Origin of the sequence: Ulvibacterium marinum (genome assembly GCF_003626755.1) — a bacterium.
GTDB classification, from domain to species: Bacteria; Bacteroidota; Bacteroidia; order Flavobacteriales; family Flavobacteriaceae; genus Ulvibacterium; species Ulvibacterium marinum.
On the sequence record NZ_RBCJ01000008.1, the window covers coordinates 1 to 50,838 of the forward strand.

Genomic DNA, 50,838 nt, shown 5'->3' on the forward strand with positions numbered 1-50,838 from the left:
ACTATTTACAATAAATTCTGAACGAGGGTAAAAAATAAGAAAAATTACTCTTGTTTGAATATTGAGGGTAAAAATCACCCATGTCGATTTTCCAAAATGCATCGTTTGTTTGAACTTTAGTGGTTCGGCTCTATGATTCCGTTGCGGACGGTTCCGTGGGAATTGTCCGCGAGTAGAATCAGCCGTTTAAAAGTAACGGATTATAACATCGTTATGCCATGTTAATATTTTACTTATTATGCGCTATGATTTAGAATAGGTGGTACTGTAGAATTATAGTTGGTAAAATCCAGATTACTCAGGCAATCTGTTCTTTATTGTCCCTATTTGGCCCATATGATTGGCCGAATGTTCCATAACATGATACCAGACCCAATGGAAATTAATACCCTCTTCGATCTGCGATGCAAACCACTCATCATCTTTTGTTTTGAGTCCGGCAAGGGTTTTTTGGCGGACTTTTTCCCATAAATCCAAATAGTGCTGAATCGGTTTTCCCTTAATTATTTTTTTCGATTCATCGTTAAGTCCGCCAGCCACGCCCAAGCGCTTTTGTTCATCTTCGGTCAATTGTCTTCCCTCTAAAGTTTCTATCTGGTAATAGGCTTCCGTCGACACCAAATGCATAACCAATGCCCCAATGCTATTCGCATCTTCATCATATAAAAAATCAGTTTGTGATTGGTCCAGATCTTTTACTTGTTCGGTAATTCTATCCTTTAAATCCTCCAACATATAGACCATCAGGCCTATTTGCAGAGAATACCCCTCAACTGGTTTCATCTCGTGTTGAGCATTCATTAATGAAAGCGAGAAACATACGATTAATAACGTTGCATTTTTCTTTAGAGACTTCATAGTATCATGTTTAAATTAGTGATGTTCAATTTGATGATGGTCTTCCAAACGAAATAGAATACATTGAATTTAGCATGACCCGTTATACAATGAAAAATATAGGTTCATCCTGAATATTTCATTATCTAGAGGAATGTCCATTATTCACCTTCACCGGCAAAATGAAATTCTTCTTGGATTGTTGATTTAACTCTTATGCCGTTTTCTTTAGCTGGTTTCCAGCTAGGCATATTTTGGATGGTTTCAATTAACAGACCGCTTAAAAAGTCGTTTGTTCTTGAATCTCCACCCTGTCTAGATTTGCGGCTATCTTCATTGACTTTGATTACTTTTCCTTCTTCATCAATAGTGATATCCAAGAAGAGATGAAGATCATAACTTTTATCTATATTATCGAATTTATCTCCTATTCTTGCCTGCAACACGGAGTCTATATAATATCCCAGATCGTTCTGTGTAAATTCAGGTTTCGACATTTGATTTACAACATTACTTCGGGTCTTCGGTAGCAAACTGGCTTTTGACATAATTGTACTTCCAAAAAGTAGAGTGAAAGCAAATAGTAAAGTAAGGTCAGACCAGCGTTTTTTTCTTTCTCGATCTTTATTCAGCCTTTTAATTCTAAGGTAAGAGTTGGATTTATTAAACATTGGATAAAAATCCATTTTACGCGAATTAAAGGTCAAACTCAATAAGTGCTCACAATATTGATCTTTAGGAATTGATTTGACGATGTATTTATCGGTGTCATACTCTAAATTTTGAGACTGTCTCGATCGAAGTAAATGAACGAACGGATTGAACCAAAATAGAATACTTAAAAAACGCCACAGAATCATATCAATGGTGTGCATTTGACGCGCATGGTAACTTTCATGTCGATATACCGAATTATAAAGAGTCTTTGGGAGATCGGCAGGAATTAAAATGTATTTGAAGAAGGTGCAAGGTTGAAAATTAGATGCCTTTACCAATCTTTCAAATTTATGTTTTCCAGTAGAGGACTTACGTATTAGTTTGACCACCTTGACAATTCCGAACATCATTTTTATCAATCCGAAGACAACGCCAAGAAAATAAATGAGTACCACTATAGTTTCAAACCGATTTTCGATATTTCCATCGACGCTTGTCGAGCCAATAAATTTTTCCAAATTCAAGGTGGTCAAATCTCCAACGAAGTTCAATTCGTTAGGGAAATAAAACCCCTGAAAAGCCAATACATGAAGAACAAGAAAAAAATAGAAAAATAATCTATTACCCTTTGTAGATACATGATTTTTTATCAAAAGTTCATGAAGCAGAACACCGAGACCAGTGATGCCTACCACAACAATAATTGAATAGATATCAGGTATCATTTTTCTTTTGGTTTTTTAATTCCGACAAAATTTCATCAAGTTCTGAGATGGATATGTTATTTGAGCTTGACATGAAACTCACGATTTGTCTAAAATCACCTCCGAAATAGGTATTCATAATATGGGAAAGTACTCCCTTGGTATAGTCCTCCCGTTTTATCAATGGGAAATACCGGTGACTTTTCCCAAAACTATCATAAGAGACATATCCTTTTCGTTCCAGGATTCTCATAATGGTTGATACGGTCGAGTATGCTGGTTTTTTGCCCGGAATTTCTTCTATGACTTCTTTTATAAAAGCTTTTTCTTTTTCCCAGAGAATTTTGAGAACGGACTCTTCAGCATTGGTTAGTTTAATATCATTCACATGATAAATATAACTAAATATTTAGTTATGACAACTAAAATATTAAATTTAACTTAATTAACCCCGAACAATACAATATTGTGAGAAGTATAATCGAAAAAACAGATAATCCCTTAAACTGTTCATTTCAATCTCATATTCTCTCACTTCCCTTTCCTTAAGAGGTATTTGAGACCAGATACTTTTTATCGAATCTTCCAATAATTTAATGAGTTCGAATGACTCATAAAAATTAAATTCATATGCATAATTAATTTCAGTTCTATCCATTTAAAGAATCTTTTTTTGAAATTTATGCTTCGGGATTAAACCACCATTTTTAGCAATCCTTTAAATGAACTTTTGTTACCCTTCCTGGTCCCTAATATATTTTCTTTCATCCATGTTAAAGCAGAGCAATGTCAGCCCCAAAGCAAATACTAGATGAGCAATAATAATATATATCCTATCTCTCCATAGAAATGAGGACATTCCAATCATTATGGAGCCTACTATGACCAACAATGAACTGATTGGGCGCTTTTTGATAAATGTGAACGCATGAATTGCAAGACCAATGAATAAAAGGGAGGGTCCAATGACCATAAATGGGAGCCAAATAGATGGTTCATTTTCTAGCTGGCGAATCAATTTTACCAATCCATCGTAATCATTTCTAAAGCTCCAAAAAACAAAATCAATTGAGGACATTGCGACATGAGCAATTATTCCCATTACGGTCAAAACCGATGCAATTGAGTTTAAGATGCTTTTAGGGAAAATATAGTTGAAGGAAACCAGCGAAATTGAGCCAATGAGTAAAAGCCAATGGGCAAAATCAATAGGTCTTTGTGTCTGTATAAACTCATCACCCCCCAAATACATTATTTGATTGATAATCAGAAAAACTAGACCAGTTACAGATAGGATTTTTAACTTGGTCATCTAGCGTTTATTTATTGAGCACATCCTTTTTTTGAACTTTTGTAACGACGGTTATGTATATCTAAAGTAGCAGATTTCCGAACTCGAACTTTTCAGGACACAGGCGACTTTTATCTTATTCTTGATCTTTTGTGAGATTAGAAACCTCTATTCAATATATTCGTCGTTACGCCCTATCACTTTTGGTCTGATTCGAGACATATAACCACCATAAAATTCTTTGAGAGCCACAACGTTGTAGGCACTATCCCTTTCAAAACGTAACCGGTCATAAGGCCATTTCTCTATCCAAAAGACACCGTTCCCAAGATTGTACATTCTTTCTCCTTTTTTGGGATTTTTATCAAAAGTATAATAAAGGCCTTTGCTCTCTTTATCCTGAACGATGTATGCCGTTCTATCTGCACTATCTCCAGGAGTAAGATATCCGCCAACAAAATCAGTGAGATTACCTTCAATAACTTCATTTTTCGCATAATCTGGTTTCTTTTTTTCAAGTGCGATTAAAGCCACCTCGGAAAACATTTGTCTGGCATTCGCAGGAGTCCTATTAGTATTTACCATGGTGACAATCGTAGTAGATATTCTCGGAAAATGAAACATCATACTATACGTGGTGGCATCACCACCTGAATGTCCAAACATTGGTTCTCCTTCAAAATCTCCATTTTTAACCCCAAATCCATATTCTGAGTAGTACCCGGAACTCAGGTAGGTCATGGAGCTCATCAACTTGAAGGAGTTTTGAGAAATGATGGACCCGTTCATCCATTGATTTGGAAACCGGGCCAATTGTAATGCTGTATTTGTCATTCCTCCATCACCTTTAATCCAAGGCCAGTGTTTCCTTCTTGAGATTTTTCCATCATTTAGTTGGAAGTGTCTGCTCATTAAGGGGCTTTTCATTCGCTTTGAAATCAATTGAATGTCAAAACCTGTAGGTTTATTGATAATCCTATCAATATTGCTCTGAAATGACTTTTTTGTCGCTCTTTCTACAATCATGGCCATTAGAACAAATCCAGAATTAACGTACTTGTAATGAGAGCCTGGTTCAAATTCTAACTCGTTGCCGCTGAAAAACTCATAATAGTCATCTTTTGTTGGACTTTTGCCGGTAGCTACGTAAACACTATCTATTGTGGAGGCATATTCTTTTAAACCGGAAGTCATAGAAATCAAATGACGAAGCTTAATCTTTTCTCCTTGCGCTTGATTTGGATAATCCGGTAATAAAAAGGATAAGGAGTCATCAAGATCTAGAGTCCCTTCTTCAACCAACTTCATAACAATTGTTGATCCGACCAACTTGGAAATAGATGCCATTAAGAAGTAATGATTGTTGGTTGCCGGAATTTGTTGCAATGAATCAACATAACCAAAACTGTTATTATACAAGACGCTATCCTTTTTGACTATTGCAATAGAAAAGCCCATAACCTTGCCATCATCGACGAACTTTGCACCAATGGAATCGATTCTATATTCCAGGTCAGGATTTTGTGCAGAAATAGTTTGTTTTCTTTCCTTACACGCTGTCAGTAAAAGAATGGAAAGTAATATATAGGTGCTATCTATCTTGATTGGATTCATCTTACCATTAAAAAGGACATATCACCGGAAATATAGATGTTATGGATTGTTTATCCTCTGTACGTGAACTAAGGTAAGATAAATTTGAAGTGCAATCCATGGGTGAATGAAAATCCTTTATTTGAACTTTAAAGAGTAGACATCAATCTCGACTTCGTGTAATATCAAAACTGGCGACAAAAGGAAGATGATCGGAAACCTCTTTTCGATATTTTGCCTGCCCCATTCCCATGGTCCAGTGCATGGGAAACAAACGCAAACTACCCTTGATGTATTCCGTGCTATATCTCTTGCTTATGGCAAAACCGTCTAGCAAGTTTTCGCGACCGGATGGCAGTATATGGGAAAAACGCTCTTGAAGATCCCATGAGGAAACGAAATCCATCTGGTCATCCCCACCCAAAAGATTGAAATTGCTGATGTCCTGCCCGGGTATCATATTAAAATCCCCCATCAAGAGGACATCGGGGTTACGGTCATTAGGTCCTCGGAGATTTTTGATATAATCACCAATGACCTTGCACTGTTGGTCCCTAACCCTTTGGTTGACCAAGTCCCGGCCGGACTTTAGATGGACCCCTACCAATTTAAAGGAGAACTTGCCTATTTCAACGTCACAGAGAAAGGCCTTGCGATAGCCAGGATTTCCCAGATCGGAACCAATCATCAATTCGGTGTTGTCGACCTCAACACCTTGTTTGAACAAGATCCCAATGTGCATTGCACCATGGTTGGAATTGTTGCCCGTTGGGCTTTGCTCCTCAAACTTATATTCATATTCGACTTCGTTGTTGGAGAGAAGGTCCGCTAGGTTCCTGACGTGGTCCTCATTTTTGATTTCGACCAGCGTAACCAGCTCTGCATCGAGCAATCGAAGCCCTCTGGCCTGTTCTTTAATACGTTCGGCAGTTAGGCGCTCAAAGGTCGCCAAGTTCCATGCGGCTATGGATGCTGTGGTTTTTGCAAAGGTGGATGTCGCCATTGTTATTTGGTATTATTGTTGTTATTAAAGAGCCTTAATTATCGAAACCTGTCGAATCCTATCTAGTAATATCTATTGTGGCCATTGAAAATTCATACCAATAGAAGAATTAAGAATAATATGACGAGAAGGGGAGCAACCGAAAATTAAGGAATTGATTTAAAATATTGTTGTATGAAAACCTCAATAATTTTAAGGTTCTTGTGTAATCGTTTTATTGAACTTTCAACTTAATGGCGACCGAATCATAATATTCCTGTGTGAGTACTTCTGTCCAAGTGGTCGGTTGCTCACCACCATATAAGGCCAAATAGGTCACATCCGTTTCTTTGGTCGAGGAATGCCAATGCTCTATACCCCTTTCACATTTAATAATATCGCCTTTTTTTAAGATGACCGGCCCTTTTCCCCTTTCTTGGTAATAACCCCGGCCCTCTACAATTATTAACACCTGTGGCGAACTGTGTTTGTGCCAATCCAATGTAGAATTTGCTTTAAAGGTTGCTTTGGTTATGTTGTATCCCAAATCGGCATCATCATGAACAATTGCATTCAACCATGCTTCACCCATATAGTGGGTGTTTGGTGCTTTTCTCCCTTCACTGAGATACGAAGAAATACTATATGCAGTATCTTGAGCCAAAATGAATAACGGTGCAAAAACCATGACTATCAAAAATAACTCTCTAATTTTCATCTCTTTCGATTTTTTAATTGTTTTGACTATTCGGTTATGTATTAGCGAATCGTTTATTTGAACTTTTTAAGCATTCGGCTATATTAAGTTTGCTAAAGGTCATGCACTGCAGGCGTCATTGGCAACTATTCTTATCAAGAATAGTTGAAGAACAGTTCAATAAAAACACCAAGGACAAGACTTAATATGGCAACAAAACGAGATAAGCGTTTTAATTCAAATGGGTTTGCAAATGCTAGCCAGATACAGAACAGGCCACAAATCGATAAAATTATTGTTCCGTACAAAGGTACGATGCTGTCGAAAAGACCTAATTGGTCAAAGAGAGGGTCTAGCAAGGCTGTAAATCCAAAAAGAGCTAAAGCGAAATTTGTTTTATTATGCCCTATTAAAAAGTAGTAACCTGCTATTAAAAGCTCAACACTTATGGCCAAAGGACCGAATTGATTGTAATATTCCCTTTTAAAATAGACCTCAAGTCCTTGAGGAAATTCAATCCTTAATATAAAGGCAACACTTAAAACAACGCCAATAAGTAAAAGCAATAACGAAACAAGTTTTCTTTTTTTCATAAGGTCTTTCCAAATGTCTGCCAACAGTTGTGTGTCAATAATACAATCTATATGCCTTTTACGAGTGGAACTAAATTAAGATAATTTTTTGGGGTATGTTGGTGGTGCCTGGCAATCCTTTATTTGAACTCTGAATTTAAAAGCAACCATTACTAAATTAGTCATCTTATTTAAACCATGATGAAATATTGTTCGCTTCTACTCACCGTTTTGGTACTTTTTTCCTGTTCTGATGATGAACCGACTGCCGGTTGTTTTCAAGATGAAGGAAGGAGAATAGTGACCATTGTAAATAATATCAACGGCACTGTTATTTTCAATGGAGATTGCGGATATCTTATTGATCCGGACGAACTACTTGATAGAAACCCAACAAGTGTACTGTTTCCATGCAACCTTGAGATTGAATTTGAAATTGACGGCTTGAAAGTAAACTTCAGCGGCTTTGTCTATGAGTCATTCGAGTTTGAGGATATATGCGCAGATTTTTTTGAGATTACAGATATAGAAATCGTACCAGATAATCAATAGGCCGTATAACTTATTTTGGCAATCCTTTTTTTGAACTTTGGTGAATTTGGTCCGTCCTTTTTATAGGACTGAAAGTGATATAACGGCTTTATTTCCAACTTTGTAATTCAATCAAATTCCCTTCCGGGTCTCTGGCATATACAAAGGCAATTTCTCCGACCCCATCAACTTTTCTCCTCGTAATCTCCCCGGAAGTCCTTCCACCATTTCTTTCCAAAACCTCAATAACCAATTCCACACTCTCAACCTCAAAAGCAATATGACCAAAACCCCTTTTGTTTGGCGATACCGGATTCTGATTTTCGATATTTTCATACTGGTAAATTTCAAGAGTGGGACCTTTTTCACCATAGCCCGGAAGCAATAGGTGGGCTCCTTCCAATTTTGCATTTTTTAAGCCAGTTCCCTTTTCGAGCCAGGCTCCTGATTGGTTTCTAATTGGAGGCACAATTTTGCAGTTGAATGTTTTTACATAAAAATCCACTAGCAATTTCCAATCAATACTTACGATATTTGTATGGGCGAACCTCATTTATATGAAATAGTCTTGTCGGTTATTTGAACTTTCCAAGTCCAGGTTTTTGAATTTCTGGTACTGTTAAAAGGCTAGGTTCCAAAATAGCTGCAATCTCATTCTAGAAATAATTGAAGAAATCTCAAGTCCAGCCACTTATCGAACTTGTGTCCTATCTCCTTAAAGGTACCTACTTCTTCAAAACCGAACTTTTTATGAAATTTGAGGCTTTCATCACTGGAACCGTCCACGCCCGCTATCATGGTATGATAACCATTTTGTTTTGCAATGTCGATTAATCTGGACATCAACAACTTTCCCATACCCCTATGTCTGTAATCCTTATGGACGTAAATAGAGTGTTCCACGCTAAATCGATAGGCATCCCATGGTCTGAAAATACCAAATGTACCGTAACCGACCACCTTGGAGCTTAATTCGGCAACGAGAACCGGCATTCCATCCTCCGTTTTTCTTTTGAACCATTTTTTTTGCTGTTCAAGGGACAGTTTCTCATAATGGTATAGCACAGTTGTATGGAGAATTTCGTGATTGACGATTTCCAGAATTCCCTCCATGTCTTCCATAGTAGCTTGCCTGATATGTACTCTCATTTGATATGGCTTATAAAAACAAATGACCCTGAATCAATTATTGAAATTGTTATTTGAGCTTTCGCTTAAAAAAATCTCTATTCACATTCGCCCATAGTGTAATCGTCTATACTTTGGCATTTGGCAGTCGAAGGGTTCGGATAAGTGACCCCATTACATCCGCAAACGGGATTGAGCTCAAAGGTGACAGCACAATTTTCTTTCCTTTCTTCTTCACAATCTTCCTTACCACAAGAAACAATCAAAATAAAGACCAAAAAAATAAAGATAAAAGTAGCTTTCCCAAATCTCACGGAGTCAATTTTTAATTTCTCAAACATCGATTATTTAAACTTTTATGAAGCCCAAGTCTTGTAATTCAGTTTCGTCGGACTTAGGCACAGTTACAATAATTCTCTGACCTGTTCCACATCCACATGACTCACACAATGCATCCAATGCGGACTTGTTATCGAACATTATTCGTAAAGCTTCAATGTCGTTATCCTCCAAATATTGCTCCAAAGCTTGGATTGTGATTGGATTGGCATCACGCTCTCCTGTACCCCAGGGATCTGAACATTTAGTTTGCTCCCAATAAAACTTTTCCGCTTCATCATCTTTATTACAGCAAACAAGGGCTGTTGGCAAAATTAACGGAAGGAGAAAAAACATAATAATATTCTTTCTAAAAAGGGTGTTCAACATCATTCTACTGAACTTTTATCGATGATATACGCTTTCGTGACCAACTTAAAACATTAAATGTAAAAATTCTCCGGTACTTACAGGGCAAAACCAAACCATTACGACGGATTAATTAGCAACTCGGATTTAATCCGGGGTAGGCTGTGTACTATGGCCTTGGTGGAACCAAAATTTTAATGCCTAAATATTCACGTCCAGGCTTAAATTCGTTACAATCCGTCGGTTGGCAAACCAGGTTTCTTTTTGTATATGAAGGTGATCCTCCAGACAAATCGGTGTATGAATCATCATCATAATCAACAATGAACAAATCGAAATAATCGATTTCTTTGTTGTCCTCAAAAAATACACTGAACTTCCCCCCATCATCCTCGGTAAGATATAGAGTACGTTCCTGCAAAGTATTATTTTCAGTACCTCTGGTCCGTTGCATTGCTGAAATAACTAAACGCGGAAAAAGGACAGGTTCCAACGTGTCCTCATATAAAATGGTCCCCTCGATTACCGTGGGAAGGATCTCCCCGTCATCATCACTGTAAAGAAAACAGCCCGACAAACCTAAAGCAAGAATTAGCACAAAATATTTTTTCATCACAATACCTTCTTCAATTCATAGCAATTTTTTAGAATTTAATTTACCATTTATTTCAATGGCCGGCATATAAATTCCCTATTCGGATATGTCCAAGATTGATCAAGGGGATGAAGACTTAATCTTTTTTGGTAGCCTTCCACAAAAATATTAATCCACCAATTACTATTGAAGTCGGCTTCAACTAAAAATAAGGAAATCAATGCCATATGCTAAACCCAAACCCAGCAATGTCAATAATTCAAATGTAAGCACGGTGGCTAAAATGTCATATAATTTTTTAAAAAGGTCGCACATCCTTAATTTGGACTGTGGTACCTTGGTTCAGTTCTTTTTATTTCGTTTTTAAAGCCTGCTGCTTCCGAAGTAAATTTTGAAACATTTTGACGGTTCTTTCTTGATATGCCTCGGGAATCAGTCCGCCTAAAATCCATAGGTCTAATATTAATTTCCTATTTTGGAGTTTAAATTCTTTCTTTAGACAGGTCAAGGCTTCCTCCTTGGTACTATGGTCCATCTGCCTGAACAGTCTTCTTATATTTTCAGTCATGGTCGGTTTTGGTAAGTGCTAAATATATTTCAAATTCCGTACAGCAAAAAGTTAAATCTATGTAAGGTTCTTTATGAACCTATTAGAATAGATAGATTATTTCAAAGTGGTTCGAGTTAGTTGGTAAGCAAAAAGGATTGAAGATGCACAAAGTGGTAATGATGTTTCTTGTGATGTAGTGGTTGATGAAGAAAGTTTCGTTTTTTTTGACAAATGGGGCAATAGTTTAATCGTTTGAGACAAGAAATCAACAGTCATAAATGGATATTTGAATCCATAAGTAGGTTAAGTAAATACCTCTACTTCTTGAGGTCAATTTACCATAAGGAAAAGGGAACGTGGGGACGTTCCCTTTTTGGTTCATTTTCAAATATTAAGTTCAGAGGTTTCATCAAAGGTTGGTCACAATTTTATGAAATAGGTCAAAGCCTTTTTCATATGAGTAAAGCTTTTTGGCGATCCGTCTTTACCTTTGAGGAAATCAGGTTTGGGATTCATTGCATTTGGTATTAATTCAATAGTGTATACAGCAATCAAAATGTTGTTTAGCAGTCCGGATAGGATTGGAATATAGTCCAGCCAAACGTAAAAAAGCAAATAAACACAAGAACTAAAAAATCAGGAAAATGCCTATTCTAGGAAGTCTTATCAAAGGAGTTATTGATGTAACAGATAAATTAAGCCAAGAGCTAAATCCAGTGGAGGAGCAGAACGAGGTACTCAAAAATTTACTCGAAACTGCTTCCGAAACTGATTTTGGAAGGCATTATAAATTTCAAGATATTTTAGATCAAGAAAACGTGGCCAAGACCTTTGCATCCAAAGTGCCTTATTTTGATTATGAAAAAATCAATATGGAATGGTGGGCGAAGCTTCATGAAAACCAAACTGATGTGACATGGCCCGGGAATCCCGATTATTTTGCCCTTAGCTCGGGTACTACAGGAAAGACCAGCAAGCGGATCCCGGTGACGGAAGACATGATCGACTCCATAAAAAAAGCAGGGATCAAGCAGGTTTTGGCCCTAAGTAATTTTGACCTCCCACCGAATTTTTTTGAAAAGGGAATACTCATGTTGGGAAGCTCAACGGACCTAATCGAAAAAAAGAATCATGCCGAGGGGGAAATCAGTGGTATCAGTGCCAGTAATATTCCTTCCTGGTTTCAGGGTTATTACAAACCGGGAAAGGAAATTGCAAAAATAGACGATTGGGATCGTCGCGTAAAGAGAATTGTGGAAGAAGCGCCGAATTGGGATATTGGGGCCTTAAGCGGAATTCCTTCTTGGCTGGAATTGATGCTCAAGGAAGTAATCAATGCCCATGGACTGGAAAACATTCATGAAATTTGGCCCAATTTACAGGTGTACACCTCGGGAGGTGTCGCTTTTGGACCCTATGAAAAGAGCTTCAATGCGCTCATGGGCAAACCTATTACGATTATAGACACTTATTTGGCTTCAGAAGGGTTTATTGCCTTTCAAAGTCGACCGGAGACCGATGCAATGCAGTTGATAACGGACAATGGTATTTATTTTGAATTTGTACCCTTTGAACCGAATTACATTAATCCCGATGGTTCCCTGTCTGATGACGCACCTTCCAAAACTTTGGCAGAAGTAGAACTGGGACAGGACTATGTGCTTATCATGAGCACGGTTTCCGGGGCATGGAGATATATGATCGGAGATACGATTGAATTTACCGATATCGAACGGGCTGAAATCAAAATTACGGGTAGAACCAAATTCTTTCTAAATACGGTAGGCTCACAACTCTCCGTAAACAAGCTGAACGATGCCGTTAACTTTTTGGAAAAAGAATTCGATATACAAATTCCCGAATACACCCTTTGTGCCAAAAAATATAAAGATGGCTTTTATCATACTTGGTATTTGGGAACAAATAATGATGTATCGGAAAAGAGGCTCTCCAAATCCTTGGACAGCTTTTTGAAGCAGGCGAACAAGAACTACAAAGTGGCCCGCACCAAGGCCCTGAGAGGAGTAAAAGTTAAGAAAACGGATCCTGAAGTATTTTATGAGTGGAGCGGCGAGAACAAGAAAAAAGGGGGACAGGTGAAAATGGAGCGCGTAATGGGCGAGGAAAAATTCATGGAGTGGGAGGAGTTCGTAACTTCAAAAAGCTGATTGCCTAAGGTATTTCCGTCTCCATATTCGAATCCCTATCCTGTACCAGAACCATGATTTCCTCCGGGGATAGGTACAGTTCCCTGATTCTACTTTTGTATTTTTCCGAAATATCCGATCTGTTGAGAATGAAATCCTTCGTTTCCAAAATATATTCTTCCATGCCATGAGCCACAGCAAAGGTATCCGCTGTACGTTCGGCCTTTTTTATAAAACTCTTGGAGAATAAATAACCTATCCCAAAACCTAGAAGATCAATACTACTACGATTCTTGTAATCCATGATATGTCCCAATTCATGCCCTAACCACCCTATTAAAATATTGCTGGGCATATCTTTTGTATAATAAGTAGTATCCGCTATTTTCACCTTTTCACTGATAAGTATCAAATATTTTCTTTTATCCCTGGGTTTAAAAAGGCTGCCAAATACAGGTTGTGCTTGCATGGTGGACTTATGAATGTTTTTTTTGAATTTGAAGTTTATCGGGATATCTCTTAATTCCGGATAATGCGACAGGGCGATTTTTGTTTCTTCTTCTATACTTTTAGGAATGGTATTTTGGGGATAGGAAAGCGAAAGCGACATAATTAATAGTAAGGTTATTTTTTGCATTCAACAAAACATTTTAAAGCAGAGGACTAAAAAACCTGGCGAGACCCTCTTTGAATTTTTGAATTGAGGAGCGATTTTTGAATTCTTCATAAACCAATTGAGTCGCTTCTTTACATTCCTTATCAAATTCATAAGAAATGTTGGTGGTCACCCTTTCGTCATATATGACAGCATTGGACTCAAAATTATGCTCAAAACTCCGGTAATCAAAGTTCCCTGAACCAACGGATGCTATTTTCCCATCTACAATGATCAATTTACTATGGGAAAAGTCACTTCTCAGATATATTTTTATACCTACGGAAAGCAAGTCTTCAAAATTGGCATACATACTGTATTTCGCCAAAAATGAATCGGAAATTTTGGGAAAGAGTAATTGTATGGCAGTACCGCCAAGTGCAGCGATCTTTAGAGCGTTCAACACCACCGGACCAGGAATAAAATAGGGGTTGGCAATGGATATGCTTTCCTTGGCCAAATTAATCATGGCGACATATTGGTGTAAAATGGCCGGTTGATTGGAATCTGGACCACTTGCAATTATCTGGACCATTGAAGTGCCCATTTCGCACAGCGCTGGGAGATACTTGGGCGTTAATAAGGCCTTTTTTCTGCTGGCAAAATGGTAGTCCTTGATAAATATTTTATGGAGGCTACTGACCACTGGCCCTTCCAATCTTAAATGTATATCTTCCCATACGCCGAGCTCCGATACCGATTTAATGTACTTATCGGACACGTTCATACCGCCAATAAAGCCCACTTTTCCATCTACCACTATTATTTTTCGATGATTCCGGTAATTAAGGGTATACATGAAATTGCCTATGCGTAGAGGCATCATGGGATAAGCCTCTACCCCAATTTTGCGAAAGCGTTTTTTCAATTTACCCTTAAAGGACATACTTCCCAAGGAATCGTACATCATTCTTATCTCCACCCTATCTCGGATTTTTTTTTTGAAGATTTCGTAAAACCGATTCTGAAGTTCCCCCTCCTCAAAAATATAATATTGGACGTGTATAAACTTCGTGGCTTGTTCCAAAGCTTCAAAAATCCGTTCAAATGCTTCACGGCCCGCATGCAGTACCTCTACCTTGTTTCCGACATAGGGAAAGGAGCCTGAACTGTTCTTGAGCATTTTGGCCAATCTTCCATGAGTTTCCAGTGTATCCTGGTTTTCATGAATTCGGGATGCCTTATACATTTCATCATATAATTTTCGCTTTAGGTTACTCTTTAATTTGTAAAATTTGAACTTCCTTCGATTTACACCGAATAAATAATACAATAGAGGCCCTAGAAAGGGAAATAATAGCACCGTCAATGCCCAACTAACGGAGCGGCTAGGTCTTGAACCATGGAAGATGATACTCACCAAGGCCCATACCGTTATGGCCAAATAGAAGAATAGGAACATGGTACGCATTTATATAGCGACTTTGTTTCTAAGATACTGTTTTACGTTTTAGGAGCAAACCCTTCTTGCGATTGTGTTAGTATCTGTGCTATAAGAGCAAAGAAAGACATTTTCGTTACGTTATTTTTATCTGGACTTACAAAAACAAAAGATGGGAACTATTGCTAAGGACAAAAGGGAAATTAAATTATACTATCATTCAGGGACGAGCCTGGGAAAACAAACGTATGCCTATGTGGAATCTTCCGAAAAGGAAATACTGGCTATCGACCTTGCCAACACCCAAATAACTGGCACACAATGGGCCGAGCTTGCTTCTGGGCTCAATAAAAAGATTTCAGATTTGGTAAATACGGAACACCCTCATTTTGTGGAGGTGTACGGTCCGCAAAATCCAAATCTGGATGAACACGATTGGTTACGGGTCTTGGAGAAACATCCCGAGACCCTTGCCCATCCAATTGTGATTGTTAGCTCGGACTTTTATGCCCTAAATACACCTTCCGAATTTTTGGAACACATGGAGGCGGACAGTATAGGCAAATCAAAACCGTATAATGTATAAAAATAGTAGAGACGACAAGGTTTGGTAAAAATCAGCAGATATAGTAAAAGAGCCATAACGGGAGGGGTAATATCCCTCTTTGTTATGTTGTTGGGTACGTTTCTTCTAGGGGAACTAAGCGGATATGAGGCCAAAGTGCTTATCAAAAACTCCATTGCCGGTATCAATACGTTGTGCAACACCATTGCCCTGGCCTCCGCTACAATATTGGCTCTTTTATTGACAGCGCTGGGTATAAGCTCTGGAGCCCAATCAAAGTTGAAAAAAGACCACTACAAACATATTTTACAGATAGCAAAAGTTGATACCGCAATTTTTATAGCTGCTATTATTTCTTTCCTTCTCTTTAACTTACCAGTGACGGAATCCGAGAACGTGCCCAATGATTGGTTCAGTATCGTCTATTATGTTTCTCTTGGTATCTCCAGTGTGCTCAGTGCAGCCCTTATAATTGTGGTAATCATGTTATATAACACTGTGGTCAATATTATCAAAATTGTAGGGCTGGGCGTAACCGATCATCCACTGACGGAAAATGACAACGAATAAATGACCTTAGACCACTAATGACTATCCGGAAGAAAACAATTATTGGAATCTTGGGGTCATTCCTGATTTTGATCATTGTATCAACATGTATTCTACAATGGAGGGCACAGCATATGGTAGCAGACTTTCTTTTCCGAAAGATACCAAATCACATTACCCTTTCCTATTCCGACATAGAAACCAATGTTTTATTGGGTAATGTTGTTCTTCAGGATATCACTTTGAAAATATCCAATCGAGACACGGTTTTGGATCATACGTTCTTTGAGGCCAAAAGCCTTAAAATAAACAGAATTGACTATGGGAAGCTGTTTTTCAACAAAACTATAGATCTCGAATCCCTTACGCTCGGAGAACCTGTTTTAAAATATTGTCCCTATAACTATCATCCAAAAGCAGAATATGCGGAAAAAGGAATGGTAGATCTTTTAAAAACCATTTCTATAAAAAAAAATCCGTGTAGACCAAGGAAGTTTTTATCTGCTCAAAAAGGGAAGGGATAGTATAAAAATGGCTGTAGAATCGTATAATTTTCTGCTTTCGGAAGGGAAAACCGGTCCCAAGCTTATCACCAAAAAAATGCCCTTTTCCTACGAAGATTATAGTCTGGAAGTACAAGGGGTATTTGTAAATCTTGGAACTTACGAGACATTACAAGCTTCCGATATCTTAATTTCTCCAAAACACTCCCTGATGAACAATGTTGTGTTTGCCTCAAAATATGATCGGGAAGAGCTCAGCACACATTTAAAGGTTGAGCGGGACTTTGTTGATTTTAGAATTCCAAAATTGGAGATAAAAAATCTGGATTTTGGGTTTAAATCCAATACATTCATGGTCGCGGTTTTCGAAATCGGAATAAATAAACCTTCGTTGGAAATGTATAGGGATAAACGGCTTCCGGATGATTCGCGAATAAAGCCACTTTATAGTGAATTATTAAGGAAACTGCCCATAGATATTGATATTACCAGCCTATCCATTAGTGATGGATATATTGCTTACGAGGAAAAAATCGAGGATACAAAACAAGCTGGGAAATTGTATTTTGAACACCTCAATGCCCAAATTAGCAATATCAATAACACGCTTGCTAATGAAGAAAAAACAAGGATAGAAACGACTGCCGAAATTCTGGGTGAGGGACAATTGGATTTGGAATGGGAATTTCAGGTAACCGACACCAGTGATGCCTTTGGGGTATCCGGTTCGTTGAAGAATTTAGAGAGTGAAAAGCTTAACACTTTTCTTAAACCAAATCTTCGGACCAGGGCAAAAGGGACTATTGATGTTATGTATTTTAATTTATGGGGCAATCACAGGGCTTCCCGAGGGGATATGAAGATGAAATACCACGATTTTGAATTCGAGGTCTTGGATAAGGACAGGCTTAAAATCAACAAAGTATTCACTTTTATCGGAAACTTATTGGTCAACGATGGTTCAAAAACGGATAAAGATGGTTTTCGTTTTGGTGCAATAGAAACGGAAAGGGATGTTACAAAGTCATTTTTCAATTATCTATGGCAAAATATCAAAAGTGGCATCTTGGATACAATGACGGGAACTGGGAAAAAAGACGCTTAACACCTATTTAAAAAGAGGCAGAGATTCATGGAAAATAAGAAACGTAAGATCTACAAAAAGAAAAGATACACTTTGCCCATTATCATTATACTACTTTTGGTTGCAACCAGATTGTCGTTGCCTTACATTCTAGAACGATATGTAAACAAAGTCTTGGCGGATATTCCCGGGTACTATGGCCAGGTTTCCGATATAACTATTTCTTTGTTCAGGGGCGCCTATGTAATTGACAATCTGTATTTGAATATGGTGGATGCCGGTTCCGAAGTGCCATTTCTGGATTTTGCAAAAACCGATATCTCTTTGGAATGGAAATCACTTCTTAAAGGAAAAATTGTGAGTGAGATTATCCTGACCAGACCACAAATCATCTACATCTTCGAAGATCAGCAAAAAAGCGAAAGCCCCGAACCGGAGCTTGAAGACTGGACCCAGGCCCTAACTGATTTGGTACCGATAGACATTAACCACTTAAAGGTCATCGATGGCAAAGCGGCATTTGTGCAGTTGACGGCGGAGCCAAACATTGATCTAAACCTGAACCAAATTGAACTGAACGCTACAAATCTGAGAAATGTGGTAAGACGACAGCAGAACCTACCTTCCGAGATTCATGCCACTGCATTATCCATAGGCAATGGGAGTTTTACGCTGGACGGGAAAATGGATTTGGTCAAACAAATTCCCGATATGGACGTGTCCCTTTCCTTGGAAAATGCTTCGGCCACTGCTCTGAACGACTTTACCAAGCACTACGCCGGTATAGATTTTGTAAAAGGAAACTTTAATCTTTTTAGTGAAGTTGCCATTGCCGATGGATATTTGACAGGTTATGTAAAACCTTTATTAAAGGACTCCCAATTGGTTGGCGGTGAACAAGATGGTTTCCTGAATACGCTTTGGGAAGGATTTGTAGGCTTTTTTAAGTTTTTGCTCAAAAACAAAGGAAACAATACCTTGGCCACCAAGGTACCGATTGAAGGAAATCTGAACAACGTAAAGACCAAGGTGTGGCCCACTATCTGGAATGTCTTTAAGAATGGTTGGATCAAGGCTTACAAGGGTGTTCTTGATGATGAGGTTAACTATGAGGATGCCAAAAAGGGTTTGGAGAATGAAGAGTAGGTAACCAAAAGCAGGTCTATAGGTATTGGTTGGTATTTAAGTTGGATTCTGAAATTTTAGGACAGGTAAAAAACCTAGACTACAAAAGACGGATAAATGCAAAAGCATTTATCCGTTTTCATAGTATCAAATAGGTATTTTTCTTAGTTATCGTCCACGGCGTCCTCTACTTCATCACCCACTTCCTCTACGCCGTCTTCTATACCTTCACCAACTTCTTCGATACCATCTTCAATTTTCTCTCCTGCCGTTTTGTCTTCCCTACAAGCGGCAACTAAACAAATAGTAGCCAAGGTCAACAAAAACATAACCATAGATTTTCTCATAATTTTTGTGATTTTAAAGGTTACAGTATTTTTTTTCCCCTAAACAGCGATACTACAAAAAGTATCAAGAATATAAAGAACAAGATTTTAGCGATACTTGCCGCACCAGCAGCAATTCCACCAAAGCCGAACACTGCGGCGATTATGGCAAGGATTATAAATGTAATTGTCCAACGTAACATATAATATGGTTTTAGTTAATAATTCAGTTAAGGAGTGGATGGTTATATCCATCACCAATACAAAGATGCGATAATACAGGTTGATCGGTTAATGGTATCGATTGAATTCTTGACCCATTTCCAAAAACAATCTTATTTTATTTATAATCACTTTGAATAAGATAATTTGACTGCTTTTCCCAAAGAATGCTTTTTTGAATGAATAGAAACAAAACCACTAAAGAATAATAACAAATGACCTATCTTTAAAGAATTCCTATGATGGGTAGATGAAAAACAAAATTGAGATAAGGGATTTAGATGTTCGGGATGTAGTAAAGGACATTGCGGATACGTTGGGGACAGCTTATGAGGAGGATAATAACGAAATGTGTTTTGATATTCCTGAAGAAATTGGAAAGGGTTATGTCAAAGCGGTTTCATTTTCACATGGTGTAGGCATTATTGATTTGGATATCCATCTAAAGAAGGAAGTTCATCTTTTGACAAACCAATCCTCAGTTCAGCCCTTAAAGATTATTTTCAACAGGGAATCTTCCATCGAGCACAGGTTTGAAGGAAAGTCAAAAATACGGGAGATACGGCATTTGGAGAGCGCCATCCTTTCCTGCAATAGCAAGCATGGCCATACCATCACCCTTCCCGCCAACCAACCCATTTGTTTTTTTAGCCTAGAAATCAATAGGAAGCTTTTTGAAGAGAAAATAGAGGATTTCCTACCCGATATGAATCCCGAATTGGAAGGGCTCTTCCGCGATGTGAACGGCATTAATCTATTTTTTCATAAAGGGCATTATACTTTGGACATAGCCAAATGTATAGAACAATGTATAGATAGCGAATTGGTCGGTTTTACGCGATCCGTTTTCCTAGAAGGCAAGGCCTATGAGATCTTGGCGCATCACCTTAGACAATATCTGGATGATCTTACCGATCCTGACAAGCGTAAAATTTTAAGACAGGCAACGGTAGAAAAAATTGAAAAAGCGGCCAACATCATTGAGGAAGAACTGGAAAGTATGGATAATATTATTGCTTTGGCCCGAAGGGTAGGACTAAACCAAAATACACTACAAAACGGGTTTAAACATTTGTATGGCATGTCCGTAAACCAATATATTCGCAACGCTCGGATAGAAATGGCTAAAAACCTCATGGAGAACACGGATTTGAATATCACTGAAATTACCTATAAAATAGGAATCAATTCCCGCAGCTATTTTTCTAAACTGTTTAAGAACCGCTATGCCATGACCCCAACCCAATACCTTCAAAAATTAAGGGGAAATAGAAACAAAACTGCCAAGATTGCATAAGGCCAAAGTGCCACCTCTTGTACTCAAGAACGGTATTTTGCTTAACTTCTTAACAAAATTATAATCATTAAAGGACCCATTTGTGTTATTTTAAGTTTCAAATTTGTTAATGCTCCAGGACGCTCCATAGTTCCTTTGCACTACAAAATCAAAATTGTAGTTAGAAGGGGTTTAACATGCGAGAGATTGTCATTACAAGTACTAAGGAAGAAGCCATACTAGAGCAGCTTAACCTGTGCCTGGAGGGAAATCTTAACGAAGAATGGGGAGAACGGGTGCTGGAATTTGCCAACGGAATAGGAAAGGGAGTAATACGGAACATATCTTTTGATTGGGGAGTTTCCTTACTGGATTGTACCCTTAATTTCAATGAGGATATAAAGATAGTTTTTAAGACGAACAGCATTTCACCAGTGGAGTTTGTTTTCATTTCCAAGGGATCATTTAAATATAAGGAGGAGGATACGGAAGAGTATGTTGATTTGGAACAGTATCAAAATATTATCATTGCACCCAAGCGATATTCCAAGAAAACTTTTGTCTTTCCCCCTTACCAGGAGATAAAGGTCAATTTTATTCGAATTGTTAGAAAAGAATACCTCAAGAAGAAAAATAACAATGTAACCTATCTCAATGAATTATTATTATCCCTGTTCAAGGAAGAAGAGGCTTCTTTTCCCTATAGGCATAAAGGAAATTATAGTCTTAAAATTGCCGATGAGATAAAGGCTTTGCAGAATTCTTATGACAGTGGTATTATCCGTACCTTATCATTGGAAGGAAGGTTGTATCTAGTTCTGGCCATGCAACTTATGGAACATCATGACTTTGAGACAGGGAGTACCTTGCCAGAATCCTTATGCAAGGAAGATATTAAAAAGATTCATCGATTATCGGATTTTATAGTAGATCAGATTGCCAGCCCTATCTCGGTACAAATTTTATCGGAGGAATCAGGACTAAGCCCTAAAAAGCTTCAGCTAGGCTTTCAAGTTCTCTATTCCAAGTCAGTAAACGAATATGTGCGTCAACTTAAATTGGAAATCTCAAGGGATTACCTGGGAAACACCGACTTATCCGTATCCGAAATCGTATATGCCGTGGGTATCAAAAGTAGAAGTTATTTTTCCAAGATTTTTTCGGAGGCTTATGGTGTTTTACCTACCGAATATAGGAAGCAATTAAAGGGAAGTAAGCGTTAGTTTTCATACACCCGGAGGAAGATTAGGATAATCATAGGGTTCAAGCATACTATCATATGAAATATTCCTATTAAAAAACTCCTTGGCAATAGGATTTGCGTGTAAATTAAGCCTTTTAGGTTCTCTGACCAATTGTTTCGCCTTATCCGGTGACGTTCCTTTATCCAGCCATAGCCTGGCCTGTTTACGAGGAATGATTATAGGCATACAATCTACCACATTTTGAAATCTTTTTACAAAAGAACTAGCCTCGCCCACCAATAAAGAACATGTTATGAATCCATCTTCCAACACATTATAAATCCCTGCCAGAAAAAAGGGTTCCTCCGATTTGAGTCCAATATAATAAGGATATACCTCACCATTTCTTAAGTAGGATGTGAAAAAGCCAGTGACTAAGATTAGGCATCTGCGCTGTTCGAACGCCGATACAAACCATAATTCAGAATCCAATTGACTTTCCTCAATATTCAATGTGTTACAGGTATTTTGAAAAATAGACCAGTCATCATGATAATCCTTTGGCAATAAGCCCCAGATAGCAAAGGAAATTTGATGTGGATCCATAGTTGTAATTATCGGCAAATTGGTTTCGGTCAATCCATTAATGACTACTTCCGGTTTGTATAAATGGGGATGTTTAAAAGAAACTTCAAATAATCCTTCCATCTGCTCGCGCTTCGCAATATTTGATAGTTTAAAATACATAGCACTTTTTTCTGATGCAAGTAACAAAAATAGTATTTGAGCTATTGTTTCAAATGATGTAAAATGTAACCCATTAACATTTAATTGTTTAGCTAAAAAGTATAAATGCCTGAAAAACACCCGATAACGTTAAACATTTCTCTTAATTCGGTAAGCGAACCCTGATGCTTCACCTAATTTTGGTACACTAAATACACTTATAGTTTTAGGTGTATCAACTGAAATTTTTAGCTATGGAAACAAGAAAACAGAGGGCATTGCACGAGTTGAAACTGTTAAGCACTTATCTGAAAGGTGATGTAAGGTATGAAAGAGGAATTCCAGTTTTAAGAATCGATGATTCCATAGGAGAGGGGCGAGTATGCTGTGTTTGTTTGGATGAGGGTCTTGTTGCGCTTGAATTTGATATAAAATTAAATAAGGATCTAACCATTTGCCTGGATCGCGAGGATCAGGACCTGATGTATTTCCTGTATTGTTTGCAAGGGAGTAGTTTCCATAAATTCAGGAAGGAGACAATCATAACCCCATTACAAGAACTGCAAAGTGCTGTAGTCTCCAGTGATATAAATATGTTAAGTGAACTTCTAATACGAAAAGATGAAAGATTGGTTCTCAACGCCATGCGAATTTTTAAGCATAGGTATCGGGAAAACCTGGATTTAGATAAAAATGAACGGGATACCCATATGAAATCACTTATGGATTCATTTGATGGCGCTAAAGGATATTTTCATTTAGGGAAACTCAACTTGGAGATAGCGGAATTGATCAAAACATTGGAAGATGCCAAGTTTGCCAATACGGTTTCCTCCTCGATGTATTTTGCCGGAATATGCCAAATTATCCTTGCAAAACAAATAGAACAGTTTAAAAGGGAGAGGATACAAGGAGAGCTGCCACCAACATCATTGTTAAAAAGAGAATTGCAGGAAATAAGCGAGCTATGTGATTTTGTAAGGAACTATCCCGAATTGCAGCATTCCATTAGTTCTCTGTGCTCCAAATCCGGATTATCCGCTTCTAAACTCCAACAAGGATTTAGATTTATTCATAACATGACTATAGGTGAATATGTTAGGGATGTCCGGTTGAGAAAAGCGGAACTTCTTATAAGGACTACGGACATGAATATTTCTGAAGTGGTCTATTCAATAGGCCTCACAAGCAGGAGTTATTTTTGTAAGATTTTTAAGAACAAATACCGTTGCAGTCCTAAAAAATACAAGACTGGTGTTTTTCAGCCCTTATTGGATTAGAAGTGCAAAGGGAGGCCTGTAGACCTCCCTTTAAAGCCTTAAATTAAACTTTAATTAAGGTCCTCAAGCCTTTTTATGTTAGAAAGCCCGCCTTCTATAGCACTTTTTTGTTTCATTAATAGTGTTGCGGTACTTGGGGGGAGTGTAGACTCCTGAAGGACGTCCTCATATTCTTCCACTGAAGCTTTTTCACCCCTAATTGCCTCTTCCAACATGGCCTCTTCATTGTCTGAGGAGAAAAGGGCCTTTATATCCATCCAAGTGCGATGGGCCTTACTTGTCATACTGTCCCCTGTATCCACTTCCTGTCCAAAGGATTGAATTTCACTTTTTAACTCATGACCAAAATCATAACGTTCCTGTGCTTTGCGTTCGAAATAAGCTTTGAGACTGGAATTCTCTGTGTTTTCGGCCGCTTTTTTAAATCCTTTTTCGGCATCATAGGTTTTTTCCAGAAGGTCGTTCAATTTACTTCCGATAGTTTCTGAATACGTACTCATCTTTTCTAATTTTTATATGAATGGCAAATTATTTTGGGATGCCCGCCACTTTACATCCTTACTCATTTTGTCGTTGGTAAAATTGATTGCGTATTTGAAACTTTTTTAGTTTATCTTCCAAATTATGGATGCTGGAATGATTGGCTTTAGGTTTTTTGAATATTATTTTTTCCAAAGGGATATCAATAAAAGGTTCAATTGCATCATGGGGCTTGTCCACTTCGTAGAATGGTATCTCCCTTGAACGATTTTTACGTCTTTTAACCAATGAGACAAAAATTATTAAGGTAATTCCCATAGCAAAACCTATTGCTATTCCAGATATAAAATCAATCCCCAGCATTGTCGTTTAGTTTTATTTCCTTAAAATTAAAATACATCGAGTGGCCGGTATTGTTGAATAAGGCGAATTTTTAACCCATTTTGAGATACCATTATTTTGTTTTTCAAAAGGATCAAAATTTAATCCATTTGCAATCCTAATTGATAGTGAAAAGCGAGATATTTAGATTCTTTTGTTCATGTATTACTGATGAGTTTGCGGTTAAGCCCATTTAAATTCTTCCCACCGTCCGTTCGCTTTGTTTTAGGATGGTGGGATCCGTAAATTCAAAATTATTCTTATGATAGGGAAGGGTACGGTTGTAGAATGGAATTGGGGTAATGGTACCGCGAGGGGAAAGGTTGTGGAATCATATGCTTCCAAGGTAACAAAAACCATTAAAAACACTTCGGTTACCCGAAACGGGGAAAAGGGAAATAGGGCCCTGTACATTAAACAAGAAGACGGGGATTATGTTCTAAAAAGTGAAAGCGAGGTACAACGTGTAGATTGATAGGGATAGTTTACACGGCCAAATCTTCTTCGTAAACCTCGGCATCCTTTTTTTGTTGACCTCTGGACCATACAGCAATGCCAAAGGTAAGGACTCCTAATCTACCTCTAAACATTAACAGAATTATAAAGATTTTACCCAAATCGCTCAGTTCTCCTGTAATTCCGGTACTGAGCCCAACAGTACCTAAGGCCGAAGCAACTTCGAAAAGAATTTTTTCAAACGGGAAGTCTTCACTAAAGGAAAGCGTAAATGTGCCCAGAAATATGATGGATGTATAAAATATGAAGGAAGAGGTAGCCACATAAAGGCGCTCAAACGGGATACTTCTGCCCAGAAAGGTAATTTTTTCCGTCCTCTCAGCCTACTCTTCATAATGGCCAAAACAGGCACTGAGGTCTTCTGTACAATGGGCAGACAGAGTAAGACAAAACCAACAAGAACATAGGTGAAAAAACCATAGAACAAATTCTGCTGGGGAGACATCCCAAGTTTAAATCTCTTGTATTTCCTGTAAGTCCTTTTTAATAAATTCATGGAAAATGGAGGCCGTGTCGGTATTTAGTGCTCATTCAAATGAAAATATAAGGTAGCAAATCAAAATAGTACTGCTCCATATCTTAGTCGTCATTTTTTTTCTGTTTGGATTTTGAGCGATTCTGGAAAATCTAAAGTGCGAATAGGGAAGGGAATGGTAATATCATTTTTGTCAAATGCTGTTTTAATTAGAATGAGAGCTTCCGTTTTTGCCTTGGCCACTTCCAATGCGGAGGTGGAGTCTATCCAAAAACGAACCTCAAAATTTATGGCGCTATCGCCAAACTCTTTATAAAGAAAGATGATGTCCTCTTTGTTTTCCACCTCATCAAAAGCCTCTGAAATTCGTTTTATCACCAATTCCCTTACAAAATTAAGATCGGAGGAGTAACCGACTCCACATCCTAAAATTACTCGGGATTGGGCAGTTGTTGAGAAATTTTTGATAGGATTTTCAACAACTAATTTATTGGGTATATATACAAGGTTGTTATCGGGCTGTTTGAGTGTTACGGAGCGCAGGTCCAAGTCCACTACCTCTCCTTCAAACCCGTTACTCTCTATCCAATCCCCAAATTTTAGATGTTTAACATACGACAGGACGATTCCTGAATACGTATTTGCCAGAGCACCTTGTAAGGCTAGACCAACGGCGAGCCCAACTACCCCGGCACCGGCCAAAATTGCATTGAGGGTCTTGCTTAAATTTAAAATGCCTAAAACCAAAAAAAGTCCGAAAAGGATAATTACCACAGACATCAATTTGGATATCAAATTCTGCATGGAAGCTTGTAGCTTGGTTCGCTCCAGAATTTTGGATGATAACTTGTTGATATACCTGGAAAGAACGAGGGCAATGACAAAAACCAAGACCGCAATAATCAAGTTGGGCAGATTAACGACCAAGGCATCAAACCATGATTCGAGCTTTTCTACCATTTTCAGCCAGGCTTCGTTAAATTTTTTGTCCATTATTTTCCTCTAAGAACTGTTTCCTATTTAGTATTCATATGGTCTTGGTAGGCTTTGGATAGACTTTCTTTTTGGCTTGTTGAGAGGACTTTGCCTGCTATCTGGAATACTTGATGTTCTTCCTCGTCCAAATGGTGTTCCACCCTTTCCTTTAGATTTTTGGCGATTCTCAACCATGCAGGGGAGCTAAAATCAGTTTGGTCCAACTCTGTGATCAACTCATCGATTTCATGATGCTCAGCAATACCATGCCGGGCTTTTTCTTGAGTTTTGTCACTGTCTATCAAAGGTTTATAGAAATACCTTTCTTCGGCGTCGGCATGGGTCTCCAGTGCTGTCCTTAGGTTTTTAAATAGCTGTTGCCTCTTTTTTGTGTCTCCCGAGGTGCTCACCAATTGTTTCAATAAGTCACGTTGCTTATCATGATCTTCACGTAATGCTTTGAATATATCCATTATATTATGTTATAGTTTCTAAAAATGGAAATGGCCCCGGGTGTAGTATGCCAGGACCATTTACAAACAACCAAACCAACTATTTTGCGTAGATGACCTTATAATCCCCTACTTTATTTTTTAAGGTCTCCAAATCATTCACATAAGTATGTTGCGTGTTAAAGACCCTGTCCGGCTTATCCCCGACTATATAATGTTTTACTTCCAAATCGGGAGCGTTTAGTGTAACTTGGTCGGAGATACGCATTTTTTTATCTCCAATGGTATGCTGTGTTTGTGTTAGTTCGGAAATAACAAACAGTTTGTTTCCGTTGGCCCAGATTTCCTTTATGTTAATCTCATGTTCTTTGCCCGTTACCTCCGCCTCAATCATTAAGGTCCGTTCTTCCTTCTCATTATCGTTTGGCATGTCTACATCAATGAAGGGAACTTCTACCTGCTCTTCTTCCATGACAATGACAATTTTTGGAATCTCAACGGTTTTGGTTGTTGTTCCCACGTTTACATCGGCCCAATCCACTTCATATTCCGGTAATTCACCGGCGTCCGCGGTTACATCTACATCAATTTCGGGTAGTTCGCCCTTTTCCTCTTTTTTTATGTTACAACTTAATATGGCTATGGATACAGTAATTAGAAATAGTGCTTTTTTCATTTTAAGAAAGGATTTTAATTAGATTTTCTTGAATTTGTTACAAAAATAAATAACGGGTACGGCAACTCTGTGCTCTATTGATTTGTTCCTTGACGTGTTCGCAAAAAGTTTTTATTCCTTTAAAGAATGGCAAACGGAAAAGTTGGCAATCGCATTAAAATTATCACTGAACGGGATACCTTTTGATAATAGATTTTTTCATCTTTATCGTTACGTTTTGTTTATATAAAACAGCTTTATGGATCAAACCATTGATTTCTCCATGTTGAAGGCAATTTTCATCAATTGCACCCTAAAAAACTCTTCTCTGGAGAGTCATACGGAGGGGCTAATGCAGGTCTCGATGGACATCATGAAATCTGAGCAAGTGACCGTGGATTATCTGCGATTGGTAGACTATAATGTACTCAACGGTCTTTTGCCGGATATGACCAAGGAGGGGGGGTCTCAAGATGATTGGCCCATGATTTATGAAAGGATCATGGCCTCCGACATTCTGGTAATTGGCACGCCAATTTGGTTAGGGGAAAAGTCTTCCATTGCTACCAAACTCATTGAACGTTTATATGGAATGAGTGGTGAAACCAATGAAAAGGGGCAATATGCCTACTATGGTAAGGTGGGCGGTTGTGTTGTTACCGGTAATGAGGATGGAATAAAGCACTGTGCAATGGGCATTTTATATGCTTTGCAACATTTAGGATATAGTATTCCTCCCCAAGCAGATTGTGGGTGGATCGGGGAAGTAGGACCTGGACCTAGTTATTTGGATGAGGAATCCGGCGGCAAGGAAAACGAGTTTACAAATCGTAATACCACGTTTATGACCTACAACATCCTTCATCTTGCCAAGGCCTTGAAAGAATTGGGCGGTTATCCGGCCTATGGTAACTCCAAGAAAGATTGGGATGACAGGACCCGATGGAATTTTGAAAACCCGGAATACAGATAGCCATTTTTTGGGATTGTATTTGTTTTTGCATTCCATAAATAAGGTAACTTGTCCTTGATAATTTATAGACAAAAAAGATATTAGATATGAATCCTACTTCCACACTAATTTGTATCCCGGACATTAGCGGTTTCACAGAATTTATGGGAGAGACAGATTTTGAACTGAGTTCCAAGGTTATTCCCTCCCTTTTAAACAATATTATTTATTCCAATACCATAGGTTTAAAAGTCTCTGAGATCGAAGGGGATGCCATTTTATTTTATAAAAAGGACGAATTGCCTACTTTGACGGCCTTAGTGGAGCAGTGTTGTTATTTTTATACAGAGTTTTATAAGCAATTGGCCGTTTTGCGCAAACGCCATTCGGCAATGGACGATGCCGTACATATCCCCAAGATTCTAGGCTTAAAAATTATTTTGCATTACGGAAAGGAGGTAGGCTTGACCAAAGTTGGTAATAGCATAAAACTATTTGGAGAGGATTTAATAGTGGCACACCGACTTCTTAAGAACGATATCCCTTTAGAGGAATATTTATTGTTGTCCGGTAATCTAACGGATTACTATAAAGAAAATGATTTAGCTCAAAAATTTGAATGGGGAAATCTAATGGAACACTCTACTGATTATCCCCAACTCGGAAAATTGACCTATCATTATATTGGCTTTAAACCACTGGTCCAAAAATAACTGTAAAAGTCTTTGTTATAGGTATGTTATCGTTTCCAATCCATATCTTTAATCAAAGAACTAAATATGGGTAATTTGCCCAAACTCAAATAAGGATAAAACCAAGATGCTTTAAGTAATAGCTGTAATTCTAAATAGATGGTAGTTGCCCCAAATTTAAATTCGCCAAAATGGAAATAACAATTGATGCCAAAAGCACGGAGGGTCTTGTCAAACAATTGCAAAAGGCAATTGGCGGTACCATTACCGAAAGGTGGGGCGAGTATACCCTTACCGTCAATAATCTTACCGCCAGTGGTAATATACGATTCATCACCTTTGATTGGGGTATAAATCTTTTGGAATACGATATCACTTTTTTTGAGGATATTACTTTGGTGATGGATGCTTCGGAGTACAACCCGATTCATTTTACCTATTGTTTGGAAGGCTTTTGTAGACATCGGTTTGGCTACCAACCAGAAAGCGAGATCCGTACCCTAGAGCAATTTCAATCGGTTATTATAACCAGTAGGGATGGGGGTTACAATTATGGGTATTTTCCAAAAAACATCAAACTGGCTATTAATGTAATCCAAATCGCCAGAAAAGCATTCTTAAAAAAACGACTTAGCCCGGTAGATGCTTTGAATAAAAAGCTCTACGAAGTTTTTGTGGATGAGGATCATGAAAATGTCTTTGCCCACTTTGGCTCGTATGACTTGAAATTGGCCGACAAAATAGGTGCGTTACGAAAAGTGAAGACTAATGGGATGGTTCGGATTATGCAGGTTGAAGGCCTTGTTTATGAAATTCTATCCCTACATATTTCACAACATAACAAAGCCGTGAACAATGCTATGCCAGAGACCTCCTTACTTCGTAGGGAACTTAAGGTAATACGAAAATTGGCCAATGAAATTGCCAAAAATGTATCCAAAGAGTATACATTGGAAAAACTCTCAAGAGCATCCGGCTTATCCCAGGCCAAACTTCAGGAAGGGTTTAAATTGCTGTACACGCGCACGGTAACCGAATACATTCGTCACGCCCGGTTGGAAGAGGCACGCGACTATATTCGTAATACCGATATGAGCATTTCCGAAATTGTATATACCATAGGATTCAGTAGTCGAAGTTATTTTTCCAAGATTTTTAAAAGAAAATATGGGATAAGTCCTAGTGAGTTTCAACAAAACGTTTTGGTTCCATTGGAAGAATAATACAATAAAAAATGTGACATTAAGGCGCTTCCCTAGTAAGAGCAAAAATGATAGTTGCCTTATCGGAATAACTTTCGCACCAAGTATAAAATTCCATATTTCTTGACTGCAGAAAGTATGGTGCCAAGCCAGTTATAAGGACTTAAATCCTCTTTCACCTCATTTTTAAGACCCTTCATTTCTTCCCAAGCAATTTGCCTTTCCAAATGTAACCGTTTTAAATCGTATTTTATTTCCTCTAAGTTATTGTAGACTTTCATTTTACTCAAAAAAATCTGTTGACAATTTCTGTACTATGAAATTGTCGATTTTAGTTCTAAACCGATAGACCAAACCACCTAATATCAGGAAAAACAAACCTATGACCAAACAGGCCAAGATGGTATTTTCCATAAGCCTCCCCAGAGCCAAAATCCCGGCAACCGCCATAATAATCAGGCTTATGAAAAAAAGCCCCCCTATAAGTGCAATTTTACAGAATCTGCCCATGACCATGGCCAATTGCTGAAAAATTTTTAGCTTGTAATATTCTTGGGTTTTTTTGTAGTACTGCTCTCCTACGTCAACAGCCTTGTTAGAAGTATCGTTCAAGGATTCAAAAACGGACATTAGGATGTTTTCTGTAATTTTTTGTTCTTGGTTTTCAAGGCAGCCAATTTTTTCTCAAGTGTCGTAATAAGATCTTCGGTTTTATAACTTACATCGGAAACTATGGATTCAACTTTGGAATCCAAGGTCTCCTTGTTGTTGGATACAGTGTCCACCACTCTATCCTTAATGTCCAAAGCCTTCACTTCCAAGTTCTCTTTTGCTTCCAATGCTTTCTCGGTGACTTTTCTTCTTGTATTTACCCCCTTATCGGGTGCGTAAAGTATACCGACTATTGCACCGATGGCAGTTCCTGCCAGAATACCTAGGAATGTATTTGTGTTATCGCTCATTATAAACGGATTTTAAGGTTAATAATTCATTTTGAGGCAAAGCTCTGGCTTTTTTGCAAATGGGATTAACTCAAATAACATAAAGATTAACGGAGATACCACAACGCAAAAGTGTTAAGATTTTTATCGAAAGCATTAATTCGGGGGTTTCGATAATTGTAGTTTTATCCTACTAAACGTAATTATGATGAAGCAAGGAGAGGAAACAACCAAATTTGTAAAGGAAAACCACCATCCTACAGAAAAATATATTCTTCAAAAAAAAAGGAAAACCAAAATAGGCACCTATATAATTACAGCCATTCTGTTGATGATTATAGTAGCTTTAATTCTCTCGGCAGCGGATATACGGTAAATATTGTTCGCTCCTGCAAAGAGGTTTTTATCATTCCTTCCCGGAGCTAAAGATTCTAAAGCACGTATAGAATGGTGATAGCTTGTCCGTAATTATTGGCCGGATGGCAAAACAATCAAATAATAAATTATTCTTGGCCTATTTGAAATTTGGGATTATGCCTTATTTATTTTGAACCTACCCAAAGATCAGGTACTTAACCGTAAGGATTTAAGAGGCCAGCTTTAAAAAGGTGTATGAAATTAGAATTTAAAAGAATTTTCGGTCTTGCGGTGGCTTTTAGTATCTTAAATGCTTGTGCAACCTTTGATCTTCAATATGATTCAGAACTATCTGCAATACAATCAAGTGGGCAGGAGATGGTACATACATTTTATTTGTCCGGCGGACTTGGGAACGACAATGGAGAGGATTCCGCTATTCCCGAACTTTTGAAACGCCATCTGGATTCTGCCGATGCCTCTAGCACGGCTATTTTTTTAGGAGACAATATATCTGATGATGAAGACAATTGGTCCAAGGATAAAGCTTTGGTCGACAGTCACTTGAAACTAATTTCCAACTTTAAGGGCAAGACTATCTTTATGCCCGGCAATAATGAATGGAAGAGCTTTAACACAAAAAAAATTGAAAGGGTTGAGGAATATCTTAAAGACCGCGAGGAGGAGCGAGTCCGTTTTTACCCGAAAAATACCTGTCCAATTGAACACAGAGTTATCAACGAAAATCTGGACTTGATCCTTATCGATTCCAAATGGTTCATATCCAACTGGTCCCGTGTAGAGGGCATTAATGAGAAATGTTCGGATATCGTTACCAGAAGACGTTTTATTGAGGAATTGGAGGGATACATTAATGATGGACAAGGGAAGAACATTGTAATAGCTATGCATCATCCCATATTTAGCAACGGCAGATACGCAGGCAAGGAAACCTTTTCCAGTCATATACTTCCCTTACCAGGCATAGGTACTTTGTTAAATGGTATTAAGGATTTGGGTGCCTTCTCTCCAGATTGGTTAAACTCCAGGCGTTATAATTACCTTAGAATTATGGTTAGTGCCTTGGCGCAATCTTCCGACCGGATAACAGTAGTATCAGGACATGAAGAAAGCCTTCAGCATTTGTCTGGGGGAAATGTGCACCAAATCATTAGTGGTTCTTTGGGCACCACTTCTGCTACACATCTTTCAAGTGATAAGGTAAAGACGATTGGAGGAACGCTTCACTATAAAGGGCACTATAGCTATGGCAAAAAGGGCTTTGTTAAATTAGAGTATTTTGCGGATGGATCATCCCAGGTCACCTTTATTACCGAGGGTAAAGAACCGCATACGCTAAAAGTACTCCCGAAAATGAATCTCAACGAGGTTCCTACAAATTTTATACAACCGGAAGACCGTGAAAAAAAGGTTGCCATTATTGAAGATACCGAGGAATTAAGAAAGTCTAAGTTTTCAAAGTTTCTTTGGGGACAAAGGCATAGATCTTATTATGGACTTCCCGTTACCGCTCCTATAGTCAATTTGGATACCCTTTATGGAGGTCTAAAAGTAGTTAAGGAAGGGGGAGGGCATCAATCGCATTCTATTCGTCTAGAGGATAACGAGGGCAGGGAATTTGCCATGAGATCCTTGCGAAAAAGTGCTTTGAAATTTTTAAAGTTTAAGATTCCCGGGGTGTCCTATGCTACGGAAGATTATGAAGATACCGTGCCCGAGGATATTATCGAGGATTTCTTTACAACGGCACATCCCTATATGCAATTGGTAATCAATCCGTTGGCTAAGGCTATAGATGTAAATCATTCGGATACCAGATTGTTCTATGTCCCAAAACAGCTGGCCCTGGGCCAATTAAATAAGGATTATGGTAATGAACTCTATTATATAGAAAGGCGCCCATCCGATGAGCAAATGAATTATAAGGGCTATAGAAGAGTGGTGGACGAATCGGGCAAGGTCAACGATGTGGAGAGTACAACGGACATGCTGGAAAAGATTAAAAGCGATGAAGAATATACCGTAGACCAAAGAAGTTTTCTACGTGCCAGGATTTTTGATATGTTATTGGGGGACTGGGACAGACATCAAGATCAGTGGCGATGGGTCGAATATGAAAAAGAGGATGGTGATAAGGAATTTATGCCCGTTCCGAGAGACCGTGATAATGCCTTCCCGAAATTTGATGGTGCCGGTCTTAGGTTTTTAAAATTGTTTTTCCCCGTTACCAAACGTTGGCAATCTTTTGACGACGAAATTCAAAACGTAAAATGGCTCAATTCTGGGGGTTATAATTTGGATAAAGCCCTACTGACCATGGTTGATGCGCAGACCTGGGAAGAGGAGGCAAAATATATCCAAGAAAACCTGACCGATGCAATAATAGATAAAGCATTTTTGAGGCTGCCTGTTGAGGTCAGGGACAGTACCTCGGCGATGATTAGGAAAAACCTAAAAGGACGCCTAGAAAACCTCCACCACTATGCCGCCGAATATGGCAGGTTTTTGGATAAAAGCATTGCGTTATATGCCACGGAAAAGGATGATATTATAAAAATAGAAAGGCTTTCAGATGGAAGGACCAAGATAGTCATCAGGAGAATTTTGAGTGATGATCCCAACGAAAAATTTTATGAGCGCACCTTTAGTAAAGAAAAAACCAAGGTGATATGGATCTATGGTTTGGGTGATGATGATGTCTTTGAAGTAAGTGGTGAAGGGGAACATGAAATCTTCATACGGTTGATAGGCGGTTATGGCGAGGACAAGTATACCATTACCAATGACAAAGCCTTAAAAATATATGATTGGAAGTATGAGGAAGTGGAGTTTAAAGAAAAAAAACCATCGAAACAATTGACCGATGTTTACAAGACCAACACATTTCATTGGCGTTTTTTCGAACTTGACAACAATGTATTAATACCAAACCTAGGATTTAGGAACGATGATGGTCTCTATTTAGGTGCCACAAATGTATATACCAATAATGGTTTTAATGGAAATCCATTTAGACAAAAGCATGCTTTATCAGCAAATTATTATTTTGGATTTCAAGCGGCGGAACTTTCATATCAAGGAATTTTTGCCAATGTTTTCCCCAAATGGAATTTTGAATTAGACGGGTACTACACCTCGAATACCTACATAAACAACTTTTTTGGTTTTGGAAATGAGACCCCGAATTTTGAAGATTCGCTCGATATAGACTTCTACAGGGCGCGGATGGAACAACTTAAAGTGAGTGCTGGTATTGCCTATCATACCTTGCGTATAAAAGCATTGTATGAATCCTATGATGTTAGCGAAATAGCAAATCGATTTTTTAATCGCGGTAATTTGGATGAACGAGTCTTTGACCATCAAAATTATGTAGGTGGAGAGACCTCCTTATATTATTATAATGACGATGTCAAGGATTTTCCCACCAAAGCCATTTATTTTGGACTTACAGGGGGATATAAGGCAAACTTGGACATCCGGGAAAACCGATTTGGTTATTTGTCATTTAAGACCGAAATAAGTCATAAGTTGATTCCTTCCGGGAATCTGGTCTTGGGAACCACTGCCGAGTGGAGGACCAACTTCGGCGATGACTATTTCTTTTACCACGCCCCTTCTTTGGGAGGAAATAATGGATTGCGTGGCTTTAGGGATGAACGCTTTACCGGAAAGTCCTACTTTTATCAAACATCGGATTTAAGATTACGCCTAAAACGATACGTAACATCGGTGGTTCCTATTACCGTAGGTCTATACGGAGGCTTTGATTATGGTCGGGTCTGGCAACCTAATGAAGGATCGAATAGATGGCACACCTCGCAAGGAGGTGGATTTTGGGTAGGGGGATTAAACTTTCTCGCTTTCAATATAGGCTACTTTAATTCCGTTGAGGGCAATATGGTCCAAGTTGGTTTTGGCTTTGGGTTTTAAGTCAAAAAATCTACGGTTATTAATTTTAAAATTTAAACTATGTCGAATATCCTAGAAAAAGCCGAGCAAACGGTTACAGATTTATTGACCCATTCTTTGGGTCCGGAATTTCTCTTTCATAATCTTAGACATACGCAGCGCGTAGTTGCCAGTGCAAAAGAAATTATGGAATCCATGGATTTTTCGGATGAGCAGAAAGAAATTTTGCTGATTGCAGCATGGTTTCATGACGTGGGTTACACCAAAGGGGTTGAACGTCATGAGGAAAGTAGTTGCGATATAGTTGAGGAATTCCTAAAAAGCTACAACAAAACGGAGGATTACATCAAAGAAGTCCATGGCTGTATCAGGGCAACAAAGCATTTCTTTGAACCTACTAGTATTACCGAACAAATTATTCGGGATGCGGACGCGGCACATATGGCGCAGAAAGACTATTTAGCCGTTGCCGAGGTTTTACGTGAAGAATTATCCTTATTGGGAATAGCCTCCTATTCCGTAAGGGAATGGAGAAAGAAGAATATTGAAATGTTCCGGGCGGAGCATAGGTTTTATACCAAACACGCCCAGGAAAACTGGCAAAAAGGGAAGGATAAAAATCTAAAGAAACTCATAAAATCAAAAAAGAAAAGACTAAAACTTGAGAAAAAAGAGAACCTCAAGGCCAAACTTAAGAATCAAAGCCCGGATAGGGGCATACAGACCTTGTATCGGGTAACCCTAAGAAATCATATCAAATTAAGTGATATTGCCGATACCAAAGCCAATATTTTACTCTCGGTAAATGCGATAATCATTTCCTTGGCATTGGCCAATCTGGTACCTAAATTGGATAACCCTTCCAATGACTACTTGTACTATCCTACTTTTGTATTCATTATCTTCAGTATTGTCTCTATGGTAATGTCAATTTTGGCCACGAGGCCCAATGTTACCAGAGGGGAGTTTACTAAGGAGGATGTGCGCTCAAAGAAAGTAAATCTCCTGTTCTTCGGGAATTTCCATAAAATGCAACTTGAGCAATATAATTGGGCCATGATGGAACTGATAAAGGATAAGGAATATATTTATAAATCCCTCACTAAGGATTTATATTATCTAGGGGTGGTATTGGAGAGGAAATATATGCTTTTGCGGTGGACGTATACTATTTTTATGATTGGTATGATACTATCCGTAATTGCCTTTGGAATAGCATTAAAGTATTTTGGCCCGGAGCGCGTATTGAACCTCCCAGATTTACCGCAATAGCAAGAGGCTTTACAGATTATTTCATTTATGAGTTTTTGTGAAATGAAAATTCTGGAATAACGACATAGCTGATTAAAAATCGGTAATTCTGTACTATGCTTTTCTACTACCTTAATAATGTTATTTTAGAGGTGAGCAGTAGGTATATGGTCAAAAATTTAACTTATACAATCGGTTTGTAGCAATTCTTTAGTCTACCTTGTTCCGAATAATTGTTTATCGGAACATTTAACAAATTAAATACATAGCAATGCAAGAAAAAGAAAGTGAAAGCAAAGGGAACGCTTTAAGGGTCAATGAAAATACCGTAGGGTCGTCCAAACAGAAAACTAAGAAATCAAAATCAGAGGACAAGGGACAGGATGAAGGAAAAAACAAAAGCAACGCCTTAGAAGTTAACGAAAACACTAAATAGTCACCTATTGGTTTGATTTTTTCCAAAATACATCGTGGTGAACACAAAGGAAATCATTGTGGATACGATTTCTTTTTACAATACCTGAGATTGGTATAAGCCATTAATACCTTTGGATAACCAATCGCACCCAACTTATTTCCCTTTTTTGAACAATATCAGGAAAGCCGTCAGATATAAAATGTGATTTCTGCAGATAAAAAGCCTACGAAGCTTCACAATTTAAACGGTTTAGATTTTCAAAAAATTAGATAAGCAAAATTTGAAAATCGGAAAATTTTATTCGTAAAAAAGGTCATTTACAACATGAAGAGATATTAATTAAAAGGATTATTAGTCCTTCCTAAAATCGTAAAAGGGCTAAAATTTCCACTTCAAAGCCAAGGGATGTCCCTGTTTAAATAATAGCCAATAGAAATATGTCATAACAGTCGTTCTCGTTTGCCTCAAACCAATTTCATTTTGAATAAACTAAAAATTAATGGCTCCCAATTAACAACTTCGTTTATTATGGACCGTTAGTTTTATAAAACAAAGGTTTTATAGTGCCCTTTTCTTCCATGGGATTTTACCATAATTGGAACGAAAACCAAATTCTTTTTTAGGTTATAATTTTCGTTTTGGCAACAATAGTTGATGAACGAACTTCATTTTGTCCAACACGACCTGAGTTATTACGAATGGATACACATCTGGAATACCCATTGCCCGATTGATACTATTGACCACAAATGATAATGACACACAAGTTTGAACAATAATTTCAAAATCCTCAATAGTGTAGGGGTCTTTGGAAGGTGCAATTTTCATGTTTTTGGAAAATGTTTTATTATTCACTTTCAGACCGAAATAATGAGCTGTTTCCACCATATCCATAATGTGGAGATAGTGCGCCCAAGTTTCCGCCCAGTCCTCCCAAGGATGGGAAGTCGCATATTTGCTGATGTAAGAGCGGCTCCAATTAGGATGTGCTCCAGTTTCGTAGTACTTTTTTAATGCTTCGTTGTAGTTCTCTTCCTCATTTCCGAAAATGCTTCTGAATGACTGCAAAGCGTCTTGGTCTTTAGATATCAACTGCTCCCAAAAGTAATGGCCTACCTCATGTCTAAGGTGTCCGATAAGGGTACGGTATCGTTCGTTCATAACCTGTTTTGCTTGCTCCCTTGATGCGGCATCGGCTTCCCTTAGCAATATGGTAATGACACCATTGGCATGGCCTGTCATGATATTGGGGTTTTCCGTTTTAGCAATAAAATCGAAACACAGTCCGTTGGGATGGGTCATTTTGCTGGGTAGGTCAAGGCCTATTCTTTGGAGTTGATAAATAAGGCGGTGCTTGGCAACTTCCAGGTTCCTCCATTTTTGGAAATTCTCTCTATCGGAAAGATTGGGTATAGTACGATTGAGTTGACAGGCTCGGCAAAAGTCTTGTTCGGCATTTTTCGGCACAAGCCAGTTGCAGATATCATGCTCTTGGTTTTTACAATACCTATATTCAATTTTTTCTCTGTCAGAAATTAGCACTGAGCTTGATGGGTCGAAGGTCAGCATTTGTCGATTATTATCCCAGTAGCCTGATAATTGACCGCAATTCTCACATTTGGTATTTTCAAAGAATAGCGGGTTATCGCATTGGCCACATTTAAAAACTCTCATAGGTTTTCCGACTTTGAATTGGTGAATGTAATAATTATTGGACTAGAAGGTCAAATACTTCATTCTAAATTAGAATAGTTTGGTTTTATCAAAACTTAAGGATGAAATTGATAAAATCAATTGAATTATGCTAAGACTTCACAAACACATAGGATACTTAAAAGATATAGCGGTATCATAAAACGAACCTTTTTCAGGAAACTACATATCATCATTTTAAGTCCTATTAACTCGCCGTTTTTTGGAGCTACTGTATTAGTCCGAAAGAAGCTATTACCTGTTCAAGGCCGCCAAGTTTCTTTATTCCGTGCGCAAACTTTTTATGGCATTTACCTTTGCGGCCTTTATCGCCTGGAAGCTTACCGTGAGAAGGGTGATGGCCAAGGCCCCGACAATGGCCAATAAGAATATCCACCATTCCATAATGACCCGATAGGCGTAGTTTTGCAACCAACCATTCATCACGTAATAGGAGATAGGTATCGCTATAAAGCATGAAATGGCAACTAGCTTTACAAAATCTTTTGAAAGCATCTTCCATACATTGAACACAGAAGCGCCCAATACCTTTCTGACGCCTATTTCCTTGGTGCGCTGTTCGGCCACGAACGAAGTCAATCCGAACAGTCCCAAACAACTGATCAAAATCGCAAGGGCAGTGAAAATACCGGATAACTTTCCTATACGCTCCTCGGCCGCGAATTTTGCACCGTATTCGGCATCTATAAAATCGTATTCGAATGAAATATCGGGAAAATGCTCCTTAAAGACGCGTTCAACAATGGCAATGTTCCGGCTTGCACTTTGTTCAGGGTTTAACCTTAGATTGTAGAGACTTGCATTGTTGAACCTGTCAAAAACATACAGCCCCTGCTTTACAGGTTCATAAGGTGATTGGGCAATCATGTCCTCTACGACCCCGATTATCTTCAAAGGTGGACCTGGGTCTACTCCGGCATCACTTCTCAATAATTTGCCAACGGGATTTTCCAGATTCATATATTTCTTGGCGGTCTCGTTGATTAGAACGCCCAAGGAGTCGGAGGCGAAATCCCTTGAAAAATCCCTTCCCTCAACAATTTTCATATTCAATGACCTTGCATAGTCATATGAAACTTCGGTCCACGCAAAGTCTTCCTGGAAGCCATCGGGCTTTCCTTCCCATGTAAACCCGTCCCTGTTGTTCCAAATGCGTGTAATTGGGCTACTTGATGCGGACATTTCGATCACTGCACCTGAATTCATAAACTCGTTGCGCATCAGATCGTACTTTCCTACACGTTCATCACTGAATGCGGCTACCTGTACCAGACCCTCTTTGTCATAGCCCATCGGCCGGTCTTTGGCATGATCGATCTGTTGCTTGACGATCACGGTGCCGATAATGAAAGCGACCGAAACCGTAAATTGGAGCACGACCAAAATCTTCCTTGGCAAGCCGGCATATTTTCCTGCTTTAAAGGTTCCCTTCAGAACATCGACAGGTCTAAACGAGGATAGGTACAGGGCCGGATAGCTCCCGGCCACCAAAGAAGTGAAAAAAATAAAGATTATGGAAATCAACCAAAAAATGGGTTTGGCCCATGGAAAGCCAATTTCCTTTTTCGCCAGATCATTGAATCCGCTCAAGGACAACAGAACGATCACGACCGCAATACCAAAGGCGAAAACGACCACCAAGAAGGATTCGCTCAAAAATTGATTGATCAGCTGACCTCTTTGGGAACCGATCGACTTCCGGATACCCACCTCCTTGGATCTTCTTTCGGACCGTGCCGTACTGAGGTTCATGAAGTTGATGCAGGCCAATAGCAATATAAAAACACCGATGATACCGAACAGCCAAACATATTGTATTCTTCCGCCTACCTGTCTACCGTTTTCAAAGTTCCCGCGCAGATACCATTCCTTCATCGGAAAGAGGAAAAGCCTCGGATCGAATTCCGCAGTATCCACGTTCAGGTCTTTTTTAATATTTGCTATTTTTGAGGATACCTCCTCCATATTGGCATTGTCCACCAATTGCACGAACATTTGAAAAGAATTTTCGCCCCAGTCATCCTCCGCATTCCGTGCCCACTCCCGAACGGAAAGATAGTAATCCCACGGAACGATATATTCCGTATCGCTGAAAGTATTGTTGAAAGGAATGTCTTCATATACGGCGGAAACCACCATACCATCCTGATTTCCTATCTTGACCGTCCTGCCTATGGGGTCTTCCCCTCCGAATAGTGCATGGGCAACGGATTCCGAGAGCATAATGGAATTGATTTCCCTCAAACCGTCCTTCTCGCCCTTTAATACGTTCAACTCTAAAAGCTCCGGAGCTTCCCTTTGCATATAGTTTCCGGACCTTGAAATACTGGTTTCGCCATACTTCAGATACAGGTCCATCGTCCAAGACGACATGACAAGGTGCTTGAAATTATCGTCATAGCCATCGCGCAAGGCCTTTTCCAAAGGTCTTGGGATAGAAGGCCCTGTTTCCGTTCGCCCGTTAAAGGTCTGTGATTGGAATACCTTTGCGATTTTGTCCCTATCTTCGAAGTAGTCGTTGTAGGATAGTTCGTCGACGATCCAAAGTCCGATCAACAAGGTAACGGCCATACCTAAGGCAAGGCCGCCAATGTTTATTGCGGAATAGCTTTTATTCTTCTTTAGGTTCCGCCAGGCAATCTTTAGATAGTTCCTTAACATGATTTTTCGATTTTTATCAACATTACTTTGTACGAAGGCACTTGTCAAAACAAGTTATCGGAAGGCTCGTTATTTGCTGAACTAATTCTATGCCATAACAGCAATAAGCTATAAACCAAATAGTTGCAATAGTTTGCGATGATAATACCTTTCTAAATCGTCTAATTTTTTGACACCAATTGTTAAATTACTGTACAACAATCTAATGTAACTTTACTAAAAGGAATCGTCAGTAATTCTCTTTAATAAAGAGATACAAATATTTGAAATGTTACATTATAAAGCAGAATTTGAATTTGGTGCCGTAAAAGGAACCTTTCTTGAGAATCTACTCTTTCTGTCGAAAGAGTCTCATTAACTCCCGGTTTAATGACACAACTTTCAGTATTTTGATAGCATATTTCGAACTAAGCCATTGGCTGTAACAAATAGTTTCTTCGTTTATCTTTAGCTAGAAAGAAAACCGCTAGAATATAAATGAAAGTATTATCAGAGGGTCAGTTTTTTGGCAAAAGCTTGAAGATAGGCAGTAACGATGTATTTGAGTTCAGTTTGACGGAGTATGGGAAAGACAGTTTTATTAACTACCACTATCATACCAATAATTATTTGAGTGTCTTAGTTGAAGGAAGTTATCTTGAAAAGAATAAACAAGAGATACTGCCTATCAAATCTGGAGATATTTTGTTTAGACCTTATCTTTATAGTCATCAGAACCTTTTCATTAACTCGAAAGGAACCTGTTTCAATGTAGAGTTTAAGATGGATTGGGAACAGAAACTCGGTATAAAACTAAAGTTGCCCAAAAAATATGTCAGATATGAATCGGCTACACTACCCTCACTTTTCACATTGCTAAGAGGATTTAAACTTGGCATCGAAACCGATATCACCTCGGAATTGATTTACGATTGGCTATTTACAGCAAACCAAAAGAATCTCAATCATTCGCATCTACCTTGCGTCAGCAGTGCAGCTAAAATATTGGATGGTGAGCTTTCGGAGTATCATTCGTTGAAAGGGATTGCGGAACGTATACACGTGCATCCAGTTTATCTGGCACGTGCCTTTAAAAAGAAGAAAGGTTTAACTGTAGGTGAATATCAGTTAAGGTCGAAACTGACAAACGCCGTTTTCTTACTTTTGAATACGTCAAAGACTATTTCGGACATTTCATTTGAAAATGGTTTCTACGATGACGCACATTTCATCCGCAGTTTTAAAGCGACCTATAAAATATCCCCATATCAATTTAGACTTCAGATAAAAAGTTAGTCTGGTACAATTTTGCCAATTATTTACACGATAGTTTTGTTTAAACTGTTACACGCAAAAAGGCAGCTTGTCCTAAATGCATTTTTAAATACATTGACTATGAAAGGAATACTATTGGTTATTTTAATTGCTGTTTCCATCAACTTCTCGGTTTATTCCCAGAATTCAAATACTACTTTAAAGTCCCAAACTATTGGCCCCGTATACCTAATGGATACAGAAAGGAGAGAATTGAAATCTACCGGAACACATCTTGAATACTCGATTTATATATCGCTTCCGGATGGTTATGATACAGGCACCTCAAAATACCCGGTCATATATATAACCGACGCAAACCAATATTTTGGAATGATTGATGGAATAGCACGGGGCATGCAATGGGGAAATGAAATGCCCGAATCCATTATTGTAGGGATTGCCTATCCATTGGAACAAGAAAAGACCAATGATGAAAAATGGGGTAAGTGGCTTGCAAGAAGGGCACAGGATTTTACTCCGACCAATAATCCCAGGCTAGACAAAGATTTTGGAACCGATAGCATAAAATCGGGGGGAGGAGCTGACTTTTTGAATTTCATTGAAACAGACCTCTTCCCGTTCGTAGAATCTAATTACAGGGCCAAAAAAGAAAACAGAACCTATACCGGCTTTTCCTTAGGGGCTTTTTTCGGCCTTTATTCTATGTTTGAAAAAACCCATCTTTTCAATAGATACATCATAGGTAGCCCTTCAATCTGGTATGATGATAAGAGTATAATGAAATTAGAAGAAACCTATTCCAAAGGTCATAAGGATTTGCAGGTGGATTTATTCATATCGGTTGGAGAACTGGAAGAGGAAATAAACGCTGGAATGGTAAGGAATATGTTGGAGTTTACCAGTAAACTCAAGAGCCGTGGTTACAAAGGCCTGAACCTGAAAATCGATATGATTGAAAATGGAACACATATGTCTTCGCCAAGTGTCAGTTTTCTAAATGGGTTGAAATTTCTATCGAAGGATAAATAGAACTTGAGAGCTTACCCAAGATATTACTCTAGCTCAGGTATTATTTGTGTTTTATGCAATCTTTACCAAAATGATTTGTCACAATTTTCACAGTCCCGTAAAGCTAACGTTTTTTGGAGCACAGATAAGGTTTATCGATTAATTTCGACAATATTTTTTTGTTGGATGCAAAGGATTCTTTTTCGAGGACTCGGTTAACATGAAAGGGTCAAATAATAATGGAATTAAAGAATCTAGTTATAGAATTAGAATCTTCTAGCGCAGGTCACACAAGGAAATTGATAATAAATTGAGAGCATATTGGTTCAGAGTTTCGCCTTATGGCCATAATTCTCAAGACCATTTTGCGATATGGTCAGGCCGATTATGCTTCCGGTTACTTCCTCTTTGAACAAGACGATTATCTCGATATCTTCAATCTCAAAAAGGTTTTTCCCTTTTTCTATCAACTCAAGCTTCTTGCTATTGTTCATACTTCCCATAAGTTTCCCATTTTCCACGGTAATGTTGATCGAGGATCGATTTCCCATTTCGTAGATGCCAATATATTTTTCAAAAGCCTTTCGCCCAATCTCCGCTGACCCTTCTTTGATCGATGCAAAATTATTATCCGTCCTATTGTAGGAAAACCGCTTGCCCATTAAGGAGTTTGGCCTAAAATAGATGTAGTTGTTCCTATAGTCTATTATGGTGTTGAACTTTTTCAACAGATCATTTCCTATAAGCTGAAATGATTCAAAATCGTTATGGTTCGGTTGTGCGAGATAAACGGGTATTTGCGTGACTTCAAAATTCCCTACCCAAATTTTGGGGAGTATGGCTACATGATTCTTGACCGTATTAGGTCCCAACCCCCGGGAGTTGCTCTCCCCGACTATCTCCAATGAAGTCTCAAGGTCATATCTTTTGGTAAACTCGCTATCGAAATTTATAGTGCCCGAACTCCCGGTGTCAAGACATACCCAATCGGTTATTTCTTTTTCTCCCGTATCCAAAATCACCTTAAAATATGGCATAGTTCCTCTTCTCATGATCATATTCGATTTTGAATATGTACCATCTATACCGAATTCCGATTTATGGATTACCAATATCTTTTTATCATAGTCTATCTCCACAATTTCGTCTTGAAATATCCTAAATCCGAGCAATCCGTCCATAATTCCATTTTCATTGTATGCCACGGGCAGATTCTCCCAAATCAAATCGGCTATCTGTAACTTGTTGCCTTGACTACTATACTCGTTATGCGAAATTCCCCCAAAACTGGTTCCTTGGGAATTCCCATCAAACTTCATATTTACTTTTTTTAGACCACTTGGAAAAAGTGTAATCCCGGTCGCCCCCGTATCAAATCCAAAAACCAGATTTTCAGAACTGTTCAATTTCCCGGTGAAGTATATTCTATTGTCCGATTGGAGCAAAAAGGGAATGGTGTCCGGTTTGGATTTGATGTTGGCGTATTTATCTATCCGGTTCCATCTGTTGTCTTTTGGAAAAGGTTCCGTTGAAAGACGCGTATAGCACGAATCCTTGTTGTTCAGAAGAACTATAAAATCATAGTATTTTCCCTCCTTGACGTTAAAAGCGATGGAATCAATGTCCGTATAAAATGTTACTTTTCTATTATCCTTAACCCCTTGCACATAATACACGTCCGGCTTGATTTCTGGAGAGAGGTTCCAAATTTCCCTTTCAAAAAAAGGTCCGTCCTGAACGTTTACCGAAGTGGAGTTTGCCTTGATAATGGGAAGATGGTTCTGTGCGTTCAATATCGGGATTCCAGCAAATAAACATACAATTAAGATGTAGTTATACCAGGCTCCTTTCGAGAGCAGTCCATTATTTCTCATTTTTTAAGTTTAGATGAAAATTTATTTTCCTGACTTCTGTAAATAAAAGAAGTATCCGAGAAAGCTAATCGAAATACTTACGGCCATGATTGCCAGGGAATGTATACCCAACGGAAGGGCATGGTCCACTATGAAAAGTCCGATCCCTGCCCCGAACAAAATGGAAAACCATTTAATATTCAACTGTTTGCCTACACCGGAAGTGGTTTTTAAGATAGATGTAACCAGATTGTCCGGCACCCCTTTTTCAATAATCCTATTTTTTATTTTATGTTCCAGTACGTTTTTCAGGATCGATAAAAAAAACAGCATCACTATAATGACTACAAAAATTGCAGCGCAGGCATTAAACACTTGTTGATCGATACCATGTTCGATCAGCAATGATATTGGTCTTGTCATTGTTATCATTTTTTAGTATTATCTTATATTGGATTAGACAGCCCATTCGACTTAATGTTGCAGCTACGTCATAAATAATCCATTATTTTCAGTTTTTTATTGAACGATATGACCATATCAAGGCCAATGGGTATAGATATAAAAATTGCGATTCCCACAATAAGGAACACCATAAATGGATTGTCGAAAATAAACAGGGCCGCAAGATTGTCAATGAAAAAATATAAGGATGCCGTAGCGATGCCTATGCCCAGAGCGATCAAGGAATAGGGTAAGTAATTGCGTTCCTTGGATCTTGATGAAGTGTGCAGCCCTTCTAAAACCAATTCTTCTATGTCGAAATCAAAGGTGGGTTCGGGCATCTCTTTGATTCCCTTTGAAATCATTAAATAATCAGCAGCCTTTTTTTTACAGTAATCACATGTGTTCATATGTTCTATAACATACTGATCACAGTCCATCATATCGAATGAATATTGCTGGATTTCGCTTTCGTTTAAATGTGTCAACTTCATAGGTCCTCTTTTTTGTACTGGGCCAATAGGTCAGCCTTTAATTTTTTCCTAGCCCTATATAAGTAGTTTTTCAAAGTACCGGATGGCAAATCGGTAATCTCCTGTATTTCGTTATAGGTCAATTCCTCCTGGTGGAACAATATTATTATGGTTCTATACAGCGGCGGTAATTTTTCTACGGCGAGATCAAGTATTTGTGAAAGTTGCTTCTTTTGTAACCATTCTTCCAAATTGTCAACAGAAAGGGCAATTGCTTTACCTGTTATCAATTCTTCTGAATCTTCAGGCCGATCCATGCTGTAAAGAACGAGCTTTTTCTTTTCCAGATAATTCAAGCAGGTTCTATATGCAATCTGTCCGATCCATGTCGAGAGTTTGGAATGGAACCTGAAACTGGACAAATTGTGAAACACCTTTATATAGATTTCCTGTGCGATGTCCTTTCGATCTTCCACATTACCGATCATTCTATGAACAATCTGGGATACCAATCCTTTTGTATTACCGATGAGGGCACTAAAAGCCTTAGTTTCTCCTTGCAGTATTCTTTCAACCTGATCCTGGTCCGTTGCTCCGTTTAGGTTCATTGCGCCCAATATATAGATTAGACCGGTCAGTCTAATAAATGTTGCAGAAAACAGAAAAAAAGATTGTGTTCATTTTTATAGTTAAGGTTAATTTTTAAAAAGAGTATTAAGAGTAAGGGGTGAATAAAATAGAATCGTCCTGCAAAACGAACGTTTACCTAGACTTTTACATTTTATTTCCTAAGTCTATTAATCGGCCGTTTAACTAAACCCAATATATAAGATTCAGGATATTCGTTGATCAAACGTTTAGAAACGCATATTACTCGAATAATGTACTTATAAAACATGGCGAACTCCTTATCTACAAGGATTCGCTATCTTAGTTCTGCACATAAAAGATATCTAGACTATTTAGTATGGTCTATATTCCTACGTTGTAGTTAATTCCGAAAACTAAAAGATGATTTTTAAAGAAAATATAATACCATCTTCAAAAAACGAATATATTATTAGTATCTATTACATAGACTGCGATGCACCAAAAGAAAATAAATTCTATATTCCTGATGGGAATTTAGAGTTGATGCTCGCAAGTCATCCAATTTCAATCTTTTCTAAAAAGAACCAATACCCTTACCACGACCAATGACCTTTTACCCATTCTTTTTTGTTTTTCTGATGGCCAAATGTATACCATCATCAATGCCATGGCAATCATCAAATAAATAAGCATGAGTTTGAAGGTCATTTCTAATACATTGGATTTTGGTTTAAAGCCATTTTCTTTTTTTAAAGAACAGGATCATTCCCACAGCAACAGCGATAAGGACCAACCAAAAGATGGGATATGCATATCTATAGTCAAGTTCAGGGAGGTACTTGAAGTTGGTGCCGTATATTCCGGCAAGAAAGGTAAGGGGGATGAAGACCACTGAAAATATGGTCAACACCCGTAATATATCGTTTAACCGGTTGTTCAATCCAGAATTGTAGAGGTTGAGCAGGTCGTTCAACATGTCCCTGTAAAGCTCAATGGATTCGGTGGCCAAGATTATCTGTTCCTCTAGATCCCTTAGATAGGGCTGGGTCGTGCTATGAATGATAGCGGAATCAGAACGTTTAAATTGTGAAACAAGTTCCCTTACCGGCCGAATAGTCTTACGGAGAAAATTTATTTCTCTTTTGTAAAGGTTTATTTGTTCCAAATGAGACTTTTCCAGTCGTTCCAATAATTGGTCTTCCAAATGCTCGATACGCTCACCGAATTTTTCAATAATGAAAATATACTGTTCCACAACTGCGTCCAACATCGCAAACGCCAAATAATCATTTTTGCGTAACCTTATTTTCGTTGTGGGGCGAAGCAGCCTTTCCCGTAGAGGGTCAAAAACGTCCAAAGGTATTTCTTGAAAAGAAATAAGCACACCATCCATTAAGACGATGCTGAGTTGTTCGGTATATAGTGAACCATCTTCCTTAAGATGTAACATTCTGATTTGAATGAACAGATAAGCATCGGTCTCCTCAAATTTCGGTCGCTGGGTAGTGTTTAAAATATCTTCCAATTGGAGTGGATGTAGATGAAAAAAGTTCCCTATTGATTCTATAGCCCCTTCGTCATGCACACCAACATGATTTATCCAAGAAACCTTTTTTGAATCAATTAACCCTTTAAGTTCCCCAACATGTTTTATCTCCTTGTTAAGTATTCCGGATTTGTCATAAGAGAAAAATTCCAGCATTACCTGGTCAATTTTTTGCTTGCCCACGAATATCAACGAACCTGGCGCGGTTCCCAACTTTTGACTTCTTTTTACCAAAAACCTAGCCATGGACTGTTTATTTTAAATTCAAAAAGTAATTGGATATACCGCTCAAAATGCTTTGGACGGCATAAGCGGACAATATCAACCCCATAATTTTGCTGATTACAGTAATACCGTAGTCACCAATACGCTTTTGTAATATGTTGGCCGTGAGCAGAAGAAGTACCGTCAGGCCGATTACGGCGAGCACCAGTAGCGTGGTAATGGCCTGTTCCTTGACAGTATACAAATGATTGTCCGTCATCAGTACAACGGCCATTATGGCACCTGGGGAAGCTATGGAGGGAATGGCAATGGGAAATATGGTGACATGACGATAATCCGTAATATTGTTCTTTTCCCTTTCTGGTTTGCCATCCCCAAATATCATGGTAAGTGAAAACAGGAAAAGAATGACACCTCCCGAAATCTGAAAGGCATCCAAAGAAACCGACATGCTTTCCAAGATAAGTTGTCCTATGACTATGAAAAAAAGAAGGATAAAGAATGAAATGGCACATGCCCTAAGGGCAATTTTCTTTTTGTGGGCGATATCGAACTCTTTTGTGGCCTCAAGATAAACGGGAATCGAGCCTATGGGGTCAATTACTGCAAAAATGAAGAAGATTTTTGTTAAGACCTCCATCATATTTATTCTATTCTCCTGGATCGTGTGGTGAATGACAGACCCTGTTGACCAATTGTGGAACTCATTACTCCTTCAAACATGGGCTCGGGACAGCTGATTGGTTTCTGCCACTCAAATATGAAGTTTGAACCTGTTCCACCTTCATCATCCGTTTCTTCAATTACGATTTCCAAGGTCTCCAAGGGCCTTATAAAAATTGTCTTGTTGAGGTAATGCCTAATCAATACTCCATAGGTATCATAATAATCGGCTCGGGAAATGTAAATGGTATCTTTTTCACTGGTGTTCCTTAGGCTGGTCATGGCGGTAAGGTTGCTTTTGCGTTCCTCATTGAGCGTATAAATCTGAGAATAAATGGATAAGTAGGATTTACCGATTTGCAAACTATCGTTACTTGGGATATCCGCATGTCGTGCCGACCAATTTGGAAGTTTAAACTTTGGTTGTTTTTCCTTTTCGTTACAACCCATGACAAGGGTAGAGATATAAATTAGAACCAATATTTTGCGCACTACCATATTCCCAAGTGTTTACATGAATGGAAAAGATAAACATTATTCGTTTCACCAGAAAGAATTTCCTTAATCCCACATTAACAAACTAATAGGTTTAAGGATATGTTTTTTGTAAAATTTATTTTGGGAAACGCGAATTCATTGAAGTACTAAAAACTGAACCCTTCTTAAGACACTTACCAATTTCCAAATCAGTCCTATTAACTGGCCGCTTTAAAGTACCATTGAATACCCGGTTCATTATTGGAATGATTGGTTAACTTTAGCATATGAACAAAGAAGTGACCATATTCAAGGACATTCCGACCCTTTTGAAGGGCTTGAAGCTTCCACCTCCCAGAAATCCCTATTTTCAGATTCATCGATTTGAGGACGCACTGGA

56 protein-coding genes are annotated in these 50,838 nt (G+C 38.4%); 20 read left to right on the forward strand and 36 right to left on the reverse strand.

The annotated features are described in order from the left end of the window. Positions 1–294 precede the first annotated feature (294 nt). From D7Z94_RS25180 to D7Z94_RS25220, 8 genes are all read right to left on the reverse strand, one after another. Positions 295–858, reverse strand: a complete 564-nt coding sequence (locus D7Z94_RS25180) for a DinB family protein (protein WP_120714439.1) — start codon at positions 856–858, stop codon at positions 295–297. Between the two features lie 140 nt (positions 859–998). After that, positions 999–2,219 (reverse strand): M56 family metallopeptidase, encoded by a 1,221-nt coding sequence (locus D7Z94_RS25185; RefSeq protein ID WP_120714440.1) that lies wholly within the window; start codon positions 2,217–2,219, stop codon positions 999–1,001. Then, entirely contained in the window at positions 2,209–2,586 is a 378-nt protein-coding gene (locus D7Z94_RS25190; protein WP_245967306.1) for a BlaI/MecI/CopY family transcriptional regulator, read from the reverse strand. Before D7Z94_RS25190 ends, D7Z94_RS25185 begins: the two co-directional genes overlap by 11 nt. A 345-nt stretch (positions 2,587–2,931) precedes the next feature. Beyond that, a complete protein-coding gene (locus D7Z94_RS25200; protein WP_147416010.1) occupies positions 2,932–3,510 on the reverse strand; it encodes a hypothetical protein in 579 nt (192 codons plus the stop codon). Positions 3,511–3,657: 147 nt separating this feature from the next. Then, positions 3,658–5,103 carry a serine hydrolase domain-containing protein gene (locus D7Z94_RS25205; protein WP_120714444.1) on the reverse strand — a complete coding sequence of 482 codons (1,446 nt, stop codon included), beginning with the start codon at positions 5,101–5,103 and terminating at the stop codon, positions 3,658–3,660. 142 nt (positions 5,104–5,245) lie between these two features. Then, positions 5,246–6,085 (reverse strand): exonuclease/endonuclease/phosphatase family protein, encoded by an 840-nt coding sequence (locus tag D7Z94_RS25210; protein WP_120714445.1) that lies wholly within the window; start codon positions 6,083–6,085, stop codon positions 5,246–5,248. Between the two features lie 214 nt (positions 6,086–6,299). After that, a complete protein-coding gene (locus D7Z94_RS25215; RefSeq protein ID WP_211341862.1) occupies positions 6,300–6,782 on the reverse strand; it encodes a cupin domain-containing protein in 483 nt (160 codons plus the stop codon). A gap of 134 nt (positions 6,783–6,916) precedes the next feature. Then, complete coding sequence (locus tag D7Z94_RS25220; protein WP_120714446.1) at positions 6,917–7,354, reverse strand: hypothetical protein; 438 nt, start codon at positions 7,352–7,354, stop codon at positions 6,917–6,919. A gap of 177 nt (positions 7,355–7,531) precedes the next feature. On the opposite strand from D7Z94_RS25220, the gene D7Z94_RS25225 reads away from it, so the two are divergent. Next, positions 7,532–7,885, forward strand: coding sequence for a hypothetical protein (locus D7Z94_RS25225; RefSeq protein ID WP_120714447.1), 354 nt, complete (start codon positions 7,532–7,534; stop codon positions 7,883–7,885). A gap of 88 nt (positions 7,886–7,973) precedes the next feature. Here the strand turns inward: D7Z94_RS25225 and D7Z94_RS25230 are convergent, their stop codons facing one another. From D7Z94_RS25230 to D7Z94_RS25255, 6 genes are all read right to left on the reverse strand, one after another. Then, entirely contained in the window at positions 7,974–8,417 is a 444-nt protein-coding gene (locus D7Z94_RS25230; RefSeq protein ID WP_211341863.1) for a VOC family protein, read from the reverse strand. A 98-nt stretch (positions 8,418–8,515) separates the two neighbouring features. After that, on the reverse strand, positions 8,516–9,013 hold the full coding sequence (locus D7Z94_RS25235) for a GNAT family N-acetyltransferase (protein WP_120714448.1): 498 nt from the start codon (positions 9,011–9,013) through the stop codon (positions 8,516–8,518). Positions 9,014–9,090: 77 nt separating this feature from the next. Then, positions 9,091–9,306 (reverse strand): hypothetical protein, encoded by a 216-nt coding sequence (locus D7Z94_RS25240; protein ID WP_147416012.1) that lies wholly within the window; start codon positions 9,304–9,306, stop codon positions 9,091–9,093. Positions 9,307–9,340: 34 nt separating this feature from the next. Next, positions 9,341–9,703, reverse strand: a complete 363-nt coding sequence (locus D7Z94_RS25245) for a hypothetical protein (protein WP_147416014.1) — start codon at positions 9,701–9,703, stop codon at positions 9,341–9,343. Between the two features lie 145 nt (positions 9,704–9,848). Continuing rightward, a complete protein-coding gene (locus D7Z94_RS25250; protein WP_120714451.1) occupies positions 9,849–10,292 on the reverse strand; it encodes a hypothetical protein in 444 nt (147 codons plus the stop codon). 334 nt (positions 10,293–10,626) lie between these two features. Then, positions 10,627–10,842, reverse strand: coding sequence for a hypothetical protein (locus D7Z94_RS25255; RefSeq protein WP_120714452.1), 216 nt, complete (start codon positions 10,840–10,842; stop codon positions 10,627–10,629). Between the two features lie 626 nt (positions 10,843–11,468). Here D7Z94_RS25255 and D7Z94_RS25265 point away from each other — a divergent pair. Further along, positions 11,469–12,992: a GH3 family domain-containing protein gene (locus D7Z94_RS25265; protein ID WP_120714454.1), complete on the forward strand. Its 1,524-nt coding sequence runs from the start codon at positions 11,469–11,471 to the stop codon at positions 12,990–12,992. A gap of 4 nt (positions 12,993–12,996) precedes the next feature. Here the strand turns inward: D7Z94_RS25265 and D7Z94_RS25270 are convergent, their stop codons facing one another. After that, positions 12,997–13,608, reverse strand: a complete 612-nt coding sequence (locus D7Z94_RS25270; protein ID WP_245967307.1) for a hypothetical protein — start codon at positions 13,606–13,608, stop codon at positions 12,997–12,999. 13 nt (positions 13,609–13,621) lie between these two features. Next, on the reverse strand, positions 13,622–15,037 hold the full coding sequence (cls, locus tag D7Z94_RS25275) for a cardiolipin synthase (protein WP_120714455.1): 1,416 nt from the start codon (positions 15,035–15,037) through the stop codon (positions 13,622–13,624). Between the two features lie 142 nt (positions 15,038–15,179). Between cls and D7Z94_RS25280 the strand changes: the two genes are divergently transcribed. From D7Z94_RS25280 to D7Z94_RS25300, 5 genes are read left to right on the forward strand one after another with little or no spacing between them, the layout of a single operon-like run. Beyond that, a complete protein-coding gene (locus tag D7Z94_RS25280) occupies positions 15,180–15,593 on the forward strand; it encodes an arsenate reductase family protein (protein WP_120714456.1) in 414 nt (137 codons plus the stop codon). Positions 15,594–15,614: 21 nt separating this feature from the next. Then, positions 15,615–16,142, forward strand: a complete 528-nt coding sequence (locus tag D7Z94_RS25285) for a hypothetical protein (protein WP_170158864.1) — start codon at positions 15,615–15,617, stop codon at positions 16,140–16,142. A gap of 17 nt (positions 16,143–16,159) precedes the next feature. Beyond that, on the forward strand, positions 16,160–16,645 hold the full coding sequence (locus D7Z94_RS25290) for a hypothetical protein (protein ID WP_147416016.1): 486 nt from the start codon (positions 16,160–16,162) through the stop codon (positions 16,643–16,645). Positions 16,646–16,652: 7 nt separating this feature from the next. Further along, positions 16,653–17,729 carry a hypothetical protein gene (locus tag D7Z94_RS25295; RefSeq protein ID WP_120714459.1) on the forward strand — a complete coding sequence of 359 codons (1,077 nt, stop codon included), beginning with the start codon at positions 16,653–16,655 and terminating at the stop codon, positions 17,727–17,729. 27 nt (positions 17,730–17,756) lie between these two features. Further along, positions 17,757–18,854: a DUF748 domain-containing protein gene (locus D7Z94_RS25300; protein WP_120714460.1), complete on the forward strand. Its 1,098-nt coding sequence runs from the start codon at positions 17,757–17,759 to the stop codon at positions 18,852–18,854. A gap of 143 nt (positions 18,855–18,997) precedes the next feature. On the opposite strand, the gene D7Z94_RS25305 is transcribed toward D7Z94_RS25300, so the two are convergent. Together D7Z94_RS25305 and D7Z94_RS25310 are read right to left on the reverse strand one after the other, a co-directional pair. Further along, positions 18,998–19,180: a hypothetical protein gene (locus tag D7Z94_RS25305; RefSeq protein WP_120714461.1), complete on the reverse strand. Its 183-nt coding sequence runs from the start codon at positions 19,178–19,180 to the stop codon at positions 18,998–19,000. 20 nt (positions 19,181–19,200) lie between these two features. Further along, complete coding sequence (locus D7Z94_RS25310) at positions 19,201–19,362, reverse strand: DUF1328 family protein (protein ID WP_120714462.1); 162 nt, start codon at positions 19,360–19,362, stop codon at positions 19,201–19,203. A gap of 269 nt (positions 19,363–19,631) precedes the next feature. Between D7Z94_RS25310 and D7Z94_RS25315 the strand changes: the two genes are divergently transcribed. Together D7Z94_RS25315 and D7Z94_RS25320 are read left to right on the forward strand one after the other, a co-directional pair. Further along, complete coding sequence (locus D7Z94_RS25315; RefSeq protein WP_120714463.1) at positions 19,632–20,678, forward strand: helix-turn-helix domain-containing protein; 1,047 nt, start codon at positions 19,632–19,634, stop codon at positions 20,676–20,678. Positions 20,679–20,854: 176 nt separating this feature from the next. Then, complete coding sequence (locus D7Z94_RS25320; RefSeq protein WP_120714464.1) at positions 20,855–21,880, forward strand: helix-turn-helix domain-containing protein; 1,026 nt, start codon at positions 20,855–20,857, stop codon at positions 21,878–21,880. Positions 21,881–21,883: 3 nt separating this feature from the next. Here D7Z94_RS25320 and D7Z94_RS25325 read toward each other — a convergent pair whose 3' ends face one another. Continuing rightward, positions 21,884–22,588, reverse strand: a complete 705-nt coding sequence (locus D7Z94_RS25325; RefSeq protein WP_120714465.1) for an SOS response-associated peptidase — start codon at positions 22,586–22,588, stop codon at positions 21,884–21,886. 233 nt (positions 22,589–22,821) lie between these two features. Between D7Z94_RS25325 and D7Z94_RS25330 the strand changes: the two genes are divergently transcribed. Beyond that, a complete protein-coding gene (locus D7Z94_RS25330) occupies positions 22,822–23,847 on the forward strand; it encodes an AraC family transcriptional regulator (RefSeq protein ID WP_120714466.1) in 1,026 nt (341 codons plus the stop codon). A 50-nt stretch (positions 23,848–23,897) separates the two neighbouring features. Here D7Z94_RS25330 and D7Z94_RS25335 read toward each other — a convergent pair whose 3' ends face one another. Beyond that, positions 23,898–24,347 carry a ferritin-like domain-containing protein gene (locus D7Z94_RS25335; protein WP_120714467.1) on the reverse strand — a complete coding sequence of 150 codons (450 nt, stop codon included), beginning with the start codon at positions 24,345–24,347 and terminating at the stop codon, positions 23,898–23,900. Between the two features lie 623 nt (positions 24,348–24,970). Between D7Z94_RS25335 and D7Z94_RS25345 the strand changes: the two genes are divergently transcribed. Next, complete coding sequence (locus D7Z94_RS25345; protein ID WP_120714469.1) at positions 24,971–25,183, forward strand: hypervirulence associated TUDOR domain-containing protein; 213 nt, start codon at positions 24,971–24,973, stop codon at positions 25,181–25,183. A 10-nt stretch (positions 25,184–25,193) separates the two neighbouring features. Here the strand turns inward: D7Z94_RS25345 and D7Z94_RS25350 are convergent, their stop codons facing one another. The 4 genes from D7Z94_RS25350 to D7Z94_RS25365 all read right to left on the reverse strand — a co-directional run bounded on the left by D7Z94_RS25350 (position 25,194) and on the right by D7Z94_RS25365 (position 27,802). Continuing rightward, positions 25,194–25,487: a potassium transporter TrkG gene (locus tag D7Z94_RS25350; protein ID WP_317125796.1), complete on the reverse strand. Its 294-nt coding sequence runs from the start codon at positions 25,485–25,487 to the stop codon at positions 25,194–25,196. A 323-nt stretch (positions 25,488–25,810) separates the two neighbouring features. After that, a complete protein-coding gene (locus D7Z94_RS25355; RefSeq protein WP_120714470.1) occupies positions 25,811–26,692 on the reverse strand; it encodes a mechanosensitive ion channel family protein in 882 nt (293 codons plus the stop codon). 23 nt (positions 26,693–26,715) lie between these two features. After that, complete coding sequence (locus D7Z94_RS25360; protein WP_120714471.1) at positions 26,716–27,147, reverse strand: hemerythrin domain-containing protein; 432 nt, start codon at positions 27,145–27,147, stop codon at positions 26,716–26,718. A 79-nt stretch (positions 27,148–27,226) separates the two neighbouring features. Next, complete coding sequence (locus D7Z94_RS25365; RefSeq protein WP_120714472.1) at positions 27,227–27,802, reverse strand: hypothetical protein; 576 nt, start codon at positions 27,800–27,802, stop codon at positions 27,227–27,229. 238 nt (positions 27,803–28,040) lie between these two features. On the opposite strand from D7Z94_RS25365, the gene D7Z94_RS25370 reads away from it, so the two are divergent. From D7Z94_RS25370 to D7Z94_RS25380, 3 genes are all read left to right on the forward strand, one after another. Continuing rightward, positions 28,041–28,754, forward strand: a complete 714-nt coding sequence (locus tag D7Z94_RS25370; RefSeq protein WP_120714473.1) for a flavodoxin family protein — start codon at positions 28,041–28,043, stop codon at positions 28,752–28,754. A gap of 86 nt (positions 28,755–28,840) precedes the next feature. Beyond that, entirely contained in the window at positions 28,841–29,446 is a 606-nt protein-coding gene (locus tag D7Z94_RS25375; protein WP_120714474.1) for a DUF2652 domain-containing protein, read from the forward strand. 170 nt (positions 29,447–29,616) lie between these two features. Next, positions 29,617–30,648 carry a helix-turn-helix domain-containing protein gene (locus D7Z94_RS25380; protein WP_120714475.1) on the forward strand — a complete coding sequence of 344 codons (1,032 nt, stop codon included), beginning with the start codon at positions 29,617–29,619 and terminating at the stop codon, positions 30,646–30,648. A 59-nt stretch (positions 30,649–30,707) separates the two neighbouring features. Here D7Z94_RS25380 and D7Z94_RS25385 read toward each other — a convergent pair whose 3' ends face one another. Genes D7Z94_RS25385 through D7Z94_RS25395 form a run of 3 tightly spaced genes read right to left on the reverse strand, consistent with a single transcriptional unit; the run spans position 30,708 to position 31,589 of the window. Further along, the gene (locus D7Z94_RS25385; RefSeq protein ID WP_120714476.1) at positions 30,708–30,908 is read right to left on the reverse strand and encodes a hypothetical protein; all 201 of its coding nucleotides are present in this window, start codon (positions 30,906–30,908) and stop codon (positions 30,708–30,710) included. Position 30,909: 1 nt separating this feature from the next. Further along, positions 30,910–31,257 carry a hypothetical protein gene (locus D7Z94_RS25390; protein ID WP_120714477.1) on the reverse strand — a complete coding sequence of 116 codons (348 nt, stop codon included), beginning with the start codon at positions 31,255–31,257 and terminating at the stop codon, positions 30,910–30,912. Beyond that, positions 31,257–31,589 (reverse strand): YtxH domain-containing protein, encoded by a 333-nt coding sequence (locus D7Z94_RS25395; protein WP_120714478.1) that lies wholly within the window; start codon positions 31,587–31,589, stop codon positions 31,257–31,259. The genes D7Z94_RS25390 and D7Z94_RS25395 overlap by 1 nt, the downstream gene beginning before the upstream one ends. A gap of 184 nt (positions 31,590–31,773) precedes the next feature. Between D7Z94_RS25395 and D7Z94_RS25735 the strand changes: the two genes are divergently transcribed. The 4 genes from D7Z94_RS25735 (at position 31,774) to D7Z94_RS25740 (ending at position 37,545) form a co-directional block, all read left to right on the forward strand. Continuing rightward, on the forward strand, positions 31,774–31,944 hold the full coding sequence (locus tag D7Z94_RS25735; protein ID WP_158594733.1) for a hypothetical protein: 171 nt from the start codon (positions 31,774–31,776) through the stop codon (positions 31,942–31,944). Positions 31,945–32,180: 236 nt separating this feature from the next. Continuing rightward, on the forward strand, positions 32,181–35,879 hold the full coding sequence (locus D7Z94_RS25400) for a BamA/TamA family outer membrane protein (protein WP_120714479.1): 3,699 nt from the start codon (positions 32,181–32,183) through the stop codon (positions 35,877–35,879). Positions 35,880–35,918: 39 nt separating this feature from the next. Beyond that, positions 35,919–37,130 carry a Pycsar system effector family protein gene (locus D7Z94_RS25405; RefSeq protein ID WP_120714480.1) on the forward strand — a complete coding sequence of 404 codons (1,212 nt, stop codon included), beginning with the start codon at positions 35,919–35,921 and terminating at the stop codon, positions 37,128–37,130. A gap of 250 nt (positions 37,131–37,380) precedes the next feature. Further along, positions 37,381–37,545 (forward strand): hypothetical protein, encoded by a 165-nt coding sequence (locus D7Z94_RS25740; RefSeq protein ID WP_158594734.1) that lies wholly within the window; start codon positions 37,381–37,383, stop codon positions 37,543–37,545. Positions 37,546–38,151: 606 nt separating this feature from the next. Here the strand turns inward: D7Z94_RS25740 and D7Z94_RS25410 are convergent. Together D7Z94_RS25410 and D7Z94_RS25415 are read right to left on the reverse strand one after the other, a co-directional pair. Next, positions 38,152–39,201 carry a zinc-binding metallopeptidase family protein gene (locus tag D7Z94_RS25410; RefSeq protein WP_120714481.1) on the reverse strand — a complete coding sequence of 350 codons (1,050 nt, stop codon included), beginning with the start codon at positions 39,199–39,201 and terminating at the stop codon, positions 38,152–38,154. 300 nt (positions 39,202–39,501) lie between these two features. Next, positions 39,502–41,901, reverse strand: coding sequence for an ABC transporter permease (locus D7Z94_RS25415; protein ID WP_120714492.1), 2,400 nt, complete (start codon positions 41,899–41,901; stop codon positions 39,502–39,504). Between the two features lie 477 nt (positions 41,902–42,378). On the opposite strand from D7Z94_RS25415, the gene D7Z94_RS25420 reads away from it, so the two are divergent. Both D7Z94_RS25420 and D7Z94_RS25425 read left to right on the forward strand, forming a co-directional pair. Further along, complete coding sequence (locus D7Z94_RS25420) at positions 42,379–43,176, forward strand: helix-turn-helix transcriptional regulator (protein ID WP_120714482.1); 798 nt, start codon at positions 42,379–42,381, stop codon at positions 43,174–43,176. Positions 43,177–43,275: 99 nt separating this feature from the next. Beyond that, the gene (locus D7Z94_RS25425; RefSeq protein WP_120714483.1) at positions 43,276–44,187 is read left to right on the forward strand and encodes an alpha/beta hydrolase; all 912 of its coding nucleotides are present in this window, start codon (positions 43,276–43,278) and stop codon (positions 44,185–44,187) included. A 305-nt stretch (positions 44,188–44,492) separates the two neighbouring features. On the opposite strand, the gene D7Z94_RS25430 is transcribed toward D7Z94_RS25425, so the two are convergent. The 7 genes from D7Z94_RS25430 to D7Z94_RS25460 all read right to left on the reverse strand — a co-directional run bounded on the left by D7Z94_RS25430 (position 44,493) and on the right by D7Z94_RS25460 (position 50,459). Continuing rightward, positions 44,493–46,040, reverse strand: a complete 1,548-nt coding sequence (locus tag D7Z94_RS25430) for a retropepsin-like aspartic protease (protein ID WP_120714484.1) — start codon at positions 46,038–46,040, stop codon at positions 44,493–44,495. Between the two features lie 21 nt (positions 46,041–46,061). Further along, positions 46,062–46,442, reverse strand: a complete 381-nt coding sequence (locus D7Z94_RS25435) for a hypothetical protein (protein WP_147416018.1) — start codon at positions 46,440–46,442, stop codon at positions 46,062–46,064. Between the two features lie 68 nt (positions 46,443–46,510). Then, entirely contained in the window at positions 46,511–46,957 is a 447-nt protein-coding gene (locus D7Z94_RS25440) for a hypothetical protein (protein WP_120714486.1), read from the reverse strand. Further along, positions 46,954–47,544: an RNA polymerase sigma factor gene (locus D7Z94_RS25445; RefSeq protein WP_120714487.1), complete on the reverse strand. Its 591-nt coding sequence runs from the start codon at positions 47,542–47,544 to the stop codon at positions 46,954–46,956. Before D7Z94_RS25445 ends, D7Z94_RS25440 begins: the two co-directional genes overlap by 4 nt. A 713-nt stretch (positions 47,545–48,257) precedes the next feature. Next, the gene (gene corA / locus D7Z94_RS25450) at positions 48,258–49,319 is read right to left on the reverse strand and encodes a magnesium/cobalt transporter CorA (RefSeq protein WP_120714488.1); all 1,062 of its coding nucleotides are present in this window, start codon (positions 49,317–49,319) and stop codon (positions 48,258–48,260) included. Between the two features lie 7 nt (positions 49,320–49,326). Then, positions 49,327–49,941 (reverse strand): MarC family protein, encoded by a 615-nt coding sequence (locus tag D7Z94_RS25455; protein WP_120714489.1) that lies wholly within the window; start codon positions 49,939–49,941, stop codon positions 49,327–49,329. A 2-nt stretch (positions 49,942–49,943) separates the two neighbouring features. Next, positions 49,944–50,459, reverse strand: coding sequence for a DUF3124 domain-containing protein (locus D7Z94_RS25460; RefSeq protein WP_245967308.1), 516 nt, complete (start codon positions 50,457–50,459; stop codon positions 49,944–49,946). Positions 50,460–50,838 lie beyond the last annotated feature (379 nt).

Coding starts and splice junctions, on each gene's coding strand:
- D7Z94_RS25180 (WP_120714439.1), bottom strand. CDS start 858: ATGAAGTCTCTAAAGAAAAATGCAACGTTATTAATCGTATGTTTCTCG.
- D7Z94_RS25185 (WP_120714440.1), bottom strand. CDS start 2,219: ATGATACCTGATATCTATTCAATTATTGTTGTGGTAGGCATCACTGGT.
- D7Z94_RS25200 (WP_147416010.1), bottom strand. CDS start 3,510: ATGACCAAGTTAAAAATCCTATCTGTAACTGGTCTAGTTTTTCTGATT.
- D7Z94_RS25205 (WP_120714444.1), bottom strand. CDS start 5,103: ATGAATCCAATCAAGATAGATAGCACCTATATATTACTTTCCATTCTT.
- D7Z94_RS25210 (WP_120714445.1), bottom strand. CDS start 6,085: ATGGCGACATCCACCTTTGCAAAAACCACAGCATCCATAGCCGCATGG.
- D7Z94_RS25215 (WP_211341862.1), bottom strand. CDS start 6,782: ATGAAAATTAGAGAGTTATTTTTGATAGTCATGGTTTTTGCACCGTTA.
- D7Z94_RS25220 (WP_120714446.1), bottom strand. CDS start 7,354: ATGAAAAAAAGAAAACTTGTTTCGTTATTGCTTTTACTTATTGGCGTT.
- D7Z94_RS25225 (WP_120714447.1), top strand. CDS start 7,532: ATGATGAAATATTGTTCGCTTCTACTCACCGTTTTGGTACTTTTTTCC.
- D7Z94_RS25230 (WP_211341863.1), bottom strand. CDS start 8,417: ATGAGGTTCGCCCATACAAATATCGTAAGTATTGATTGGAAATTGCTA.
- D7Z94_RS25235 (WP_120714448.1), bottom strand. CDS start 9,013: ATGAGAGTACATATCAGGCAAGCTACTATGGAAGACATGGAGGGAATT.
- D7Z94_RS25245 (WP_147416014.1), bottom strand. CDS start 9,703: ATGATGTTGAACACCCTTTTTAGAAAGAATATTATTATGTTTTTTCTC.
- D7Z94_RS25250 (WP_120714451.1), bottom strand. CDS start 10,292: ATGAAAAAATATTTTGTGCTAATTCTTGCTTTAGGTTTGTCGGGCTGT.
- D7Z94_RS25255 (WP_120714452.1), bottom strand. CDS start 10,842: ATGACTGAAAATATAAGAAGACTGTTCAGGCAGATGGACCATAGTACC.
- D7Z94_RS25265 (WP_120714454.1), top strand. CDS start 11,469: ATGCCTATTCTAGGAAGTCTTATCAAAGGAGTTATTGATGTAACAGAT.
- D7Z94_RS25270 (WP_245967307.1), bottom strand. CDS start 13,608: ATGCAAAAAATAACCTTACTATTAATTATGTCGCTTTCGCTTTCCTAT.
- cls (WP_120714455.1), bottom strand. CDS start 15,037: ATGCGTACCATGTTCCTATTCTTCTATTTGGCCATAACGGTATGGGCC.
- D7Z94_RS25280 (WP_120714456.1), top strand. CDS start 15,180: ATGGGAACTATTGCTAAGGACAAAAGGGAAATTAAATTATACTATCAT.
- D7Z94_RS25290 (WP_147416016.1), top strand. CDS start 16,160: ATGACTATCCGGAAGAAAACAATTATTGGAATCTTGGGGTCATTCCTG.
- D7Z94_RS25295 (WP_120714459.1), top strand. CDS start 16,653: ATGGCTGTAGAATCGTATAATTTTCTGCTTTCGGAAGGGAAAACCGGT.
- D7Z94_RS25300 (WP_120714460.1), top strand. CDS start 17,757: ATGGAAAATAAGAAACGTAAGATCTACAAAAAGAAAAGATACACTTTG.
- D7Z94_RS25305 (WP_120714461.1), bottom strand. CDS start 19,180: ATGAGAAAATCTATGGTTATGTTTTTGTTGACCTTGGCTACTATTTGT.
- D7Z94_RS25310 (WP_120714462.1), bottom strand. CDS start 19,362: ATGTTACGTTGGACAATTACATTTATAATCCTTGCCATAATCGCCGCA.
- D7Z94_RS25315 (WP_120714463.1), top strand. CDS start 19,632: ATGAAAAACAAAATTGAGATAAGGGATTTAGATGTTCGGGATGTAGTA.
- D7Z94_RS25320 (WP_120714464.1), top strand. CDS start 20,855: ATGCGAGAGATTGTCATTACAAGTACTAAGGAAGAAGCCATACTAGAG.
- D7Z94_RS25325 (WP_120714465.1), bottom strand. CDS start 22,588: ATGTATTTTAAACTATCAAATATTGCGAAGCGCGAGCAGATGGAAGGA.
- D7Z94_RS25330 (WP_120714466.1), top strand. CDS start 22,822: ATGGAAACAAGAAAACAGAGGGCATTGCACGAGTTGAAACTGTTAAGC.
- D7Z94_RS25335 (WP_120714467.1), bottom strand. CDS start 24,347: ATGAGTACGTATTCAGAAACTATCGGAAGTAAATTGAACGACCTTCTG.
- D7Z94_RS25345 (WP_120714469.1), top strand. CDS start 24,971: ATGATAGGGAAGGGTACGGTTGTAGAATGGAATTGGGGTAATGGTACC.
- D7Z94_RS25355 (WP_120714470.1), bottom strand. CDS start 26,692: ATGGACAAAAAATTTAACGAAGCCTGGCTGAAAATGGTAGAAAAGCTC.
- D7Z94_RS25360 (WP_120714471.1), bottom strand. CDS start 27,147: ATGGATATATTCAAAGCATTACGTGAAGATCATGATAAGCAACGTGAC.
- D7Z94_RS25365 (WP_120714472.1), bottom strand. CDS start 27,802: ATGAAAAAAGCACTATTTCTAATTACTGTATCCATAGCCATATTAAGT.
- D7Z94_RS25370 (WP_120714473.1), top strand. CDS start 28,041: ATGGATCAAACCATTGATTTCTCCATGTTGAAGGCAATTTTCATCAAT.
- D7Z94_RS25375 (WP_120714474.1), top strand. CDS start 28,841: ATGAATCCTACTTCCACACTAATTTGTATCCCGGACATTAGCGGTTTC.
- D7Z94_RS25380 (WP_120714475.1), top strand. CDS start 29,617: ATGGAAATAACAATTGATGCCAAAAGCACGGAGGGTCTTGTCAAACAA.
- D7Z94_RS25385 (WP_120714476.1), bottom strand. CDS start 30,908: ATGAAAGTCTACAATAACTTAGAGGAAATAAAATACGATTTAAAACGG.
- D7Z94_RS25390 (WP_120714477.1), bottom strand. CDS start 31,257: ATGTCCGTTTTTGAATCCTTGAACGATACTTCTAACAAGGCTGTTGAC.
- D7Z94_RS25395 (WP_120714478.1), bottom strand. CDS start 31,589: ATGAGCGATAACACAAATACATTCCTAGGTATTCTGGCAGGAACTGCC.
- D7Z94_RS25735 (WP_158594733.1), top strand. CDS start 31,774: ATGATGAAGCAAGGAGAGGAAACAACCAAATTTGTAAAGGAAAACCAC.
- D7Z94_RS25400 (WP_120714479.1), top strand. CDS start 32,181: ATGAAATTAGAATTTAAAAGAATTTTCGGTCTTGCGGTGGCTTTTAGT.
- D7Z94_RS25405 (WP_120714480.1), top strand. CDS start 35,919: ATGTCGAATATCCTAGAAAAAGCCGAGCAAACGGTTACAGATTTATTG.
- D7Z94_RS25740 (WP_158594734.1), top strand. CDS start 37,381: ATGCAAGAAAAAGAAAGTGAAAGCAAAGGGAACGCTTTAAGGGTCAAT.
- D7Z94_RS25410 (WP_120714481.1), bottom strand. CDS start 39,201: ATGAGAGTTTTTAAATGTGGCCAATGCGATAACCCGCTATTCTTTGAA.
- D7Z94_RS25415 (WP_120714492.1), bottom strand. CDS start 41,901: ATGTTAAGGAACTATCTAAAGATTGCCTGGCGGAACCTAAAGAAGAAT.
- D7Z94_RS25420 (WP_120714482.1), top strand. CDS start 42,379: ATGAAAGTATTATCAGAGGGTCAGTTTTTTGGCAAAAGCTTGAAGATA.
- D7Z94_RS25425 (WP_120714483.1), top strand. CDS start 43,276: ATGAAAGGAATACTATTGGTTATTTTAATTGCTGTTTCCATCAACTTC.
- D7Z94_RS25430 (WP_120714484.1), bottom strand. CDS start 46,040: ATGAGAAATAATGGACTGCTCTCGAAAGGAGCCTGGTATAACTACATC.
- D7Z94_RS25435 (WP_147416018.1), bottom strand. CDS start 46,442: ATGACAAGACCAATATCATTGCTGATCGAACATGGTATCGATCAACAA.
- D7Z94_RS25440 (WP_120714486.1), bottom strand. CDS start 46,957: ATGAAGTTGACACATTTAAACGAAAGCGAAATCCAGCAATATTCATTC.
- D7Z94_RS25445 (WP_120714487.1), bottom strand. CDS start 47,544: ATGAACCTAAACGGAGCAACGGACCAGGATCAGGTTGAAAGAATACTG.
- corA (WP_120714488.1), bottom strand. CDS start 49,319: ATGGCTAGGTTTTTGGTAAAAAGAAGTCAAAAGTTGGGAACCGCGCCA.
- D7Z94_RS25455 (WP_120714489.1), bottom strand. CDS start 49,941: ATGATGGAGGTCTTAACAAAAATCTTCTTCATTTTTGCAGTAATTGAC.
- D7Z94_RS25460 (WP_245967308.1), bottom strand. CDS start 50,459: ATGGTAGTGCGCAAAATATTGGTTCTAATTTATATCTCTACCCTTGTC.